The organism is Pseudoflavonifractor sp. An176 (assembly GCF_002160435.1).
Taxonomy (GTDB): domain Bacteria; phylum Bacillota; class Clostridia; order Oscillospirales; family Oscillospiraceae; genus Enterenecus; species Enterenecus faecium.
Window position 1 is genome coordinate 1 of record NZ_NFKO01000011.1, and the last position, 57,671, is coordinate 57,671.

General features: G+C 59.2%; 49 protein-coding genes and 1 riboswitch (1 of these 50 running past the window's edge). Of the genes, 37 read left to right on the top strand and 12 right to left on the bottom strand.

From position 1 onward, the window contains the following. Positions 1–324: 324 nt before the first annotated feature. From B5F12_RS06655 to B5F12_RS06665, 3 genes are all read right to left on the bottom strand, one after another. Entirely contained in the window at positions 325–1,320 is a 996-nt protein-coding gene (locus B5F12_RS06655; protein ID WP_158096770.1) for a helix-turn-helix transcriptional regulator, read from the bottom strand. A 146-nt stretch (positions 1,321–1,466) separates the two neighbouring features. Continuing rightward, positions 1,467–3,602 carry a glycogen/starch synthase gene (locus tag B5F12_RS06660; protein WP_242954912.1) on the bottom strand — a complete coding sequence of 712 codons (2,136 nt, stop codon included), beginning with the start codon at positions 3,600–3,602 and terminating at the stop codon, positions 1,467–1,469. A 59-nt stretch (positions 3,603–3,661) separates the two neighbouring features. Continuing rightward, a complete protein-coding gene (locus B5F12_RS06665) occupies positions 3,662–5,185 on the bottom strand; it encodes a YifB family Mg chelatase-like AAA ATPase (protein ID WP_087232175.1) in 1,524 nt (507 codons plus the stop codon). Positions 5,186–5,702: 517 nt separating this feature from the next. Between B5F12_RS06665 and nifJ the strand changes: the two genes are divergently transcribed. The 9 genes from nifJ to B5F12_RS06710 all read left to right on the top strand — a co-directional run bounded on the left by nifJ (position 5,703) and on the right by B5F12_RS06710 (position 21,971). Beyond that, on the top strand, positions 5,703–9,242 hold the full coding sequence (gene nifJ, locus B5F12_RS06670) for a pyruvate:ferredoxin (flavodoxin) oxidoreductase (protein ID WP_087232178.1): 3,540 nt from the start codon (positions 5,703–5,705) through the stop codon (positions 9,240–9,242). A gap of 98 nt (positions 9,243–9,340) precedes the next feature. Then, positions 9,341–9,991, top strand: a complete 651-nt coding sequence (locus B5F12_RS06675; protein ID WP_087232181.1) for a ComF family protein — start codon at positions 9,341–9,343, stop codon at positions 9,989–9,991. A gap of 577 nt (positions 9,992–10,568) precedes the next feature. Further along, entirely contained in the window at positions 10,569–12,227 is a 1,659-nt protein-coding gene (locus B5F12_RS06680) for a ribonuclease J (RefSeq protein WP_087232184.1), read from the top strand. A gap of 186 nt (positions 12,228–12,413) precedes the next feature. Beyond that, a complete protein-coding gene (locus B5F12_RS06685; protein WP_087232187.1) occupies positions 12,414–13,016 on the top strand; it encodes a recombinase family protein in 603 nt (200 codons plus the stop codon). 767 nt (positions 13,017–13,783) lie between these two features. Continuing rightward, positions 13,784–17,164, top strand: a complete 3,381-nt coding sequence (locus tag B5F12_RS06690) for a SpaA isopeptide-forming pilin-related protein (protein WP_158096771.1) — start codon at positions 13,784–13,786, stop codon at positions 17,162–17,164. A gap of 87 nt (positions 17,165–17,251) precedes the next feature. Further along, positions 17,252–18,961 carry a SpaH/EbpB family LPXTG-anchored major pilin gene (locus tag B5F12_RS06695; RefSeq protein ID WP_158096772.1) on the top strand — a complete coding sequence of 570 codons (1,710 nt, stop codon included), beginning with the start codon at positions 17,252–17,254 and terminating at the stop codon, positions 18,959–18,961. A gap of 84 nt (positions 18,962–19,045) precedes the next feature. Further along, the gene (locus tag B5F12_RS06700; protein WP_087232197.1) at positions 19,046–19,924 is read left to right on the top strand and encodes a class C sortase; all 879 of its coding nucleotides are present in this window, start codon (positions 19,046–19,048) and stop codon (positions 19,922–19,924) included. Beyond that, positions 19,914–20,621, top strand: a complete 708-nt coding sequence (locus B5F12_RS06705) for a class C sortase (RefSeq protein ID WP_087232200.1) — start codon at positions 19,914–19,916, stop codon at positions 20,619–20,621. Before B5F12_RS06700 ends, B5F12_RS06705 begins: the two co-directional genes overlap by 11 nt. 421 nt (positions 20,622–21,042) lie before the next feature. Continuing rightward, positions 21,043–21,171: riboswitch (FMN riboswitch) on the top strand. Between the two features lie 77 nt (positions 21,172–21,248). Further along, positions 21,249–21,971: an ECF transporter S component gene (locus B5F12_RS06710; protein WP_087232203.1), complete on the top strand. Its 723-nt coding sequence runs from the start codon at positions 21,249–21,251 to the stop codon at positions 21,969–21,971. 722 nt (positions 21,972–22,693) lie between these two features. On the opposite strand, the gene larC is transcribed toward B5F12_RS06710, so the two are convergent. From larC to B5F12_RS06730, 4 genes are all read right to left on the bottom strand, one after another. Next, positions 22,694–23,920, bottom strand: coding sequence for a nickel pincer cofactor biosynthesis protein LarC (gene larC, locus B5F12_RS06715; RefSeq protein ID WP_087232206.1), 1,227 nt, complete (start codon positions 23,918–23,920; stop codon positions 22,694–22,696). Beyond that, complete coding sequence (gene larB / locus B5F12_RS06720) at positions 23,917–24,678, bottom strand: nickel pincer cofactor biosynthesis protein LarB (RefSeq protein WP_087232209.1); 762 nt, start codon at positions 24,676–24,678, stop codon at positions 23,917–23,919. The genes larC and larB overlap by 4 nt, the downstream gene beginning before the upstream one ends. Continuing rightward, positions 24,668–25,435 (bottom strand): ATP-dependent sacrificial sulfur transferase LarE, encoded by a 768-nt coding sequence (gene larE / locus B5F12_RS06725; protein WP_087232212.1) that lies wholly within the window; start codon positions 25,433–25,435, stop codon positions 24,668–24,670. Before larE ends, larB begins: the two co-directional genes overlap by 11 nt. Positions 25,436–25,772: 337 nt before the next feature. After that, positions 25,773–26,456, bottom strand: coding sequence for a 4Fe-4S binding protein (locus B5F12_RS06730; protein WP_087232215.1), 684 nt, complete (start codon positions 26,454–26,456; stop codon positions 25,773–25,775). 171 nt (positions 26,457–26,627) lie between these two features. On the opposite strand from B5F12_RS06730, the gene B5F12_RS06735 reads away from it, so the two are divergent. Beyond that, positions 26,628–27,968: an MATE family efflux transporter gene (locus B5F12_RS06735; RefSeq protein ID WP_343286314.1), complete on the top strand. Its 1,341-nt coding sequence runs from the start codon at positions 26,628–26,630 to the stop codon at positions 27,966–27,968. Positions 27,969–28,356: 388 nt separating this feature from the next. Here the strand turns inward: B5F12_RS06735 and B5F12_RS06740 are convergent, their stop codons facing one another. After that, on the bottom strand, positions 28,357–28,737 hold the full coding sequence (locus B5F12_RS06740) for a helix-turn-helix transcriptional regulator (protein ID WP_087232218.1): 381 nt from the start codon (positions 28,735–28,737) through the stop codon (positions 28,357–28,359). A 164-nt stretch (positions 28,738–28,901) separates the two neighbouring features. Here B5F12_RS06740 and B5F12_RS06745 point away from each other — a divergent pair, with 164 nt between their 5' ends. The 25 genes from B5F12_RS06745 (at position 28,902) to B5F12_RS11725 (ending at position 51,327) form a co-directional block, all read left to right on the top strand. Beyond that, on the top strand, positions 28,902–29,297 hold the full coding sequence (locus B5F12_RS06745; RefSeq protein ID WP_143482344.1) for a hypothetical protein: 396 nt from the start codon (positions 28,902–28,904) through the stop codon (positions 29,295–29,297). A 7-nt stretch (positions 29,298–29,304) separates the two neighbouring features. Further along, entirely contained in the window at positions 29,305–29,535 is a 231-nt protein-coding gene (locus B5F12_RS06750) for a hypothetical protein (protein ID WP_143482345.1), read from the top strand. Next, positions 29,532–29,810 (top strand): hypothetical protein, encoded by a 279-nt coding sequence (locus tag B5F12_RS06755; RefSeq protein ID WP_087232225.1) that lies wholly within the window; start codon positions 29,532–29,534, stop codon positions 29,808–29,810. Before B5F12_RS06750 ends, B5F12_RS06755 begins: the two co-directional genes overlap by 4 nt. Positions 29,811–29,902: 92 nt before the next feature. Beyond that, a complete protein-coding gene (locus B5F12_RS11710; protein ID WP_158096773.1) occupies positions 29,903–30,445 on the top strand; it encodes a terminase small subunit in 543 nt (180 codons plus the stop codon). Continuing rightward, positions 30,435–31,952 carry a PBSX family phage terminase large subunit gene (locus B5F12_RS06760; RefSeq protein ID WP_158096774.1) on the top strand — a complete coding sequence of 506 codons (1,518 nt, stop codon included), beginning with the start codon at positions 30,435–30,437 and terminating at the stop codon, positions 31,950–31,952. Before B5F12_RS11710 ends, B5F12_RS06760 begins: the two co-directional genes overlap by 11 nt. Before the next feature lie 2 nt (positions 31,953–31,954). Then, positions 31,955–34,015 (top strand): hypothetical protein, encoded by a 2,061-nt coding sequence (locus tag B5F12_RS06765; protein WP_087232231.1) that lies wholly within the window; start codon positions 31,955–31,957, stop codon positions 34,013–34,015. Continuing rightward, positions 34,012–34,146: a hypothetical protein gene (locus B5F12_RS12280; RefSeq protein WP_275532702.1), complete on the top strand. Its 135-nt coding sequence runs from the start codon at positions 34,012–34,014 to the stop codon at positions 34,144–34,146. Before B5F12_RS06765 ends, B5F12_RS12280 begins: the two co-directional genes overlap by 4 nt. Before the next feature lie 75 nt (positions 34,147–34,221). Further along, positions 34,222–34,944 (top strand): hypothetical protein, encoded by a 723-nt coding sequence (locus tag B5F12_RS06770; RefSeq protein ID WP_087232234.1) that lies wholly within the window; start codon positions 34,222–34,224, stop codon positions 34,942–34,944. Continuing rightward, positions 34,945–35,331, top strand: a complete 387-nt coding sequence (locus B5F12_RS06775) for a hypothetical protein (RefSeq protein WP_087232237.1) — start codon at positions 34,945–34,947, stop codon at positions 35,329–35,331. Positions 35,332–35,349: 18 nt separating this feature from the next. Next, positions 35,350–36,360, top strand: coding sequence for a hypothetical protein (locus B5F12_RS06780; RefSeq protein WP_087232240.1), 1,011 nt, complete (start codon positions 35,350–35,352; stop codon positions 36,358–36,360). A 62-nt stretch (positions 36,361–36,422) separates the two neighbouring features. Then, a complete protein-coding gene (locus B5F12_RS06785) occupies positions 36,423–36,800 on the top strand; it encodes a hypothetical protein (protein ID WP_087232243.1) in 378 nt (125 codons plus the stop codon). A 36-nt stretch (positions 36,801–36,836) separates the two neighbouring features. Beyond that, positions 36,837–37,175 carry a hypothetical protein gene (locus tag B5F12_RS06790; RefSeq protein ID WP_087232246.1) on the top strand — a complete coding sequence of 113 codons (339 nt, stop codon included), beginning with the start codon at positions 36,837–36,839 and terminating at the stop codon, positions 37,173–37,175. Positions 37,176–37,179: 4 nt separating this feature from the next. Further along, positions 37,180–37,431 carry a hypothetical protein gene (locus tag B5F12_RS06795; protein ID WP_087232249.1) on the top strand — a complete coding sequence of 84 codons (252 nt, stop codon included), beginning with the start codon at positions 37,180–37,182 and terminating at the stop codon, positions 37,429–37,431. Continuing rightward, positions 37,418–38,407 carry a LysM peptidoglycan-binding domain-containing protein gene (locus B5F12_RS12185; RefSeq protein ID WP_143482347.1) on the top strand — a complete coding sequence of 330 codons (990 nt, stop codon included), beginning with the start codon at positions 37,418–37,420 and terminating at the stop codon, positions 38,405–38,407. The genes B5F12_RS06795 and B5F12_RS12185 overlap by 14 nt, the downstream gene beginning before the upstream one ends. Positions 38,408–38,485: 78 nt before the next feature. After that, the gene (locus B5F12_RS06805) at positions 38,486–39,187 is read left to right on the top strand and encodes a hypothetical protein (RefSeq protein ID WP_087232253.1); all 702 of its coding nucleotides are present in this window, start codon (positions 38,486–38,488) and stop codon (positions 39,185–39,187) included. Between the two features lie 5 nt (positions 39,188–39,192). Further along, entirely contained in the window at positions 39,193–41,430 is a 2,238-nt protein-coding gene (locus tag B5F12_RS06810) for a DUF859 family phage minor structural protein (protein WP_087232256.1), read from the top strand. Positions 41,431–41,438: 8 nt separating this feature from the next. Continuing rightward, positions 41,439–41,771 carry a hypothetical protein gene (locus tag B5F12_RS06815; RefSeq protein ID WP_087232259.1) on the top strand — a complete coding sequence of 111 codons (333 nt, stop codon included), beginning with the start codon at positions 41,439–41,441 and terminating at the stop codon, positions 41,769–41,771. Then, a complete protein-coding gene (locus B5F12_RS11720) occupies positions 41,768–41,917 on the top strand; it encodes an XkdX family protein (RefSeq protein ID WP_143482348.1) in 150 nt (49 codons plus the stop codon). Before B5F12_RS06815 ends, B5F12_RS11720 begins: the two co-directional genes overlap by 4 nt. Then, positions 41,892–43,520: a hypothetical protein gene (locus tag B5F12_RS06820; RefSeq protein ID WP_143482349.1), complete on the top strand. Its 1,629-nt coding sequence runs from the start codon at positions 41,892–41,894 to the stop codon at positions 43,518–43,520. Before B5F12_RS11720 ends, B5F12_RS06820 begins: the two co-directional genes overlap by 26 nt. Before the next feature lie 14 nt (positions 43,521–43,534). Then, positions 43,535–44,989, top strand: a complete 1,455-nt coding sequence (locus B5F12_RS06825; protein WP_143482350.1) for a hypothetical protein — start codon at positions 43,535–43,537, stop codon at positions 44,987–44,989. A 186-nt stretch (positions 44,990–45,175) separates the two neighbouring features. After that, complete coding sequence (locus tag B5F12_RS06830) at positions 45,176–45,703, top strand: hypothetical protein (RefSeq protein WP_087232269.1); 528 nt, start codon at positions 45,176–45,178, stop codon at positions 45,701–45,703. Between the two features lie 99 nt (positions 45,704–45,802). Next, entirely contained in the window at positions 45,803–47,116 is a 1,314-nt protein-coding gene (locus B5F12_RS06835) for an alpha-amylase family glycosyl hydrolase (protein WP_087232272.1), read from the top strand. Between the two features lie 177 nt (positions 47,117–47,293). After that, the gene (locus tag B5F12_RS06840; protein WP_087232275.1) at positions 47,294–48,064 is read left to right on the top strand and encodes a polysaccharide deacetylase family protein; all 771 of its coding nucleotides are present in this window, start codon (positions 47,294–47,296) and stop codon (positions 48,062–48,064) included. A gap of 68 nt (positions 48,065–48,132) precedes the next feature. Beyond that, positions 48,133–49,473, top strand: coding sequence for an MATE family efflux transporter (locus B5F12_RS06845; RefSeq protein WP_087232278.1), 1,341 nt, complete (start codon positions 48,133–48,135; stop codon positions 49,471–49,473). A gap of 933 nt (positions 49,474–50,406) precedes the next feature. After that, positions 50,407–51,327: a hypothetical protein gene (locus B5F12_RS11725; protein ID WP_143482210.1), complete on the top strand. Its 921-nt coding sequence runs from the start codon at positions 50,407–50,409 to the stop codon at positions 51,325–51,327. A 36-nt stretch (positions 51,328–51,363) separates the two neighbouring features. Here B5F12_RS11725 and B5F12_RS11865 read toward each other — a convergent pair whose 3' ends face one another. From B5F12_RS11865 to rfbA, 3 genes are all read right to left on the bottom strand, one after another. Continuing rightward, a complete protein-coding gene (locus B5F12_RS11865; RefSeq protein WP_158096655.1) occupies positions 51,364–51,519 on the bottom strand; it encodes a hypothetical protein in 156 nt (51 codons plus the stop codon). Positions 51,520–51,867: 348 nt separating this feature from the next. Then, positions 51,868–52,704 carry an HAD family hydrolase gene (locus B5F12_RS06850; RefSeq protein WP_087232281.1) on the bottom strand — a complete coding sequence of 279 codons (837 nt, stop codon included), beginning with the start codon at positions 52,702–52,704 and terminating at the stop codon, positions 51,868–51,870. Positions 52,705–52,921: 217 nt separating this feature from the next. Beyond that, positions 52,922–53,776, bottom strand: a complete 855-nt coding sequence (gene rfbA / locus B5F12_RS06855; protein ID WP_087232284.1) for a glucose-1-phosphate thymidylyltransferase RfbA — start codon at positions 53,774–53,776, stop codon at positions 52,922–52,924. A gap of 227 nt (positions 53,777–54,003) precedes the next feature. Between rfbA and B5F12_RS06860 the strand changes: the two genes are divergently transcribed. Then, positions 54,004–54,702 carry a response regulator transcription factor gene (locus B5F12_RS06860; protein ID WP_087232287.1) on the top strand — a complete coding sequence of 233 codons (699 nt, stop codon included), beginning with the start codon at positions 54,004–54,006 and terminating at the stop codon, positions 54,700–54,702. Next, entirely contained in the window at positions 54,699–56,957 is a 2,259-nt protein-coding gene (locus tag B5F12_RS06865; protein WP_242954913.1) for a HAMP domain-containing sensor histidine kinase, read from the top strand. The genes B5F12_RS06860 and B5F12_RS06865 overlap by 4 nt, the downstream gene beginning before the upstream one ends. A 228-nt stretch (positions 56,958–57,185) precedes the next feature. Here B5F12_RS06865 and B5F12_RS06870 read toward each other — a convergent pair. Beyond that, positions 57,186–57,671, bottom strand: part of the annotated coding region (locus B5F12_RS06870) for a DUF3048 domain-containing protein (RefSeq protein ID WP_087232290.1) (this coding region is incomplete at its 5' end). Its footprint extends 452 nt past the window's final position; 486 of its 938 annotated nt are in view.

A 57,671-nucleotide genomic window follows, 5' to 3' on the forward strand; every position in this document is an offset into this window, starting at 1 on the left:
TTGTCGTAGAAGCTGAAACTTACAAAAGAATTGCCATGCCCTCTATGTGACCCCACCGGGCCAAGGGCCGCAAAGAGAAATGTGCAGGGGCTCCCCGTACCGCGGGGTGGATTCCACAAGGCGGGGGAAGGCCCCGCCTTTGGCGATTCTTTGGTGACTTTCTCATCGGGGAGAAAGTCACCCTGCGGAGCAAACCCCGGCTGGCAAGCCTGCGCCTAGGTCGTTTAGAAGAACAATCCTCCAGTCAGTCTTGCACATGGCGGGTATTGATGCAAAAAATCATCGGGCAGGGGAAGGTCAGCGCCTTCTCCTGCCCGTTGTATCTTATTTTTTGGTCAGCAACCCTGCAATGCTCCGTACCGGGGCGTACAGCACCGCCGCCACCGGCCACACAATCCAGGTGCGGTCCCAGGCCATGGTCCAGAAGCTCCAGCCCAGGTAGATGGCCAGCACCAGACCCCAGTAGATGGTGGTCAGAGGGCTGTTTTCCTCCCGCTTGTGCTCCCGGGTGTAGTCCCCAGTCTCCAATAGCCGCTGGAAGCTTCCGGCGATGATGCAGGTGCGCACCAGCAGGAACACGCCCACTGCCACTATCACAAACATGAGGATGAGGCCGATGATGGGGGCCATGCCGTCCTCGTCTATGGCCACAAGAATCATCAGCGGGGCCAGACTGAGAATGCACAGGGTGATGCCCACCACCAGCAGCATCAGGTGGGTGGTCTGGTATTCGGCCTGACGCTTTTTCACCACGCCGTCCACCCCGTAGGCCAATTCCACGGGCTGGTTGTCCAGGTGCTCGTAGGGGGTCAGGCGGCTGCCAAAGAAGAGAAACAGGGCCACCGCGGCGGATACCAGGGCCAGCATCACCAGGATGCCCACCCCGCCCGCCAGAGGCTCGGACAGGGTGAAGCGGCCCTCTTCACTGGACAGGCCGCCCAGGTAAATGAGGGCGGTGGGGGAGAGGATGCACAGGAACACGCCCAGGGCAATTTTACTGGCCACTCCCCGCACCGTGTCCAGGTAGGTGTTGGCCTGCTCCAGGGTGATGTGGTGGACCGGGACTTGGGGCCCATCCAGAATGGGGACAGGTTCCGGCTCTGCCTGGGGCAGCTCCGGCTCCATCTCGTCGAGGAGCAGGTAGTCGGTGCTCACCTCAAACAGCTGGCTGAGCCGGAGGATTTTGTCCAGGTCTGGGATGGAGCTGCCGCTCTCCCACTTGGACACCGCCTGCCGGGACACCCCCAGCTGGTGGGCCAGCTCCTCCTGGGACCACCCGGCCTTTTTTCTCAAATTTGTGATCTTATCTCCTAAAATCATAGGTGTGCCTCCCGTCGCTTTTGATGGTCTCATGGTAGCACCTCCCACGGTTGCAGGCCACCAAACAGGGCTGGAAATCTGTCAACTGCCAGTTGCGGCGGGGATATGACACCGTATTTTTGGGGGATTGGGGGCCATTTGGCCTCTTACCACTGGGTCAGCTCCAGATACAGATTCTTGTACTGACGGGCGGAATTCTCCCAGGACACGTCCTTGGCCATGTCCCGCTGGACCACCTCGTCCCAGTGATAGCGGTTGGTGAAATAGAGGGTCTTGGCCCGGTTGATGGCGTCCAGCAGCAGCCCGGCGTCGTAGCGGTCGAAGGTGAAGCCGTTGCCGTCTCCGGTGAAGGTGTTGTAGGGCTCCACGGTGTCCTTCAGGCCGCCGGTCTCCCGGACGATGGGCAGGGTGCCGTAGTGCATGGCGTTGAGCTGGGTCAGGCCGCAGGGCTCAAAGCGGGAGGGCACCAGCAGGGCATCGGCGCCGGCGTAGATGCGGTGGGCCCGGGCCTCGTCGTACTGGATGCAGGCGCAGAAGGTGCCGCGGTGGGCGCTCTCATAGTAGCGGAAGGTGTCCTCGTACTCCCGGTCACCGGTGCCCAGCACCACCACCTGGGTGTTGCCGTCCAGAACCATGGGGATGATGGAGCTGACCAGGTCCAGACCCTTCTGGTTGGTCAGGCGGGAGATGAGGCCGATGACGAACTTGCCCTCATCCTGCTCCAGGCCCAGCTCCTTTTGCAGGGCCAGCTTGTTGGCCATCTTGTGCTCCAGCACGTTGCCCAGGTCGTAGTGCTCCGCCAGAGCGGGGTCGGTGGCGGGGTTCCACATGTCATAGTCAATGCCGTTGACGATGCCACGCAGCTTGCCGCTGTGGTAGCGCAGGTGGCCCTCCAGGTGCTCGCCGTACTCGGCGGTCTGGATCTCCCCGGCGTAGGTGCCAGAGACGGTGGTGACCCGGTCGGCGTAGGCGATGCCGCCCTTGAGCATGTTGGCATCCTGATAGCCGTCCTTCAAAGCGCCCATCTGGAACACCTCATTGGGCAGGCCGGACCAGTAGCGAATGGTGGGGATGTTGTAAATGCCCTGGAAACGCAGGTTGTGGATGGTGAGGATGGACCGGGCGTGGCCCACGGGGGAGTCCTTGAACAGGGTGCGCAGATACACCGGCACCAGAGCCGCCTGCCAGTCGTGGCAGTGGACAATGTCGGGAATCCAGTTTAAGTAGTTCAGAGCAGCCAGAGCGGCCTTGCTGAAGAAGCAGTACTTGGGGATGTCGTCCACCAGGTTGGTGTAGGGATTGCCGGTGGAGAAGAACTCCTGATTGTCGATGAAGTCGTACACCACGCCGTCACAGACATACTCCATAATTCCCACATAGTAGTTGCGCCCGGTGTTGCCCAGGTCCATGTAGAACGCGCCCCGATACTCCATTTTCTCCTGGAACTTCTGGGGGATGCAGGCGTAGCGGGGCAGAATCACCCGCACGTCACAGTTGAGCTTTACCAGCTGACGGGGCAGGGCGTACATCACGTCGCCCAGACCGCCAGTCTTGACAAAGGGGTGACATTCCGAGCCGATGAAGGCAATGCTTCTCCGGGGCAGGTTGGACATCTCATACATAGGTTTGACCTCCTCCACAACAGGTGATACATCTTCTTCCACACTGGGAGCGGTTTCCTCTTCCACAGGGGCGGGTTCTTCTTCCGCAGGAGCGGCTTCCTCCACCATGGGAGTGGTTTCTTCGACGACGGGAGCGGGCTCCTCCGCCACGGGGGCAGCTTCTTCCACGACGGGAGCGGGCTCCTCCACCACAGGGGCGGCTTCCTCCACCACGGGAGCGACCTCCTCCACGATAGGGGCGGTTTCTTCCACCACGGGAGCGACTTCCTCCACCACGGGGGCGGTCTCTTCGACCACGGGAGCGACCTCCTCCACGACAGGGGCGGTCTCTTCCACCACGGGAGCGACCTCCTCCACGACGGGGGCGGTCTCTTCCACTACAGGGGTGGGCTCCTCAGCGACAGGAGCGGGCTTCTTGGCGGCAGAGGCGGGCTTCTTCCGGGCGGTGGTGGTCTTGCGGGTGCTGGTTCGGGTCTTGGGTGCGGCAGGTGCGGCGGGCTTGGCAGCGGTGGGAGTTTCCACCACAGCGGGCTCCGGCTGCTGCACGGCGGTCACAGGCTCTGCCACCGGGGCAACGGTACGGGCCGGGGTGGGGGCTTTCTTGACCACTTTCTTGGCAGTGGTTTTCTTTTTGGAGGAACGTGCCTTCTTGTGTACCATTATGGATCTTCCTTTCCTGTATGTATCGCCACGCATGGGGGGCGGAAATGGTGGATCGCTCACACCTGTAGGTGTTCCGGGGGCCGATATTGGAGGGCCTCCGCCAGGTGGTGGGGCTGGATGTGCTGGGACTGGTCCAGGTCTGCCACGGTGCGGGCCACCCGGAGGATGCGGTCATAGCTGCGGGCGGTGAGGCCCAGCTTTTCATAGGCGCTTTGAATCATGGCCTGGCAGGTGTCGTCCAGCTGGCAGTATGCTTTGAGCTCCTGGGGGCCCATATGGGCGTTGCAGGTGGGGCCGTGGGGGCCGAAGCGGGCGTGCTGGATGGCGCGGGCGGCATTGACCCGGGCCCGGATGTCCGCCGAGGATTCGGCGGGGGTGGACTGTCCCGCCAGCTCGTGGTATTCCAGGGCGGGCACGTCCACACAGATATCAATGCGGTCCAGCATGGGACCGGAGATGCGACTTTGGTAGCGCCGAACCGCCTGCTCGGAGCAGGTACACCGCCCCGAGGGGTGGCCATACCAGCCGCACTTGCAGGGATTCATGGCACACACCAGCATAAATCGGCTGGGGTAGGTCACTGTCCCGGACACCCGGGTGATCTGGGTGCTCCCGTCCTCCAGGGGCTGGCGCAGCACCTCCAGTACGTCGGAGTGGAACTCGGGCAGCTCATCTAAGAACAGCACCCCGTTGTGGGCCAGGGAGATCTCCCCGGGGCGCAGGTTGGCGCTGCCTCCGGCCATGCCGGCGGCCGAGATGGTGTGGTGGGGGGCACGGAAGGGGCGGCGGAGCACCATGGGGTGCTCCCGGCTGGTCAGGCCCACCACGGAGTAGATCTCCGTACAGGCCAGGGCCTCCTCCCGGGTCAGATCGGGGAGGATGGAGGGCAGGCGCTTGGCCATCATGGACTTGCCCGCCCCGGGGCTGCCGGTCATTAGAATATGGTGTCCGCCGGCGGCGGCCACTTCCAGGGCCCGCTTGGCTCCCTCCTGGCCCTTCACGTCGGCAAAGTCCGGCCCGGTGGGCGCCGCCTCCGGCGGCGTCCAGGGGAGGGTGGGGGAGAGGGGGGCCTCTCCGGTGAGGTGGGCGCACAGCTGCGCCACCGTCTCCACCCCGTAGACCTCCAACCCCTGGGCCAGGGAGGCCTCGGGGGCGTTGTCGGCGGGGACAAACAGCTGGCGGACCCCGCAGCGCACCGCTGCCAGGGCCATGGGAAGAATTCCGGACACCGGACGCAGCGCCCCGGACAGGGACAGCTCCCCCAAAAAGGCGGCGTCGGCGTACCCCTTCATGGACAGCTGGCCGCTGGCGGAGAGGATGCCCAGCAAAATGGGCAGGTCGTACACCGTGCCCACCTTTTTCCGGTCGGCAGGGGCCAGGTTGATGGTGATGCGGGAGACGGGAAAGTCAAAGCCGCTGGAGCGAATGGCTGAGCGCACCCGTTCCCGGGACTCCTTCACGGCGGCATCGGGCAAACCCACCACATCAAAGGCGGGTAGTCCCCCGGAAAGGGCACATTCTGCCGTGACCGGATATCCATGGATGCCATTGAGGCCCAGGGAGAGCAGATTGCACACCATGGGGTCCCACTCCTCTCGAGAAAAAAGTAACCGAAATCCTTTGATACCTATCATACCACGGGGGTTTGTTGAACGCAAGGAAACTTGTTGGGGTTAGGCAAATTTAGGAAAAGTTCTCCATCCGGTCCGAAACGTGAACTTTGGGCGAGACGGCCTGTCACGGCGCTTGTCGGGGTGGAGAATTTGGTCATTTCATAGTTGTACGGTATGACCACCCAAGGTTGGGTAAGTTTGGCGGCTGCACGGACTTCCAGCGCACCCTTTGTCCGTGAGAGGGCGACAGAGCATTTGATAAAAAAGTAACAAAAAATCTTGTTTTCTAGGATAGTGCCGGGGTTTGTCCGGTGCAAGGTATCTGATTTGAAATGGGGGAGAGGAGGCAAGATTGTGTGTGAGAATTTACAAGAAAAAATGGAATTATTCATTGAATTTATAGGAGAAATGTGGTAGACTGAGGTGTATTCGGAATTCAGATGCCTCAGCGCTCTTTGCTGAGAAGCAAAAGGAGGAAACGAAAATGGCACGTAAGTTCAAAACTATGGACGGCAACACCGCTGCCGCTCACGTGTCCTACGCATTCACAGAGGTTGCGGGTATTTACCCCATCACTCCGTCCAGCCCCATGGCTGACAATGTGGATCAGTGGGCCGCTGCTGGCCGGAAGAACATCTTCGGCCAGACCGTGAAGGTTGTGGAGATGCAGTCCGAGGCCGGCGCTGCCGGTACCGTCCACGGCTCTCTGGCCGCTGGCGCCCTGACCACCACCTACACCGCGTCTCAGGGTCTGCTGCTGATGATCCCCAACATGTACAAGATTGCCGGTGAGCTGCTGCCCACCGTGTTCCATGTCTCCGCCCGTACTGTGGCCAGCCATGCTCTGAACATCTTTGGCGATCACTCCGACGTTATGGCCTGCCGTCAGACCGGCTTTGCCATGCTGTGTGAGTCCAACCCCCAGGAGGTTATGGACCTGGCTGCTGTGGCTCACCTGGCTACCCTGAAGAGCCGCGTCCCCTTCATCAACTTCTTCGATGGCTTCCGTACCTCTCACGAGATCCAGAAGGTCGCCGTTTGGGACTACGAGGATCTGGCCGAGATGTGCGACATGGACGCTGTGGCCGCTTTCCGCGCCCGCGCTCTCAACCCCGATCACCCCGTGATGCGCGGTTCTCACGAGAACGGCGACATCTTCTTCCAGCACCGTGAGGCCTCCAACCCCTACTACGATGCCGTTCCCGAGATCGTTGAGGAGTACATGGGCAAGGTCAACGAGAAGCTGGGCACCAACTATCAGCTGTTCAACTACTACGGCGCTGCCGACGCTGACCGCGTCATCATCGCCATGGGCTCCATCTGCGACGTGGCCGAGGAAGTCATCGACTACCTCAACGCTCACGGCGAGAAGGTGGGTCTGGTGAAGGTCCGTCTGTATCGTCCTTTCCGTGCCGACAAGCTGCTGGCTGCCATCCCCGCCACCTGCAAGCAGATCGCTGTGCTGGACCGCACCAAGGAGCCCGGCGCTCAGGGCGAGCCTCTGTACCTGGACGTTGTCACCGCTCTGGCCAACGCTGGCCGCAACGACATCCGTGTCATCGGTGGCCGTTATGGTCTGGGCTCCAAGGACACTCCCCCCGCCAGCGTGTTCGCTGTGTATGAGGAGATGACCAAGGCTGACGCCAAGCGTCTGTTCACTCTGGGCATCAAGGACGACGTGACCCACCTGTCCCTGGAGGAGAAGCCCTCTCCCAACACTGCTGCCGAGGGCACCATCGAGTGCAAGTTCTGGGGTCTGGGCGGCGACGGTACCGTGGGCGCCAACAAGAACTCCATCAAGATCATCGGCGACCACACCGACAAGAACGTGCAGGCTTACTTCCAGTACGACTCCAAGAAGACTGGCGGCGTGACCATTTCCCACCTGCGCTTCGGCGACAAGGCCATCCGCAGCCCCTACTACATCAACAAGGCTGACTTCGTGGCCTGCCACGTGCCCAGCTACATCACCAAGGGCTTCCCCATCGTCCGTGACGTGAAGCCCGGCGGCGTGTTCCTGGTCAACTGCCAGTGGAACTTCGACGAGCTCAACCATCACCTGGATGCCGCTTCCAAGCGCTACATCGCTCAGAACAACATCCAGCTGTACATGATCAACGCCATCGACCTGGCCATCGAGATCGGTATGGGCAAGCGCACCAACACCATTCTCCAGTCCGCCTTCTTCGCTCTGGCCAACGTCATGCCCCAGGAGGACGGCATCCGCTACATGAAGGAAGCTGCCACCAAGTCCTACCTGAAGAAGGGCCAGGACGTGGTTGACATGAACCACAAGGCCATCGACCTGGGCGCCACCGCCTTCGTCAAGGTGGACGTGCCCGCCGACTGGGCTACCGCTGAGGACGCTCCCGCTGCCCACAACTACGAGGGCAAGGCTGAGCTGGTGGCTCAGGTGGAGAACATCATGGAGCCCGTCAACAAGATGGACGGCGACTCCCTGCCCGTCTCCAAGTTTGTGGACTGCGTGGACGGCACCTTCCAGCAGGGCGCTTCCGCTTACGAGAAGCGCGGCGTGGCCGTCACCGTGCCCGCCTGGAACGAGAGCACCTGTGTCCAGTGTAACCAGTGCTCCTATGTCTGCCCCCACGCCACCATCCGTCCCTTCGCTCTGACCGAGGAAGAGGCTGCTGCCGCTCCCGCCGGTTCCCAGATCGTGGACATCAAGGCTGGCGCTGGCAAGGGCAAGTATAAGTACTCCCTGGCCGTGTCCGCTCTGGATTGTATGGGCTGCGCCGTGTGCGTGGGCGTGTGTCCCACCAAGAGCCTGACCATGGTGCCCATGGAGCAGATGCTGTCCAAGCAGCCTGCCTTCGACTACATGGTCGCCAAGGTTGCCCCCAAGAAGGACATGGAGTCCGTGGCCAACGTCAAGGACAGCCAGTTCAAGCAGCCCCTGCTGGAGTTCTCTGGCTCCTGCGCCGGCTGTGCCGAGACCTCCTATGCCCGTCTGGTCACCCAGGTCTGCGGCGATCGTATGTATGTCTCCAACGCCACCGGTTGTTCCTCCATCTGGGGCGGCCCCGCTGCTACCTCTCCCTACTGCACCAACGCCGAGGGCAAGGGTCCCGCTTGGGCCAACTCCCTGTTCGAGGACAACGCCGAGCACGGTCTGGGCATGCTGGTTGGTGTCAAGCAGCGTCGTGAGAAGCTGGTTGAGGTCGTCACCGGTCTGACCACCGCCGACTGCGCCAGCGATGAGCTGAAGGCTGCTGCCGCTGAGTGGCTGGCCAAGCGCGACGAGGGTGAGGGTTCCAAGGAGCCTTCCGCCAAGCTGCTGGAGCTGGCTAAGACCTGCGACTGCGACGCTTGCCGTCAGGTCGTGGAGATGTCCGACCTGCTGGTGAAGAAGTCCGTGTGGATCTTCGGCGGCGACGGCTGGGCTTACGACATCGGTTACGGCGGTCTGGACCACGTCCTGGCTTCCGGCGAGGATGTCAACGTCTTCGTCTTCGACACCGAGGTGTACTCCAACACCGGCGGACAGGCTTCCAAGTCCACCAACATCGGCCAGGTGGCTCAGTTCGCCGCTGCCGGTAAGACCGTGGGCAAGAAGAGCCTGTCTGAGATCGCCATGCAGTACGGCTACGTCTACGTGGCTCAGGTTGCCATGGGCGCCAACCCCAACCAGACCCTGGCTGCCATCCGTGAGGCCGAGGCCTATCATGGTCCCTCCCTCATCATCGGCTACGCTCCCTGCGAGATGCACTCCATCAAGGGCGGCATGACCAACTGCCAGACCGAGATGAAGCGCGCTGTGGAGTGCGGCTACTGGAACCTGTTCCGCTACAATCCCACTCTGAAGGAGCAGGGCAAGAACCCCTTCACTCTGGATTCCAAGGCCCCCGCTGGCGGCTATCAGGAGTTCCTGATGAACGAGGCTCGCTACTCCTCCCTCACCCGCTCCTTCCCCGAGCGCGCCAAGGATCTGTTCGAGAAGAACGAGAAGGCCGCTATGGAGCGCTGGGAGCACCTGCAGAAGCTCATCGAGCTGTACGCTCAGTAAGTTTCTCCCAAGCATTCAAAAGGACGCAGCCACTGGCTGCGTCCTTTTTTATACCAAACCATTCGACGTAATTCGACGCATAGCGGGGTGGCATAGAGATGAATCTGGTGAAACTGGTGTTGGATTTGATCTATCCGCCCCGCTGTCCCTTCTGTGGCCGTGTGCTGGAGGTGTGGGAGGAGGAAGGGCTGTGCCACTGGTGCCAAAAGACCCTTCCCTGGCAGCTGGAGGTCGGGAAACAGGTGGACTTCTGTGCCCGGTGCTTCTCCCCGCTGTGGTATCGGGGGAGTGTGCGCCGGGGAATGGAGCAGTTTAAGTTCCGGGGCGGGCAAATCCACGCCCGGCTGTTTGGCACCCTCATGGCCCAGTGCCTCCACGACCAGTGGGGTGAGGAGGTGGACTGTATCACCTGGGTGCCTGTGACCCGGCGGCGTCGGGGAGAACGGGGCTTTGACCAGTGTGAGCTGCTGGCCCGGGAGGTGGGGAAGAACCTGGGCGTGGAAGTGGTGTCCGCCTTGGAGAAGGTGCGGGATACCAAGCAGCAGGCCCGCATTACCTCCTCATCCGCCCGACAGGCCAACGTGACGGGAGCTTACGCGGCGCGGGAGGGAATCGACCTCACGGGGAAACAGGTGGTCCTGGTGGACGACGTGGTCACCAGCGGTGCCACCCTGGCCGAATGCGCCGCCTGCCTGCGCATCGCCGGGGCGGAGAAGGTCATCGGGCTGACGGTGGCAAGGGCAAAATAATGAATAATGATGAATGAATAACGAATAATGCAGGCCCTGAACATTGTGCATTTCTTGGGGGGTGGCGTAGGGGAGGGGCTTGCCCCTCCCGAATTTCTTGGGGAAATGCCAGGGGGCTGGCGGGCCGGGCAAGCCCGGCCCCTACCCACGCATAGCGGCGGGACTGGCTGGGCAGACAAAAAATGCTGTACTTTGACGGTGATCTGTGATATACTTGCTTGAACAAGCTCCTCCCCATCGAGGGAGTTGAGCGGTTTTGATACGGCGTAAAGCGTGGCTCGTGGGCGCGCTTCGGATAGAGACAACCACACAGCGGTGCATAGCGCAGGGTGAGGCGGCCGCCCCCTCATCTGTCTGGCGAAACAGGGCCAGAGAGATGGGGTGGACGACGGCGCTTTTCTCCTGCGCCCAAAAGGGGGACAATTTGCCCTTTTGGCGGTAACACAGCGTGCATTCCGGGCACACTCATCTCAAGGGGAGGTGGGCGGTCCGGACCCCCAGGGGGGAGTGTGCCCACAGGCCCATAAATACGCATGCAACAAGATAAATATAGGTTATTACTGGTAAAGGAGTATTTATGGCAGAAAAATTGAAAATTATCTCTCTGGGCGGTCTCAACGAGATCGGAAAGAACATCACCGCCTATGAGTACGGCAACGACATTATCATCGTGGATGTGGGCATGGGATTCCCTGATGACGAGATGTACGGGGTGGACGTGGTCATTCCCGACTTCAGCTACCTCATTCAGAATCGGGACCGCATTCGGGCCATCTTTATCACCCACGGCCACGAGGACCATATCGGCGGCATTCCCTATCTGATGCGGGATGTGAATGTGCCCATCTACGCCACCCGCATGTCCGCCGGGCTTATCCGCCTCAAGCTGGAGGAGCACCGCCTGGACAAGAAGGTGAAGCTCATCACCTGCGAGGCCGGGGAGACCGTGCGGGCCGGCAAGTTCACCGTGGAGTTTATTCACATCAATCACTCCATCGCCGATGCGGTGGCTTTCGCTATCCGCTGCCCCCTGGGCGTGTGTATTCACACCGGCGACTTCAAGATCGACCCCACCCCCATCCAGGGCGGCATGGCCGACCTGACCCGCCTGGGCGAGCTGGGCCGGGAGGGCGTGCTGGCGCTGCTGGCCGACTCCACCAACGTGGAGCGTCCCGGCTTTACCAAGAGCGAGTCCAGCGTGGGCGCCTCCTTTGAGGCCCTGTTCCGGGGCTGTGACCAGCGCATCATCGTCACCACCTTCGCCTCCAACGTGGACCGTATCCAGCAGATCATCAACGTGGCCGCCAAGTACGGCCGCAAGGTGGCGGTGACGGGCCGCAGCATGGAGAATGTGATGCGGGTGTCCACCGAGCTGGGCTATATGCAGGTGCCCGCTGGCACTGTGGTGGACGTCAACCAGATCAAGGGCCTGCCCAAGAACAAGGTTTGTATCATTACCACCGGAAGCCAGGGCGAGACCATGTCTGCCCTCACCCGCATGGCCTTTAACACCCACCGCCAGGTGGAGATTCAGGCCGGGGACCGGGTGATTCTCTCTGCCTCCGCCATTCCTGGCAACGAGAACGCCATTGGCAACGTCATCAACGAGCTGTACCGCCGGGATGCCGAGGTGGTCAATGAGCGGGAGCTGCCCCTCCACGTGTCCGGACACGCCTGCCAGGATGAGCTGAAAATCGTCCACGCTCTGGTGCGGCCCAAGTATTTCATCCCCGTCCACGGCGAGCAGCGCATGCTGAAGACCCATGCCAAGCTGGCCCGGAGCATGGGTATGGACCCCCGGAACATCATTATCAGCGACGTGGGCAAGGTCATCGAGATCACCCAGAAGAACGCCCGCATCAACGGCACCGTGCCCTCCGGCAAGGTGTTTGTGGACGGCTACGGCGTGGGCGACGTGGGCGCTGTGGTGCTGCGGGACCGCCAGCACCTGGCCCAGGACGGCATGATTGTGGTGGTAGTGTCGATGTCCGCCGAGGACGGACAGGTCATCTCTGGACCCGACATCATTACCCGTGGATTTGTGTACGTCAAGGAGTCTGAGGCCCTGATGGACGAGCTGCGCCAGGTGGCGGTGGACGCCTTGGACAGCTGCCAGGACCGGCACATTCGGGACTGGTCTACCATCAAATCTGAGATCAAGGGGAACCTGTCTGGCTACCTCTACAAGAAGACCAAGCGCAATCCCATGATCCTCCCTGTGATCATGGAAGTGTAACAATTGGGACTGCCCTGCATGGAAAATGGCAGGGCAGTCCCTGTATATTTTTTGCATAGGTGTTGAATCGGGCCATAGGCCTGGTTCAGCGCCTTTTTAACCAGAAATTGCAGAGATACTACTGAATTTTTACCGTACCTTTGAGCAGAACTATACTACAATGCTTGAAAGACGGGAGAGAGTTCAATGAGTCACATCTATGGATATATACGAGTCAGCAGTCGAGACCAAAACGAAGACCGGCAGCTTCTGGCCATTCAGCAGCTGTCCATTGCCCAGGAGAATATCTTCATTGATAAGCAATCGGGCAAGGATTTTCAGCGTCCACAGTACAAAAAGCTGGTACGAAAGCTAAAAAAAGACGATGTGCTCTATATTAAGAGCATTGATCGCCTGGGGCGCAATTATGCGGAGATTCTGGAGCAATGGCGGATTCTAACCAAGAGCAAAGGAATTGATATTGTGGTGCTGGACATGCCTCTGCTGGACACCCGCCGGGGCAAGGATTTGATGGGTACGTTCCTCAGTGACATCGTCCTGCAAGTGCTGTCTTTTGTGGCGGAAAATGAGCGGGAAAACATCCGCCAGAGACAGGCGGAGGGGATTGCCGCAGCCAAGGCCCGAGGGGTACGATTTGGCAGGCCGGAGAAGGAACTGCCGGACAATTTTGAGGCGCTGGTACAGGCCTGGGAGCGAGAACAGCTGCCCCTGTCTGATGTGCTGGATTTGTGCCAGATCAGCCAATCCACCTTTTACCGCAGACGACGAGATTGCCACCGCCGGAGATAAAAATTTAGCTTACCAAAAAGTACACCTTTTGATTGACTAGATTGTATCGGAAAAATCTGGTAGATTTTATGTAATTTTCATGAAATATGCTTGCAGAGATTGAATTTTTACCCATTGTATGCAATAATTATTAATACCTGCCTATTCCAAAAGGTGTACTTTTAGAGAGTGAAATTTTTTTTGTAGTTAATGAAAGTTTTTATATATTGACAAAATGTTTTATATAGAAACTAATAGTTGATATTATATCATTTTAAGAAAAACGGTGAGTAGGAAACAGCAAATTAACAAGAAAATATTTCCTTGGATTTTGCAAGAAATAGAATGCTGACTTTCAGCACTTTGTCCATGAGAAACGGACATATAAAAGATGGAATGTGACAAAAGTGTTATTGTTTTCAAATTTTAAGAAAAAATTACCTTCGATGCGTTGATAATTCTTGCATAGTATGGTATAGTATTCACGCCGTTTGGTGAAAAGAGCATGTCGAAAGACATACTCTACGTGCTGTCTGCAGTTTGTCGAAAAGGTCAGCGACAGATTAGACTGGGGACGCATATGAAACCGGAATGAGTATAGGACGAGATGGTATGAATGGCATGAAACATTTTCTGAAAAATACACAAATAAATGTACTAACCAAATATACTGCGTCTGTGAGATCCTGATAGAAAGGGGTTGGTTGAGGATGATGCAGCGCATACGACAGCGGATTCGGAAGAGACCGTGGATGGTACCGGCTTTGCTGCTGGTCCTGGTGTTTGCCATGGGACTGTTGGTGGAGGCGATCAAACCTATGGGAGGCAGTGCCGCCAAAGCAGGCGAACGCTTTTCGGACCCACCCACCAATGCATCAAAGGATTATGAGGATGCACTGGGTAGCCCTAGTTCTACTCGGTTTAACGGCCGAGTGTGGGCGGATAAAACAGTGTATACTGGTGATGCGACGGTTGAATCTTCCTCCTCATCTGAAGGAGAGGACACTGAAACGATTGAGATAGGAGGCGATGATTTTCTCATATCTTATTCCCTGCTAGCATCGACTACGGTAGTAGAGGGCCAGTCCCAAGTACCGCTGGACGTGGTATTCGTCATTGACTTGTCGGACTCTATGAAGGGAGATAAGATCAAAGAGACGGTGGTGGCTCTCAATCAGTCTGTTCACACTCTGATGACAGGGAATCCAGACAACCGAATCGGTGTAGTAACCTATAGTGATGAAGCTCAGGTTTTGCTGCTTTTGGACCACTATACAATGGTAAAAAACGCAGAGAATTATTTTACCTTGAGTGAAGCAGGCGACTGCTTGGATGTAGCGGTTATGAACAGCAGTGGACAACAAATAGAAGCGTCTGCAAAAATGGGACAGTGGACCAACATTCATATGGGCATTGATGCAGGAATGGATTTGTTGTTGAGCGTTCCTGATGATGATATTACTACAATTTCTGGACAGACTCGATATCCAGTTCTGATGCTGATGTCTGATGGTGCCCCTACTGCATCTGGTGACGATGCTACAGATTGGTGGAATCCTAGTGGGGTAAGCGGCGATGGCGATATAAATTTTAGTGGATTGGATGCTTTCAAGGCTGTTATGAATGCAGCCTATCAAAAACAGCGTGTGTCACAGCACTATAGGCAGGACATGAAAGTTTACACTGTAGGTGTAGGTGAGGAGTCTTGGACGAATACCATAGACAGGGAAATGGCGAAAGTTACACTGAATCCTAAAGAATGGGATAAGGTAGTGACCTCTGGACTGAAAGAAGTATGGGATCAATGGAAGCTCTACCAAACTGGCGCAGATATTACCGTTGGTTATGGGGAAAGAAAATACACATTCACTCATCCGCCCACGGGAGATGTAAATTCATTGTTTTACAATGATGCCTATTTTTCGGCTAAGAATTCCGAGAATATTGCTGAAGCTTTTCAGCAGGTATTAAATCAGATAGTAGTTTCTGGTGCTGTTCCCACCCAGGTAGAAGGGGATCCTGCACATAGCGGTTATGTTACTTATGTAGATCACATTGGTCAATATATGCAGATAACCGCTATGCGTGAGCTAGTATACAAAGGGAGCGTTTTTACCATAAAAGATACTCAAAACAGCGGGAATAAAACTACGTATACATATTATGGAGGTCTAGATAGTCCCGTATATGATTATCAAGAATTCATTGATATAGTTATTACGGTTACCACAAATACGGAGTACCCCTATGACCAGACTCTGGAAGTAAAAGTCCCTGCTACGCTTATTCCTTTGCGAACAAATTATGTGACCCTGAACGAGGATGGCACAGTAAAGGAGAATGTCTGTAAAAATAACACACCTTTACGGTTGTTTTACACCGTCAGTCTACGGGATGAGGTCGTTACGACGATTAACAATCAAAGATATGCAAACATCAGTCGTCTGAGCAGTGAATATATCAAAAATCACACCAATGAAGATGGTAGTATTCGGTTCAACCCCAATCTATACACTGGCTACGCGGAAGATCAGGCAGGGGTGGGAAAAACCGTAGGTAATGCCTATGTCTATTTCCAAGCTGCAGATACCAATCCCTTCTACTATGTCCAAAAGGATACCCCGGTGTATGCGGATAAAGAATGTACGATTCCGGCCAAAGACAAGAACGGGGATCTCTATGTGCAGATAACCTATTATGACGGGACGGAAATCGTGACAAAGGCTGTTCCGGTGACCAGCATTTATGATTTGGAGGATGTCCAGCCTAATCCAGAAGATGGACCCCTGTATTTGGAAGCAGAATCCAGGTACCAATTCCGTGATTGCACGGTGGATGAGAAAGATGACCCTGAACACCACCATAATAGCGATTGTGACGATGTTATGGATAAAGGCGATGAAAACAATCTCAGTGAAACTGCTGAAACCTATCGGTATCCGATCTACATTGAAACAGAGAATGCCGAACAGAGGGAAGCACCACCTCCGTATGGCAGCGATGGTGAACCGGGCAATGCCCTAGGATACTTGGGTAACAACGGCGTAGTGAGCCTTCCTGTGCTTACAGGTGATTTGTCTATCTCTAAGACTGTAACGGGTAATATGTTGGAGAAAGTGGAGAACCAAGAGTTTGTTTTCGACATCAACGTATTCTATGAAAATTCTGGTACAAGAGCGAACCTCAACGGCACCTATGAAACATCCGCAAATGGTGGAAGTGTGGTGCAACCCAGTACAGAGCCCAGTTTGAAGCCGGGAGAAGAGAAGATAACATTTGTGGACGGAAAAGCCCAGGTGGTTCTCAAGCATGGACAGAGCATTACCGTTCATGACCTGCCAGCTGGCTATACCTATGTGGTGACTGAGCAAGACCCCAATCCCGATTCAGAGTTGAACATTTATAATGGCGAGGACTATAAAGTGAGTGTCACCCAGTCCACCTCGGCTGGAGGAGAGACTGCGACTAACAATGGTGAAGGAACCGCTGAGGCGGAAACAAGCGTCTATACTTGCACAGGAACTATTCAAGCTGATCGGGTGGAGACGGTAGCTTATACCAATAAACTCTATGTACCTATGGTTCCATATTCCTTTACAAAAGTGGATGGATTGAGTTTTAGCTCAGAAGATTTGTCCAAGGCTATCGCATTGCCGGGAGCACAGTTTGTGCTATACCACTATGATGGAAAAGAGGAAAACTGGGCTGAGGACTCCAAGAAGCTGATCGACCTGAGCAATCTTTCCGATGTGTGGGAAGACCCCATTACCGCTACTTCCGATGCCCAAGGTGAGACTCGATTTGAGAACTTGCAGGAAGGGCACTACCGGCTGGTAGAGACAGAGGCCCCAGAAGGGTACCAGTTGCCAACAGGTCAATGGAATTTGACGGTGGATATTTCTGGAGATGAAGGCAGCGAAGTGGGAACCTTTGTGATCCAGTCTACGGAGGACGCTACGATGGATACCCCGGCCATGGCGATTGCAAAAGAAGCTAGTGGTGAAAATACCTACTATCTGATGAACTACAAGCCCATCAATCCTCCCATCACTGGCGGTGACGGAGGCGAGGACTTCCGCATTGGCGGCGGTCTGCTGATGTTCACGGGCCTGGTTCTGGCCATGTGGTGGATGTGGAGCTCTCCCCGCAGGCGAAGCGAATTCCTCTAATTCTTTTATGTTGTGTGACACAGGCAGTGTAAAACCTGTACACAAATATATACCCAGCAGTTGAGAAAGGAGAAACCTATGAAAACGATGAAATCAACGATGGCACGGCTCTTTGCGCTGTGTCTGACCGTGGCGATGGTGCTGTCCATGGCCACTATGGGGGCCTTTGCGGCTCCCGTTGCCAGTGAACCGACTGGAACGATTACCATTAACAGTGCGGCCAGTGACAATGATGCCGAGGTTGACCTGTACAAGATCATCAAGGTGAATATGGTCAACGTCGGTACGGAGGAAAAGCCTGTGTTCCAGCCCCAGGACCCTGTGTACATCTGGGTGGACGCTGTGGCCACCTGGCTGGAGACCAACGCCAATGCGACCTATAAAGGCTACATCAACGCTTCTAACAATGCTATCACTGATAGCTTCAAAAAAGCTACTGCTGCTCAGTTGAGCAAGTTCTTCCACGATATGAAGGCCGCTATAGAGCCCGGAGAAGATGAAAAAGTCGAACTAGAACTGACAGCTGCAAAGAGCATTACCATTTCAGGTACCGCCCAGGAAATTACTGGGATGGAAATGGGTCAGTATCTGGTCATCGCTGAAAAGTCTGCCTATGTGTACAGCCCTGCTACTGTGACCCTGGCCCCTGTCTGGGATGAAGGAAGCAAGGCATGGGTCCTGAATGATGCCTCTGTGACCGTGAAGGGTAAAGGTGGTATTGAGAAGACCGTTACCGGCGGGGATCTGCAATATGCTGTTGGTGATACCGTTAACTATCGCCTGGACGTGGTGATTCCCACTTACCCTGAGGGTGCCACAGAACCCGCCTTCAACGTGGGCGATAAGATGGGTGTGGGCCTGACCTGGAGTGGCTCTGTGACCGTGTACTGGAGCGAAGACGGCATTATGAACACCGTGGAAAAAGGGGAAGGGGATAATGTAACGGTCGTTCCTGACCCTGAATACCGGGTAGATGCTTCTAACTATGCGCTGGCTACACCGGAAGATGATCCGGAACTTGCAGAAGACGAGATTACTTTTGAGGTACGGTTTGATTACAAGAACTTGATTAAAAACTGTTCTGGTGCGAAATATGTCCACGTGGTGTACACTGCTATTCTGAATGAGGACGCGTTCACCACCGATTCTCTGGGCAACGATGCCTACCTGGGCGTGAATACTGATCCTTATGATGATAACTCTTACGAGACTACGGACACCCACGAGCAAGTCTACACCTACGGCATCAACGTCACCAAGGTGGATGCTAACAACCATGCCACCACTCTGGCTGGTGCTGAGTTTACTCTGAAGAATGCTGACGGGACTGAAGTTCAGTTCGTGGAGACGGGCGACGGCGTGTATGTGAAGTATGCAGCCGCCAACTACAAGCCGGGAGATAACATCACTCCTGTGACTACCCTGGAGGTGGCCCCTAATGGTACCCTTCAGCTTAAGGGCCTGGATATTGGTACTTATACCCTCACTGAGACCAAGGCTCCCGGTGGCTATCAGCTGCCCGCTAGCCCTGTGACCACCATTACACTGACAGACAGCGAGCCGAATGGTAAGCTGGATGATGGCACTACCGCCAGCGGCTCCATGCTGGTAGATAAGGTAAGTGCAGATGGTAACGTCATTAGCTTCAAGTTGGGCAACACCAAGCCCGGTTTTGAGCTGCCCACCACCGGCGGCATGGGCACCGTGCTGTTCACCGCTGGCGGCCTGGTCATCATGGCCTGCGGCGCTGCTCTGGTGCTGGTGACCCTGAAGAAGAAGAAGAAGGCAGAGGACTAATTCCTCTTCGAAGCAAAAATCGCAAGCAAGGAGCCGGGGCGTCCCACGCCCCGGCCCTTCCCATATCACGGAGGAAGCCAATTTATGAGTGAACAACCCCAGGAGAACCGACAGAGAGAGAGAAAGGGAGCCAAGGTGCCTCTCATCCTGTCAATGGCACTGTTGGTGCTGGGGGCGGGGATTTTTTTCTACCCTGCCATCAGCAACTTCATTGCCGACCTCAGCCACCGGGAAATTATCACGTCCCACGCCAATATGGTCAGCAGCTTGGACGAGGAGACCTTGGCAGAGGAGTGGCAGAAGGCCATAGAGTACAATGAAAACCTGATGGGCGACCCGGTGCACGATCCCTTTATCCCTGGCAGTGGCTACGCCATCCCGGACAATTATCAGGACGTGTTGGCTCTGGACGACGTGATGTGCACCCTGGAAATCCCAAAAATTGGCCTATCTCTGCCGGTGTACCACGGTACCAGCGAGGAGGTGCTGGCCAAGGGAATCGGGCATATGGAGGTCACCGCTCTGCCCATTGGCGGACTCAACCGCCACACCGTTCTTACCGGACACCGGGGACTGCCCAGCGCGGAACTGTTCACCCGGCTGGACGAGATGGAGATAGGGGACCACTTCTATATCCATGTGCTGGACGAGGTCCACGCCTATCAGGTGGACCAGATCACCACGGTGGAGCCGGATGAGCTGGAAAATCTGGTGGCAGAGGCAGACAAAGACTTGGTGACCTTGGTGACCTGTACCCCCTATGCAGTCAATACCCACCGACTGTTGGTGCGAGGTACCCGGGTGGAGTATGACCCGGAGGTGGAGCAGCAGGAGGATGAAGTAACCCTGCGGACCCTGGACTTCACCTACCTATGGTACTACATTCCCGGCGCTGTGGTAGGCGTGGGCTTGATTGTAGGTATCGTCGTGTGGAGAAGGAGGAAAAAACGCCGTGAGGGATAAGGCGAGACAGATTGTCCTCATATTGGGCTTGGTGCTGGTTCTGGTGGGGGCTGGTGTTCTGCTCTATCCCCGCTTTACCGCCTTCCGCTATGCCCAAGAGGTATCCAGACAAAAGGAAAGCTTCTTGGAACAGGTGGCCCCAGAAGAAGCCCAGGAGCCAGACCCTAGATTGGAAGAGCTGTATGAGAAGCTGGCGGAGGAAAACCAGCGGCTTTATGAAGAGCACCAGCCCCAGCTGGTGGACCCCTTTTCCTATGAACAGCCTGCCATTGACCTGTCTGAGTATGGACTGGAAGATGGTGTGATCGGCTATCTCACCATAGATAAAATGGGGATTGAGCTGCCCATCTATCTGGGGGCCAACCCCAGAAATATGACCCTGGGCGCTGCCCACATGACCAATACCTCCTATCCTATCGGAGGGGAGAACACCAACTGTGTGTTGGCAGGGCACCGGGGGTATTTCCAGGCCCCCATGTTCCGCAACATTCAGAAGCTGGAGCTGGGGGACGTGGTGCAGGTCCAGAATTTCCGGGAGACTCTGCAGTATGAAGTATCAGAAATCCAGGTGGTGAATCCCGACGAGGTGGAGTGCCTGTACATCCGCCCGAGTGAGGATTTGCTCACGCTTATCACCTGCCACCCCTATCCCACCAACACCTATCGTTATGTGGTGATCTGTACCCGAATCGTATGATAAAAAGATTTCCCTGGGCATTTTGGCCCAGGGAAATCTTTTTATCATAGAAGTGGATCATTGTATAAAATGTCAAAAACAGGCGAAAAACGCCTGGAAATACTTGGAGCAAAATGTCGGCAAAAGGGCTCTATTTCCATTTAAATCGTGATATTGTGGAACATTGACAGAAAAAACGTGTTAAAAATGTAAAAAACACAAAAAACAGCTCTTTCCTCTGTTAATTCGGAGGAAAGAGCTGCTTTTTGCGGGCTTTGATTCCCGGCTGCTGGATGAATGATCGTTGCTTTTGCATAGTATGAGAATGCGAGGTAGCACGGCGAATAGATTCTGCATCCAATGGTATTTGGAAGGCTGCTGAGAAAAATAGCTTGCTTTTTAGCAGCACTGTGCTATAATAGCGGGCAGAGACAAGTGAATACCATGTCTTCAGGGCGGGGTGAAATTCCCCACTGGCGGTATAGTCCGCGACCCGCAGAGCCTTGGTTCTGCGGCTGACCCGGTGAAACTCCGGGACCAACGGTTACAGTCCGGATGGAAGAGGATGTGCAAGAGCTCCAAGTGGGTTGTTGCGCCTGAACGGCATTGGCGGTTGGGCGTCTCAATATCATTTGGAGGTTTTTTATTATGTGGAACAACCTGACGGACCTGTGGGCCAGCGCACAGGACAATGTGGTGTATCTTCTGGTATGCCTGGGGGTATTTGTGGCCCTGTTTGCAGTGGCCATGCTGGTGGAACGGGTGTGGCTGAAGGTCCCCCGGCAGCAGGGCGCCCGGCGGGCGGCGTACATCGGTATCTTTGCCGCCATGGCCGCCATCCTGATGTACCTGGAGTTTCCCCTGCCCTTTGCTCCCAGCTTCTATGAAATTGACCTCAGCGAGGTGCCCGTGCTCATCTGCTCCTTCTCCCTGGGCCCTGTGGCGGGTGTGGTGTGTGAGCTGGTGAAGATCATCCTCAAGCTGCTGCTCAAGGGCACCACCACCGCCTTCGTGGGCGACTTTGCCAACTTTGTGGTGGGCTGCTCCTTCATTCTCCCCGCCACCACCCTCTATCACCGCTTTAAGACCAAGAAGGGGGCCATCGCTGGCATGGTCACCGGTACGGTGGTGATGGCTGCCTTCGGCAGCTTCTTCAACGCGGTGTATCTGCTCCCCGCCTTCTCCGCCCTCTACGGCCTGCCCCTGGAGCAGCTGGTGGCCATGGGCACGGCGGTCAATGGCATGATCAACAGCGTGTCCACCCTGGTGCTCTTTGCCGTGGTGCCCTTTAACCTGCTCAAGGGCCTGATTGTGTCGGTGCTCACCACCCTGCTCTACAAGCGTATGGAGCGGCTGCTGCGGATGCGGTGACATCGATATGGAGAGCAACGAGACGAAAGTTTCGCTGCTCTCCTTTTTTCGCACCGAATAGAGAGATGGGAGCGGCTTTTTGAGCCGCTCCCAAGTTTTTATGTGTCTTTTCCAGTCCCCGTGCTCCGATTAGGAACACACTTCTTTGCTCTTCGCTGGAGTAGCCTTGCCAGTCTGGCGGGGACGCTACCCGCTGGGGGTTCCTTTTGTTCGGGCAAAAGGAACCAAAACCCGCTTAGGGCGTTCCCCCCTAAGTACCCCCCTTGGGGTACGGGACCGGATGTGCGTCAAGCCCGTTTTCGGCCCGTCACCTTTACGGTGGCGCCTATAGTGCCACTACACCAGGCCACCATGGCAGCTAGCCCTATGGCTGGGCGGTTCCCCCGTCCGGGCCTACTCTGGTGGTGCGGTGTAGCCACCGCCGGGAGCCAGTCCACCGGCAGCTGGGAACAGCTGCTCGCCAGAGGAAGGCCCTGGCGGTAGAAGTCACATCTACCAGAGAAGAAAGCAGTTCCTTTAGAGTTGCCAGGCCATCTATGTGACCCCACCGGTCCAAGGGCCAGAAAGAGAAGGACGCAGGAGCAGCCAGTACCAGCAGGGTGGATTCCACAAGGCGGGGGAAGGACCCGCCTTTGGCGATTCTTTCCCCCATTTCTCATCGTGGAGAAATGGGGCCCAGCGGAGCGCGTCTCCCCTGCCAGTGAAGAGGGAAGAGGCATGGGTTAGTCCCTGTGGAAGATCTGTTTCAGGGTAATCTTGTGCTCCCGGGCGATGCGGGCCATGTCCTCATACTCCGGCTTGGAGCGGCGCACGCCGTAGCCCTGGGCCTTCTTCACCCGCACCGGGCCGTAGGGGGTTTCCCGGGTGGTGATGCTGTAGTCCAGCACGTGCTTTTCACAGGTGCGCACCCGCAGCCCTGTGGTGGAGGTAAGGGCAAACACCTGGTGGATGAGCGGGTCTTTGTGGGCGGGGTCACACAAGGCCGCCAGCTGCCAGCCGGGGCGGCCCTTCTTCATGCACCCGGGCAGGGTGTACACGTCCAGAGCACCCTCCTCTAAAAGCCGCTGGCAGGCAAAGGACAGGGCCTCGGGGGTCATGTCGTCCAGGTTGCACACCAGCTCCAAAATCTCCCCTTTGGCCTCCTGGGTGTGCCCCAGCATGGCCCGGACACAGTTGGCGGCGGGGAACTCCTTTTTGCCCATGCCGTACCCGGTGTGCTCCAGCACCATGGGGGGCATGGGGCCAAACCGGGTGGCAAAGGTGGTCAGCAGCGCCGCCCCCGTGGGGGTGCACAGCTCCCCCTGGATGTCCCCACCGTAGCAGGGCACCCCCTCCAGCAGGTGGGCGGTGGCGGGAGCGGGGACGGGGACGATACCATGGGCGCAGTGGACCATGCCGCTGCCCACGTGGACGGGGGAGACCACCACTTCGTCGGGGTGGAGTAGGTACAGAGCATAGCAGGCCGCCGCCACGTCCGCCACGGCGTCCAGGGCACCCACCTCGTGGAAGTGCACCAGGTCCACCTCCACCCCGTGGGCCTTGGATTCCGCCTGAGCCAGGCGGTGGTACACCGCCCGGGCCTGCTCCAGCACCGGGGCGGGGAGGTTCAGGTGGCCGATGAGGTGCTCCACATCGTGGAGGGTGGTGTGGTGGTGGTGATGATGATGCTCGTGGCCATGCTCATGCTCGTGGCCATGCTCATGCTCGTGATGATGATGGCCATGGTGATGGTCCAGGCTCTCCTCCCGCTCTCCGTGGACCACCACGTCCATGTGGGTGCCGGAGAGGCCGCAGGACTGGGCGGGGACGGCGTGGAACTCCACCCCAGGCAGACCCATGTGGTTGAGGGTGTGGAGGAATTCCTCCCGGTTGGGGAGCAGCTCATACAGAGCGGCGGTGAGCATGTCCCCCGCCGCTCCCATGTTACATTGTAAATATAAGGTGTTCATTGAGGCAGACCCTCCATTTGATTGATGCGGCTGGCCAGGAAGCCTGCGCCAAAACCGTTGTCGATGTTCACCACGCTGCACCCGGAGGCGCAGGAGTTGAGCATGGCCAGCAGGGCGGACAGGCCGCCAAAGCTGGCCCCATAGCCCACGCTGGTGGGCACGGCGATGACAGGGCAGTCCACCAGACCGCCCACCACCGAGGCCAGCGCCCCCTCCATACCAGCCACGGCGATGACCACCCGGGCCTGCATCAGCTCATCCAGGGAGGCCAGCAGGCGGTGAAGTCCCGCCACCCCCACGTCGTAGAGGCGGGTGACCCGGTTGCCCAGCACCTCGGCGGTGAGGGCGGCCTCCTCCGCCACCGGCATGTCGCTGGTGCCCCCGGTGGCCACCACAATGGAGCCCACCTGGGGGTGGGGCTGGGGGTTGATCACCCCGATGCGGGGGACGGGGTGATAGTCCATGGGCAGCTCCTGGGCTACCAGGTCCGCCTTCTCCTGGTCCAGGCGGGTGACCAGGATGTTGCGGCTGCCGTTTTTCATCATGGAGGCGGCAATGCCCGCAATTTGCCGGGGGGTCTTGCCCGCCCCATAGATGACCTCCGAGGCACCCTGGCGCACGGTGCGGTGGGTGTCCACCCGGGCATAGCCCAGGTTGTCAAAGGGAGAGCGTTTCAGCTCCAGAACGGCCTGCTCCGGTGTGACGGACCCGTCCGCCACACCTCGCAGCAGGGCCAGCACATCTTGTTTACTGTCCATGGAATTCCTCCTTCTGCCGGGGGTTCAAGTCCAAAAAGACCTGGGAAAAGTGGGGGGAGAGGGCCTCTAAAAGGGCCCCATGCTGGGCCACCGCCCGGTCCATCTGGTCCTGGGGCAATTGAAGGAGGGCGGCGTCTCCCCGCAGTCGAATGCGAAAATCGGTGAAGCCCAGGGCGAAGAGGGCGTCCTCGCCCCCCTCCACCCGGGCCAAATCGGGGGCGGTGATGGGGGTGCCCGTGGGAATGCGGGTGGCCAGACAGGCGTAGGCGGGCTTGTCCCAGGTAAACAGCCCCGCCTCTCGGCTCAGGGCCCGCAGCTGGGCCTTGGTGACGCCGCACTCCCGGAGGGGGGAGCGCACCTCCAGCTCCGAGAGGGCCCTCATGCCCGGGCGGTCCTGGGCGTCGTCCGAGGCGTTGGTGCCGTCCAGCAGCAGGGAAAAGCCATCCGCCCGGACCTGCTGCCACAGGGCAGAAAAAAGGGCTTTTTTACAGTGATAGCAGCGGTTTGCTGGATTGGCGGCCACCTCTGGGCAGGCCAGCACGTCCAGCTCCACCACCGTCAGGGGTACTCCCAGCTCACGGGCCAGACGCTGGGCGTCTTCACGCTCCCAGGCGGGCTGGAAGGGGGTGGAGACGTAGTAGGGCCGTACGTCCTGGCCAAAGGTGCGCCCCGCCCAGAGAAGGTAGGCGGAGTCGGAGCCCCCGGAGAAGGCCAGGGCGGCCTTGGGGTGCTGGGTAAAAAATTGCTGTAATGTCATGGGATTCTCCTAAAAAGAAAAGGTACGCCTTTGGGGCGTACCTTTTGACTGTCAAAAAAGCAAAAGTCCCTGCAAGAAGTTTGAGGTACTTGGTTAGGAACACAAGCCCTCGGCAGAGTTTTCCCGCCCGCAGGCGGGAAAATAAATGAAAATTCGTTTTTTCCGGGGACATGCGCATCGGAAAAAACACTTCTCAGCCCGCCAGTGTGGCCTTGGGTCGTCCTTGGACCCAAGGATGCATGCAGCGGGCTGTATCTCCTCGAAAAAATGCTTGCATTTTTGAGAAAAACCCGCTATGTGAATGGTACACAAACCGGGGGGAGAAGTCAAGCCCCCATCAGTCCAAAATCCGCCCGTCGGTGGAGATGGTCACCACCTGCCAGGGGATGAACTTGCCGCTGGCACGCAAAGCCTGGGTGGCGGCGTGCTGGATGCCGCCGCAGCAGGGCACCTCCATGCGCACAATGGTGAGGGCGGTGATGTCGTTATCCTGGAGAATGGCGGTGAGCTTTTCCGTGTAGTCCACCATGTCCAGCTTGGGGCAGCCGATGAGGGTCACCTTGCCCCGGATGAAGTCCTGGTGGAAATTGGCGTAGGCGTAGGCGGTGCAGTCGGCGGCAATGAGCAGGTGGGCGCCCTGGAAGTAGGGGGCATTCACCGGGGCCAGCTTGATCTGCACCGGCCACTGGCGCAGCTGGGAGGCACAAGGGGCAGGGGCGGCGGTGTCTGCCTGGGGGGTGATGGTGCGGGACTGGCTGCCGGGGCAGGCGCAGGGGGCAGCTTTGGCGGCCATATTGGCCTTCACCGCCGCCTCGTCATAGGGGGCGGCCTCTCGCTCCACGAAGGTAATGGCCCCGGTGGGGCAGGTGGGCAGGCAGTCCCCCAGGCCGTCGCAGTAGTCGTCCCGGATGAGCTGGGCCTTGCCGTCTACCATGGCGATGGCCCCCTCGTGGCAGGCCTGAGCACAGGCCCCGCAGCCGTTGCACTTGTCCTGGTCAATGTGGATGATGCGTCGAATCATGGATGTGTCCTCCTGGTGTGGTGATTTTGATGGTAGGATACCACAGTGGGCCGGGAATGTCTGTTGTAGTTCCAACAAAACCGCAGGTTTTCTCCCCAATGGCTTGCCAAGGGGAACTGGGAGGTATATACTAATCAGACACGAAATGAGAGATAGAGAAAGGAAATGAAAATGGCACACACCACAGAACCCATGACACAAGGGCCCATTTGGAAGCGAATCACCTACTTTGCCCTTCCCATTTTTCTGGGCAACCTGTTCCAGCAGATGTACAACACCGCCGACTCCCTGATCGTAGGAAACTTCCTGGGAAAGAATGCCCTGGCTGCGGTGAGCTCCACCGGCAGCCTCATTTTTATGCTCATCGGCTTTTTGAGCGGCATCGCCATCGGCGCCGGTGTGGTCATCTCCCGTTACTTCGGCGGCAACAAGCTGGAGGAGATGAGCAAGGCAGTGCACACCACCGTGGCCTTCGGTCTGGTGGCCGGCGTGGTGATGACAGCGGTGGGCGTGGGCCTGTCCCCCCAGATTCTCCGGTGGATGGACACCCCGGAAAACGTCATGTACAACTCCCAGCTGTACCTGAGCATCTACTTCATGGGCTCTCTGGGCTCAGTGATGTACAACGCGTGCGTGGGTATCATGCAGGCGGTGGGCGATAGCCGCCACCCCCTGTACTACCTCATTGTCTCCTCGGTGGTCAACGTGGTGCTGGACCTGTTCTTCATCGCCGGGCTGGGCATGGGGGTGGACGGAGCGGCCTGGGCCACCATCATTGCTCAGTACGTCAGTGCCATCATGTGTCTGTGGCGGCTGCTGAGGGTCAAGGACAACTACCGGGTGGAGCTGCGGAAGATTCGCTTCCACTGGGATATGCTCAAGCGGGTGGTGCGTTTCGGCCTGCCCTCCGGCGTTCAGAACTCCATCATCGCCATTGCCAACGTGGTGGTCCAGTCCAACATCAACCACTTTGGCGACGCCGCCATGGCCGGCGTGGGCGCCTACTCCAAGATTGAGGGCTTCGGCTTCCTCCCCATCACCAGCTTTACCATGGCCATGACCACTTTCGTGGGCCAGAACCTGGGCGCGGGCCAGATCGAGCGCACCAAACGGGGCGCCCGGTTCGGTACCATCACCTCGGTGATTTTGGCTGAGCTCATCGGTGTGGCGGTCTTCATCTTTGCCCCCCAGCTCATCGCCGCCTTTGACACCTCCCCCGACGTCATCGCCTACGGCGTGGACAAGGCCCGCACCTCCGTGCTCTTCTATTGCCTTCTGGCCTTCTCCCACGCCATGGCCTCCATCCTCAGAGGTGCAGGCAAGGCCGTGGTGCCCATGTTCGTGATGATGATCTGCTGGTGCATCATCCGGGTGTCCTTCCTGGCCATCGCCGTGCCCCTCACCGGCAGCATTCAGATGGTCTACTGGGTCTACCCCCTCACCTGGTTCTTGAGCTCCGTGACCTTCCTGTGGTACTATCGGCGCATGGATTGGAACCGAAATCTGGCATAAACACTGTATTTTTGAAAGGACGGGAAAATTTCCCGTCCTTTCGACTTTTTTCGACCTTATTCGACATTTTTTTATGTTATCATACAAAAGTCCCATAGAACGGACAATTTTAGACAAATTGTGGGAGTCAGATGCTTGAAATGGTACATATGTTCGATTATAATAGGGGCAGGACATCGTGGAACAATGGGATGGCACCCCCATCCCCAGCGCAGGGAGGAAGAGAAATGGAGCGTAACTGGATCAAAGCGGCAATCATCGACTTACTGGACCGAGCGGATGAGGCCCAGCTACGAGCCATTTTTCAGTTTATTTCCCATTATTTGAATCGATAAACGGGAAAAATCCCCGGGCATTTCACCGAAATGGTGGAATGCCCGGGGATTTTTTATGTCTCGGGGTCGGTAAGCTCTCGGGCCAGCCGCTCCAGCACCGCCCAGTCCTCGTCGCTGAGCCGGGACAGAGCGGAAATGAGGCGAGAGCGGAAGTCATTCCGGCCCGCCACATCCCCCAAAAAGCCCATCAGCTCCTCGTCGGGAGTGTGGCCGCTGGGGGGGGTTACCAGCATGTCCCCCTGGCCCGTACGCAGCCAGTTCTCATTGACGTGGAACACCCGGCAGATATCCAACAGGGTGCGCTCGCTGGGGGTGGTTTTCTCGATCTCATAGGTGGCAATGGTATTTTGCTTCAAACCCAGTTGGTCGGCAAAGGCCTGTTGGGTCAGCCCATAGGCCTTGCGCACCTGGCGGATACGCAGTCCAACACTCATAGTCAATCCTCCAGTTCTCGAAACGATACGGGGGTTACCTCCGTATTTTACCACGCCACAGCGGGAAGCACAAGAAAGAAGATTGACCAAATCAATAAAATGGCCTTGACAAATATCGGTGAATGATATAATATTATCGAGAAATCAATAAAAGGAGGGAGACTATGACATGGAGCGCATGGTCACTGTGCGTCAGCTTGCCCCGGCTGGGGCGGCGTGAGCGGGCCTTTTGGCTGGGCGTGGCCCAGGGGATGGCATGGAGACATCGAGAGGAGAAAAAGGAGGAGCGAGCAGGGATGCAGCGGGAAGAGATGGTCTATCACGGGGGAAAGCGCACCCAGGGGGAGCGGGTGAAGCTGGAGGTGCGCAAAGAGGAGGGCAGCGACGGGTTCTGTCAGGTCATTGAGGCCTCCAGCACCGCCGCCGCCATGGATGCCCTGGAGGCCCTCATCCGGGGATATGAGCAGTTTCTGGGGGTGCCCGCCCACCATGTGCTGGCGGTGCTGGCCACGGTGATGACGGTGCCCGGCGGGGGCCACATGGAGGGAACAGGGAGGTGACGGGGCCGTGACAGGGTTTACACCCCAGGAGCTGGAGGAGATGGCCCAGGCGGACGCCGAGATCGACCGGGAGTTTGAGGCGGATTGGGATATGGAGCCGCCGCCCCCCGTCCCCCAGCTGGTGTGGGTGTCCCGGCTGGCCCGGCAGCACCACACCACCTATGGAAGATTCGTCTCCACCCACACCGAAGAGGAAATTCGGGAGCTGGTGGAGCAGTTGAAAGGAGAAACCGTATGAAATTTCGCTATAAGCGGGGCATTCCGGTGCCCTATGCCCGACAGGGATACATCTACTTTAAGTCTCTGCGCTTTTCCGGCCTGCCTGTGCGGGAGCAGGAGCGCATTCGCCGCCTGTGCGACTGCGTGGGGGGCAACAATGGCCAGGCGCTGCTGGAGCACGTCACCACCGGGGAGGCGGTGAAGTCCGTGTGTCAGAGACACTACATTGCCTCCCCCACCACCCTGTACCGGGCGCTGAAACGCTATTATGTACGCTTTCCCCAGGATTTATAAGGGAAAGTGTGGAGATTGAACACGGAATGTGTAATCACGAGGGAAGTCTGGTTGCTACAATGGGACAAGAAGAACACAAGGGAGGGAAATCTGTGGCTGCCAGACAGCGACAAACCAGCACATCCAAGACCCTGATGCGTCAGGTACGCCAATACCTGGACTCCATCAGCCGCACCGTGGATGTCACCGAGCTGCAGCCCACCGGAGAGGTGGACAAGAAGGGGAATCCCATCTGTGAGCGAAAGCCGGTGTACAACGACCGGGGGGAGATCATCCGCACCCGGGAATATGTGATTCCGCCCACCCTCACCGGCATCTGCCTCCACCTGGGCATCACCCCGGGGAAGTGGAAGCAGTGGTGCGACCACCAGGCCTACCCGGAGTTGGAAGAGGCCACCGAGTGGGTCACTGGCATCTTGCAGGCGTGGAGCGAGGAACAGCTGCTCACCCGCAAGGACGTGAAGGGGGTGGTGTTCCACCTACAAAACAACTATGGCTACGCCCAGAAGGTGGAGGTGGAGGCGGGGCCCCAGACCCGAGCGGCCCAGTCCCTCACCACCCAGGAGAAGCTGGCCCTGCTCCAGGAACTGTGGGAGGAGGGGCAGGGGGAGCTGCCGGAGCACCATGAACCATGACCGACAGGAGGAGGCTCTGCTGTGGTACAAGGGCCTGAAAGAGACCAACAACGACACCTTCCTCCCCCTCTTCTTTGACAAGCACCGGTTTCTGGTGCTGAAAGGGGGCGGCGGCAGCGGCAAGAGCATTTTTGCCGGGCGCAAGGTGTTGGAGCGGGTGACCAGCGAGCCGGGGCACCGGTGGCTGGTGTGCCGCAAGGTGGCCCGCACCCTGCGGGAGAGCTGCTGGGCCCAGCTGGTGGGCCAGATTTCGGACTTCTACCCCGACGCCGGGGCCAAGACCAACAAGTCCGCCATGACCATCACCTTTGCCAATGGCAGCGTCATCCTCTTTGCCGGGCTGGACGATGTGGAGAAGCTGAAATCCATCTTCAACATCACCGGCATCTGGATTGAGGAGGCCTCCGAGCTGGAGGAGGGGGACTTCAACCAGCTGGACATCCGTCTGAGAACGGATTTCAACCAGTATCTCCAGATGATCCTCACCTTTAACCCCATCAGTATCACCCACTGGCTGAAAAAGCGGTTTTTTGACCGGAAAGACCCCCGGGCCACGGTGCACGAGAGCACCTATAAAGATAACCGCTTTCTCACCCCCGAGGCGGTGGCCACCCTGGAGAGCTTCAAGGAGACCGACGAGTACTACTACATGGTCTACTGTCTGGGCCAGTGGGGGGTGACGGGCAAGACGGTATTCAACGGCAAGGCGGTGGGGGAGCGGCTGCAACACCTGGAGCCCCCGGCGAAGGAGGGCCTGTTCGAGTACGACCTGGCCGACGACGGCATCCATCTCACCAACATCCACTGGGTGGAGGAGAAGGGGGGCCCCATTCGCATCTACACACCCCCTCAGCAGGGGCGGCCCTACGTCATCGGCGGGGACACCGCCGGGGACGGCTCGGACTGGTTTGTGGCCCAGGTGCTGGACAACATCACCGGGGGGCAGGTGTGCACCCTCCGCCACCAGTACGACGAGGACACCTACACCCGGCAGCTGTACTGCCTGGGGCTGCACTACAACAAGGCCCTGTTGGCCCCCGAGTGCAACTTCTCCACCTATCCGGTGAAGCTGCTGGGGCTCATGGGCTACCCGAAAATCTACGTCCGGGAGGTGGAGGACTCCTTCGACGGACAAATCCACCACGCCTACGGCTTCCGCACCGACCGCCTCACCCGCCCGGTGATTTTGGCGGAGTTGGTACGGGTGATGCGGGACCACCTGGGGGGCGTCCACGACCGAGCCACCCTGGAGGAGATGCTCACCTTTGTGCGCAATGAGCAGATGCGCCCCGAGGCGGAGCCGGGGGCCCACGACGACTGTGTCATGGCTCTGGCCATCGCCCACTACGTGCGCCCCCAGCAGTCCATGCGCCTGACCACCCCCCAGCCCGGAGGCACCGCCCGGTGGACCTCGGACATGTGGGAGGACTGGAACCGGGCCAGCCCCGGGGACCGGGAGATGCTGCTGCGGCTGTGGGGCAGGCCCGGTGACAACAAAGGAGGATGAAGATGAAGGCCAAACACCAGAAACAAGCGGGGGAGAAGCTGAAGCTGTGGCAGCAGCGGCTGGCGTTGAGCAACGCCGCCTACTCCGCCGAGTACGCCCGCATGGACCAGCGGGAGCGCATCTACAACGGAGACCATCAGCTGCGGCCCCTGGTGCCCGGAGATACGAGAAGGGACGGGGGCGTGCGCAGCACCAGCCATGTGCGCAACATCGTCTTTGAAAACGTGGAGACTCAGGTGTCCAGCTCCATTCCCCAGCCCAAGGTCACCCCCCGCCGGAAAGAGGACGAGGGGCTGGCCCTGTTGCTGGAGCACTTCTTGCGCAACGAGCTGGAGCGGCTGCCCTTTACCCAGCTCAACGACCTGGCCGAGCGCACCGTCCCCATCCAGGGGGGCGTGGCCTACCTGGTGGAGTGGGACAACCGGGAGCGCACCCATGACACCGTGGGCACCCAGGTGGTGCGCATGCTCCACCCCAAGCAGCTGGCCCCCCAGCCCGGGGTGTTCACCTCCATTCAGGACATGGACTGGGTGATTGTGAAAATCCCCACCACCCGGGACGCCATCTTCCGGGAGTACGGCATCTGGGTGGAGGAGGACGGAGAGTCCGAGCCCGCCGTGCGGGGGGTGGACGGGGTCAGCGCCGTGGAGGACGCCCTCACCCGGTATGTGGGCTATGAGAAGAACGCCCAGGGGGGCGTGAATCGGTACTGCTGGGTCAACGACACCCCTCTGGAGGACCTGGAGGACTACCAGGCCCGGCGGCAGCCCGTGTGTAAGCAGTGCGGCCGGGTGCGGCCCCTACCTGGCCAGCTCATCCAACAGCCCGCTACGGCACCCAACCAAGACCAGGGGGAGCTGCTGCGCCAGGAGGCGGGGCAGAGGCTGGCCAAGACCTTGGCCCAGGAGGCCATGGCCGGGGGCGGCGGCCTGGACAGCCTGCCCGTGGAGCCGGACCAGAGCCAGGCACCCCGGGAGTATCAGGGGGGCGGTTGCCCCTGGTGCGGCTGTGAGGAGTTTGAAGACCAGGTGCAGGAGTATGAGCAGGTGCTGCTGCCCATCACCACCGGGAAGGGGTTGTCCATCCCCGGTGCCACCCCCGATCTGGACCAGGAGGGCAACCCGGTGATGCGCCCCACCCTCATCCCCTTCTACAAGCCGGGGGTGTTCCCCATCGTCTTGCAGCGCAGCGTGTCCGTGTACGGCCAGCTGCTGGGCAACTCGGATGTGGACATGATCGCCGACCAGCAAAACACCATCAACCGCCTGGAGCAGAAGATCATTGACCGCCTGGTGAAGGCGGGCACCCGCATCACCCTGCCCGACAACGCCTCGCTGCGGGTGGACAGCCAGGACGGGGAGCGGTGGTACATCGGCTCGGCCGCCGACAAGGCCATGATCGGGGTGTACGACTTCAAGGGGGACCTGGAGTACGAGCTGCTGTACCTGGCCAACGTCTACGAGGAGGCCCGTCAAATTCTGGGCATCACCGACTCCTTCCAGGGCCGGGCGGACTCCACGGCCACCAGCGGCAAGGCCAAGGAGTTCTCCGCCGCCCAGGCCGCCGGACGGCTGGAGAGCAAGCGGGTGATGAAAAACAAGGCCTATGCCGACCTGTTCCGCATGATGTTCGAGTTCTGGCTGGCCTACGGGGACGAGCCCCGGCCCGTCACCTACCAGGACGCCCAGGGCCACACCCAGTACGAGCAGTTCAACCGCTACGACTTCTTAGAGCAGGACTCCGACGGCCAGTACTACTGGAACGACCAGTTCCTCTTCTCGGTGGACACCACCGACACCCTGGCCAGCAACCGGGAGGCCATGTGGCAGGAGACGAGGCAGAACCTGCAAAATGGGGCCTTCGGGGACCCGGCGGCCACCGAGACCCTCATCCTATTCTGGACCAAGATGGAGCAGCTGCACTACCCCGGCGCCGGGGACACCAAGCAGGCCCTGGAACAGCGGGCGCAGCGGGAGGCCCAGATGGGACAATCACAACGACAACTCACGCAAGGCGACAGCGGGAACATGCCAGACCAGATGAGAAGGGAGGGAACGGCATGAAGGAGCAGAAGGGCTACATTGGCCGGATTCAGAACATCGGCACCCAGGTGGTAAAGGCGCCCTGCCAGACCACCGCCACCAAGACCGGCACCGTGCACACCGGCAAGGACCTGAGACAGGGCAAGGAGTAACACCACAAAACCAAACCAATACGCAGGGATAGCGGGAACATCCCACGGCCCCACGGGGGCAGGAAGGAACGAGATATGGAAGTCAACGAGCAGCAAGTGTATGAGGCTTTAGGGGTGGAGCAGCCCGCCCAGGAGCAGACACCCCAGGAGACAGAGCAGCCCCAGGCCCAGCCCCCTCAGGGGGAGATGAGCCTGGAGCAGCGGCGGGAGAACGCCGCCCGGCGGCGGCGGGCGGAGACCCGGGCCGCCATCCAGGAGGCGGTGGAGGCCGAGCGCAGCCACGCCCGCCGGGACGTGGAGCAGGTGCTCCGGGATGCGGCCCTGAGAAGCCCCGCCGACGGCACCCCCATCACCAACCTGGAGCAGTACCGGGCCTTCAAGCAGGCCCAGCAGGCCAAGCTCGCCCCTCGGCCCCAGGCCAACCCCGCCATGGAGGCCCAGGTGGCCGCCGAGCTGGCCCAGATTCGCCAGCTCAACCCCAACATTCGCTCGGTGGGCGATCTGCTCACCATGCCCCGGGCGAAAGAGTTTTACCAGCTGGTGAAGCGGGGCAACTCCTTTGTGGACGCCTACAAGCTGGCCCACTACGACCAGCTCACCCAGCAGGCAGCCGCCGCTGCCCGCCAGCAGGCCCAGAACCTGGCACGCAGCAAGGGACACCTCATCGCCGCCGCCCAGCGGGGCAAAGGGGCCGCCACCGTGCCCGCCCCGGAGATGGACCTGTTCCGGGCCTTCAACCCCCAGGCCAGTGAAGCGGCCATTCAGGCCTATTACAACAAATATCAGGGAGGAAAGTAAATGTTTGTACCCGTGAAAAGCAACACCGGGGCCATGCTGCCCTGGGAATACCTGGGCGCTGCCGCCGACACCTATCAGGCAGGCCAGATGCTCACCGTCACCGGCGGCAAGCTGACCAAGCTCAGCGCAGCCTCCACCACCACGCCCCCCTATCTGTGCATGGCGGACGTCACCGCCGCCGATGGCCAGGTCATCCCCGTCACCCGGGTGGAGGGGACCTTCCTCTACGAGACCACCCTGTCTGCCGTCACCGCCGAGGCAAAGCCCGGCGCAAAGGTACAGGTGGCCGAGGACGGCCTCACCGTGGCCCAGGGCGCTGGCAACTTCGAGCTGGTGGACGTGGAGGGCACTCAGAAGGGTGACGCCGTCCGGGGCAGATTTGTGTAAAGGAGGACAACCAACCCCATGAAAATCATTTTCTCTGAAGGCTCCGGCCTCAACGACAGCATTTATGGCAAGTGTCAGGCCCCCATCCGCATGTTCCTGGAGCAGCGGGGGGAGCAGTTTGAGCGTCAGTCTGTGCTCAAGGACCTGTTCCTCATGGGCAAGAGCGAGAACTACGGTGACCTGATGACCACCATGACCGCCATGAGCGGCTTTGAGCCCGTGGGCGAAAACGGCGCCTATCCCCTGGACGGCATGCAGGAGGGCTACCAGAAGCTGCTGGTGTACGACACCTGGAAGGACTCCTTCTCCATCTCCGCCGAGATGATGGAGGACTCCAAGGTCATGGACATGAAGAAGCAGCCCGCCGCCTTCATCACCAGCTACAACCGCACCCGGGAGCTGTTCGGCGCGGCCCTGTACGGCGGCGCCATCTCCGGCAAGGATAAGATCACCTATAAGGGCCGGGAGTTTGACATCAAGAGCGCCGACGGCGTGTCCATGTTCCACACCGCCCACCCCGCCAAGGTCTCCGGCGACACTCAGGCCAACAAGTTCAGCGACGCCTTCTCCGCCGACGCCCTGGGCAAGATGGAGACCGCCATGCACCTGTTCCGGGGTGACAACGACGAGATTCTGGACGTGGCCCCCGACACCATCCTCATCCCCGAGGTGGGCGGGCTGAAAAAGGAGGTCTTTGCCGCCATTGGCGCCGACAAGGAGCCCACTACCTCCAACAACGCCTTCAACTACCAGTATGGCCGCTGGAACGTCATCGTCTGGAGCTACCTCAACCAGTTTGTGGACCTGTCTGAGGGCAAGGCCCCCTGGATTCTGCTGGACAGCAAGTACAACCAGACCTACGGCGGCGCCGTGTGGAATGACCGGGTGCAGCTGGCGGTGCGCTCCACCGTGGACGAGAACACCGACGCCAACGTCTGGCGTGGCCGCAGCCGCTTCAACGCCACCTTCAACGACTGGCGCTTTGCCGCTGTGGGCGGCATTGACGGCGGCACTGCACTGCCCGACTAAAAGGGAGAACCCCCGCCCCGGCCCTTGCGCCGGGGCGGGGGGAGAAGAGAGGAGGTTTGACCATGGCAGACGCCAACCGGTTTCCCACCGCCCAGGAGGTGGTGGACCAGGCGGACCTGCTCAGCCCCAACCAGTACAGCCAGGAGCAGAAGCTCCAGTGGCTGGGAGAACTGGAGGGGCGCATCTATCTGGACGTGAAGCTGGCCTCGGAGCAGGAGCTGGAGCAGGTGTGGCAGAGCTGGCCGGGGACTCTCACCGTGGGCTGGCCCCACAGCGACGTGTACCTGCACTGGCTGCTGGCCAAGCTCCACCAGGCCAACGGGGAGCTGGAGCTGTACCAAAACCGCATGGAGAGCTTTAACACCAGCTATCAAAATTACGTCAACTGGTACATCCGCACCTACGACCCTGCCCATGCCTCTGATGCAGCGGGTGCATGAGGGGCAGGACCGACCGATGTACAGGAGTGACAGGGCATGAGCGGGGAGGAAGTGCTGGGAGCCGTGGTGGCCGCCCTGGTGGGGGGCAGCGGCATCACTGGGCTGGCGGTGGGCTACCTCAAGCGGTACCTGGACCGACGGCTGGAACAGGGGGAGCAGGAGGCCCAGCAGCGCCAGGAGCATCGCCAGCGGCGGCAGGAGGTGGAGGACCAGCTGCACCACGCCTATGGCCGGTGCATATTCTGGCTTAACCACGCTGTGACCAAACCGCCCCCCAACGGAGAGTTGGCCCAGGCCATGGAGGAGCTGACCCAGGCGGAAGAGGCCAAGAAAAAGCTGGATCGGGAGATCCTGGCTGCGTACGAGAAGGAGTGAAGCAGTGAACACTGTGTTGCAAAAGCTGTCCAGCCGCAAGCTGTGGACTGCTCTGGCGGGCATTGCCGCCGGACTGGCCCTGGCCTTCGGACTGGACCAGGAGGCGGTGGCCAGCACAGCGGGGGCTGTGGTGTCGGTGGTATCGGTGGTGACGTACATCGTCACCGAGGGCCGCATTGACGCCGCAGCAGTCAAAACAGCCATTGAAGATGTGCAGGAAGCTGTGGAGGAGGTAACCACCATTGAGACTGATTAAGTGTATTTTGACCGCCAACGACTGCTACAAGGCCGGGCGGACCATCACCCCCAAGGGGGTCATGGTCCATTCCACCGGGGCCAACAACCCCCTGGTGGCCCGGTACGTGCAGCCGGTGGAGGGACAGAAGGATGAGGCCCAGTTAAAGGCGGAGATCGGCGGCAACCGCAACGCCAACGACTGGAATAATCCGGGGCTGGATGTGTGCACCCACGCCTTTGTGGGCAAGCTGGCCGACGGCGGCGTGGGCACCGTCCAGACCCTGCCCTGGAACCACCGGGGCTGGCACGCCGGCACCGGCACCTCCGGGGGCAGCGCCAACAACACCCACATTGCCTTTGAAATCTGTGAGGACGACCTCACCGACGAGGGCTATTTCCGCAAGGTCTACCAGGAGGCGGTGGAACTCACTGCCATGCTGTGCAAGACCTACAACCTCAACCCCCTGGCCGACGGGGTGGTCATCTGCCACTCCGAGGGCTACCAGCGAGGGGTGGCCAGCAACCACGCCGACGTGATGCACTGGTTCCCCAAGTTTGGCAAGTCCATGGACACCTTCCGGGCCGATGTGTCCAAGGCTATGACCCCTGCCCAGGTCAAGCCCCAGCCCCCGGTGTCCGGCAAGACCTACACGGTGGTGAAGGGGGACACCCTCAGCGAGATTGCCCAGAAGTATGGAACCACCGTGGACACGCTGGTGCAGCTCAACGGCATCAAGGACCCCAACCTCATTGTGGTGGGGCAGGTGCTCAAGCTGCCCGGTTCCACCACCGGGTTCACCCCCTACACCGTGAAGGTGACGGTGACCGAGCTGCGCATTCGCAGCGGCCCCGGCACCGACACCCAGGTTCAGGGATTCATCGAGCCCGGGGTGTACACCATTGTGGAGGAGGCCGATGGCCCCGGGGCCAAGCGCTGGGGCAAGCTGAAGTCCGGCGCAGGCTGGATCAGCCTGGACTACGCCGAGAAGGTGTAACCGCCCCGGCAGGAGCACAACACAGGGCACCACCGTTTCCCCGGTGGTGCCCTGTTTGAGAAAGGAGGCGTGGAAAGCATGCCAGCCAACTGGCTGTACATGGACGCCAAATTCCCCGACTTTGACGGGGACATATCCACAGAGGACAAGCTGGCCCAGGTGCAAAACTACCTCTATCTGCTGGTGGAACAGATGCGCTACACCATGCAGAACCTGGACACCACCAACCTCAACCAGACCGCCCTCAACGTCTGGGAGGAGGCCATTACCAAGCCCCTGTATCTGCTGCTGGAGGGGGAGGGGGAGCGGCTGACCCAGCTGTCCGTCACCGCCGACGGCCTCACCGCCCTGGTGCAGTCCCAGCAGCAGCAGGTGCAAGAGGTGAAGGACGCCCAAGTGGGCACCCAAGAGACCGTGGAGGGCTTGGAGGAGTCCCTGGCCCAGGTCTCCAGTCGGGTGGAGTTGGCCCTGACCTCGGACCAGGTGGAGATCGCCATTGAGAAAAAGCTGGCCCAGGGGGTGGACAGCGTCACCACCAAAACCGGATTCACCTTTGACGATGAGGGGCTGACGGTGAGCAAGACGGGCAGCGAGATGACCACCCAGGTCACCGAGGACGGCATGACGGTCAGCCGCAGCGGCACCCAGGTGCTGGTGGTGGACAACCAGGGGGTGGAGGCCACCAATCTCCATGCCAAGACCTTCCTGATTTTGGCGGGGAAGGCCCGACTGGAACCCTACGGAGCGGACCGCATGGGCTGCTTCTGGATTGGAGGATAGCACACATGGCACTACAGACGAAAACCTACACCCAGAGCTCCAACACCTTCACCCTGGAGCTCACCTTGGTGGAGCAGTCCACCAGCACTGCTGGGAACTCCTCCACCCTCTCCTACACCCTTAAGCTCAAGTCCACCACCAAAAACTTTGCCCAGTACGGGGTGGGGGCAGCGGTGAAGCTGGACAACCAGACGGTGGCGGTGCGGGACCGGGGGTCTGCTCCGAAAATTACTCTGGGGACCTACTCGGAGGTGACCTTGCTGTCCGGGACCCACACGGTGGCCCACACCAGCGACGGCTCCAAATCCATGTCCCTGGCCTACTCCCTGGATATGGCCTCGGCCAGCTACACCCCCGGGGCCATGAGCGGGTCGGGCACCATGACCCTGACCAAAATCCCCCGGGGGGCCACCATCACCAGCGCCCCCAACTTCACCGATGAGGACGACCCGGTGGTGAAGGTGAGCAATCCCGCCGGGGTGTCGGTGCAGCTGGGCATTTTCAAGGACAGCACCCACGCCCTGGCCGACTATCGCACCATCTCCGGCACCTCCTACACCTTCCGCCTGACCCAGGCGGAGCGGGAGGCTATGCGGAAGGTGGACACCACGAAAAACACCGCCCAGGTGCGCTTTTACGTCAAGAGCACCGTGGGAGGTCAGACCTTTATCACCTACCTCACACGCACCCTCACCATCCAAAACCCCGCCCCCACCCTGGCTCCAACGGTAAAGGACGTGAACCAAACCACTCTGGCTCTCACCGGAGAGAGCGGGAACCTGGTAAAGTACCACTCCAAGGTGGAGGTGAAAACCGGGGCTCAGGCGGTGAAGGGGGCCTCTCTAGTCCGGCAGTCCATCACCTGCGGCAGCCATACCCTCACCGGAGACGGCACCCTGGAGGGGGTGGAGTCGGGGACCATCGTGGTCTCCGCCACCGACAGTCGAGGCAACTCCACCACCAAGACGGTGGAGCGCAAGCTGGTGGGATATGTGCGCCTGTCCTGTACCCTGGGCCAGGGGACCCCGGATGCGTCCGGGCGCTACGACCTGGAGGTGGTCGGGGCCTGCTACTACGGCTCCTTCGGCGGGGCAGAAAACACCCTGACGGTGGAGTACCGCTACCGAGCCCAGGGGACGGAAGCCTGGGGGGCTTGGACGGCAGTGGACCGGACCACGCCCATGGGCTTTACCTATGTGGCCCACGCCACGGTAAAGGGCCTGGACTACCAGACCGCCTACGAGTTCCAGGCCCGGGCCGCCGATGTCCTGGAACAGGTGGAGAGTGAGGTGAAGGTGGTGAAGGCCAGCCCCGGCTTCGACTGGGGCAAGGATGACTTCGCCTTCCACATTCCGGTGTACATCCAGGGGGTAAAGGTCACCCCAGACGTGGGGCAGAATCTGCTCATCAACCCCTGTTTCACCGTCAACCAGCGGGGCAGCACCACCTACGCCATCACCAAGCCTGCCTACACCCTGGACGGCTGGAAGACCAGCGGGGACACCAAAGCCGGGGAGGTGGTGGTGGGCCAGCGCTACGCCAAGCTCACCAATACTTCGGGTACCTTAGGGCTGGGCCAGTTTGTGGAGGACTATGGGGCCCTGGCAGGGGAGACGGTGACTCTGTCCATGGCGGTGGATATCCTCTCGGGCAGCTACCACCTGGGCCTCAACGACGGCACAGGACAGGCGGGGGAAGTGCTCTCCCAGAAGGGCTTGCAGGTGTATGCCCTCACCGCCACCCTGTCGGACAGCCCCTCCCAGCTGTGGTGCCAGATCATCAGCGAGGGGGCGGCCTCCTGCCGCATCTTCGGGGCCAAGTTGGAGGTGGGGGACCACCAGACCCTGGCCATCCAGGGGGAGGACGGCACTTGGCAGTTGACCCAGCAGCCCAACCCGGAGGAGATTCTCCGCTGCTACCGCTACCAGTACGTGCCGGTGGAGGGGGACACCAGCTACCCCCTGGGGTATGGCTTTGCCTTCAGCACCAGCTCCGCCCGTATGGTGTTCCCCTGCGGGGTGAAGATGCGTCTGGCCCCCAGCGTGACCTTCTTAAACGGCTCCAACTTGTCGGGCATCGGTATCTTCAACAACGGAGCCTCCCATACCCCCACGGCTGTGGCCGGGACCCGAAACCTGCCCGGCGGGGTGGGGGTCATCTTCACCACCAGCGGGCTGGTGACCAATGACGTGTGTACCCTGCGCAGCATCAGTGGAAAACTATTATTTGACGCCAATTTGTGAGGTGAATTATGGAAGAATATACTGTATACGTACAAGTCAACCCGGGCAGCTGCGTGGTGGCGCTGACCTCCTCCGCCCTGCTCGCCCACACCGAGGGGTGGGTGGAAGTGGAGCGGGGGCCTGGGGACCGCTGCCACCACCCCCAGAGCAACTATTTGCCTCTACCCCTGTACACCGACGAGGGCGTGCCCCGGTACAAGCTGGTGGAAGGAGTCATTGTGGAGCGCACCATCGAGGAGCTGGAGGCGGACTTGGCAGGGATGGTGGAACCCGTGACCCCGCTGGAACAGCTGCGGGCAGACGTGGACTTTCTGGCCGCCTTGCAGGGGGTGGTGTTATGACCATTCTGGATTTGGCCAAGCGCTACTACCCCAGGCTGTGGGATGACCGCCGCCTGGATATGCTGGTGGCGGCGGGGCAGCTGACCCAGGAGGAGGTGGAGGACGTGAAGGAGGGAGCCCATGAGACTGCCGGCGATGGCCTATGACATCGGCATGACCGCCACCAGCCAGACCGCCTTTGGTGGCCTGGACCACACCCCGGGAGCGGGAGACGGGGCGGTGTATCACATGAAAAACCTCACCGGGGCGGACTATCCCCTCCTCTCCAGCCGCCCACCCCGGTGGAAGGTGGCCACACTGACACAGCCCGGTGGCCTCTTTGCCCGGGGGGCGCTGTGTTGGGTGGCTCAGGGTGGATTTTGGTACCAGGGGGAGCGGAAGGGGGATGTGAGTGAGGGAGAGAAGACCTTTGCCGCTCTGGGCTCCTACCTGCTCATCTTTCCTGACAAGGTCTACTACAACACCCAGACCGGGGTGTTCGGCTCTCTGGAGTCTAAATGGACGGGGGCCGGGCTATCCTTCCAAAACGGCACCCTCTATGGGCAGGAGGCCCAGGCCAACACCATCCAGGCCCAGGGGGTAAACTGGACGGACTACTTTCAAAAGGGGGACGCCGTGACCATCTCCGGCTGTACCACCCACGCCGAGAACAACAAAAGCCTCATCATCCGGGACATTCAGGACGACAAGCTGGTGTTTTATGAGTACTCCTTCACCCTAGACGGGGAGAAGGGGGACGAGGCCTACACGGAAGCGGGAGAGGTGACCCTCACCCGCACTGTCCCCGACCTGGACTATGTGTGCGAAAACGAGAACCGGGTGTGGGGGTGCAAGGACAACACCATCTATTGCTCCAAGCTGGGGGACCCCTTCAACTGGAACGTGTTTGACGGCCTGGCCACCGATGCCTACGCCGTGGACACCGGCTCGGCGGGGAACTTCACCGGGTGCATCTCCTACCTGGGCTACCCCGTCTTTTTCAAGGAAGACCACATCTACAAGGTCTACGGCACCATGCCCTCCAACTTCCAGGTCATGGGCACCGAGACCCTGGGGGTGATGGAGGGGTGCGGCAAGAGCCTGGCTGCGGCGGGGGAAGTGCTGTTTTACCTGTCCCGGGGCGGGGTAATGGCCTACTCCGGCAGCGTGCCCCAGTGCATTAGCCGCACCCTGGGAGACCTGGCGGTGGGCAACGCCGTGGCAGGGGCCGACGGGCTGCGCTACTACCTCTCCGCCCAGGGAGCGGGGGAGGGGTGGAGTCTGCTGGTGTACGACACCCAGACCAAGCTGTGGCACCGGGAGGATGACACCCACGCCACCCACTTTGCCGCCAGCGGCGGGGCGCTGTACCTGCTCAACGAAGCCGGGGAGATTTGGACGGTGGGAGAGACCGCCCAGCCCTCGGAAGGAGCCCAGCAGGAGGAAGCGGTGGAGTGGGAGGCGGAGTTTGCCGACTTCACCGACGGAAGCCCGGACAAAAAGGGACTGTTCCGTCTCCATATCCGCCTGGAGGTGGAGGAAGGGGGGCAGGTCCAGGCCTGGGTGCAGGTGGACAGCGACGGGACCTGGCTGCCCATGGGCCAGCCCATTGGCCCCACCCCCAAGCGCAGCTTCCAGCTGCCCATGGTGCCCCGACGGGGGGACCACTACCGACTCCGCCTCACCGGCACCGGGAGGTGCCGCATCTACAGCATCACCAGAGAGCGGTACGGCAGCGGAGGGTACAACGCCACCCCGGGCCGTACCTAATGGAGGGAGAGAACATGGCATACACCTATAGCGACTTTTTGAAAAAGGCCCAGGCCACCAACACCCTGAAGGACTTTGACCCCGACGAGCTGCGGCTGGCCGAGCCCTACCCGGAGTACGGCATTGCGGCGGCCAGCCTGAAGGCGGAGGCCAACTCCGCCACCACCAGCGCCCAGCGGGCCATTGCCAACGAGGCGGCGGCCCAGCTCAAGGCCAGCTACAACGGCTTTACGGGAAGTTATCAGGATGAAATCGACGACATTCTGGACCAGCTGGACAAGTACCCCGACTTCTCCTATGACCAGGAGGCTCCGGAGTACGACAACAAGTACGAGGAGGAGCAGGACGCCATTCTGGACCAGATCGGCAAGTACCCGGACTTCTCCTGGGACCAGGAGGCCCCCACTTACACCAACCCCTATGAAGAGCTGCAAAAGGAGCTGCTGGACCAGCTGCTCAACCGGGAGGACTTCACCTGGAGCACCGACACCGACCCGGTGTTCGGAGAGTACCAGAAGCAGTACCTGCGGGAGGGGGAGCGGGCCACCGCCAATGCCCTGGCCCAGGCGGCGGCCGCCTCGGGGGGCCAGACCTCCAGCTACGCCGCCACAGCGGCGTCCCAGGCGGGAAACTACTACGCCTCCCAGCTCAGTGACATGATTCCCGAGCTGTACAACCAGGCCTACCAGCGGTATTTGAGCGAATATGAGCAGCTGGCCAATGACCTGGGGGTGGTGAACACCCAGCAACAGCTGGACTACAAGGAGTATCTGGACCGGCTGGGACAGTACAACACAGACAAAAACTTTGCCTATCAGCAGTATCTGGACGACTACAACAAACTCTTGAGCTACCTGGACGCCGTCAACGGCCAGGAGCAGATGGACTACCAGGAGTACAAGGACAAGCTGGGTCAGTTCAATGTGGACAAGGAGTTTGCCTACCAGCAGTATCTGGACAACTACAACCAGCTGCAAAGCTACCTGGAGGGTCTGCAAAAGGCCAACGACTCCGAGTACCAGCAATATGTGGACCAGCTGGATTGGGAGCGAGAACAGCAGCAGCAGGCCCAGAAGGCGGCCCAGACCCAGGTGGACGGCATTTTGCAGGCGGGTGTGATGCCTTCCTCCGACCTGATTGCCAAGTCCGGGTACACCCAGGAGTATGTCAACGCCATGCTCCAGTACTACCGCCAGAAGGCTGCTGCGGCCTACCGCAGCAGCGGCAGCGGTGGCAGCAGCAAGAGCTCCGGTTCCACCGTCACAAAGGTCAACGGTCCCAAGCCGGGGCCCAACTCCAATACGTCTAACCTGGTGTCGGTGCCCCAGTACGGCGAGATGGCCGTGGCAGACGCCGAGCGGCTGGTGCAGGCGGGACTGCTCCGCCGCACCGGGTTCGACAAAAACGGAAAGCCCACCTACATCGCCACCGCCAAAAAGCCCGACCAGTACATCCCCATGACTCGATAACCGTGACAACAAAGACCTCTTCCAGGCGAATTTACCTGGAAGAGGTCTTTGTCATGCCATCAGGCGCGGCACTTATCCTTGGCGCACAGGGCAAGCAGGGGGGTTGGTTGTCAGTGTTGTCCGAATGGTAACAAACCGTCTGTATTTCAATGTAAATTTATCCAGTTGCTTGTATCAGGAACGGATATGCGGAAGGCATTGGAGCAGTCGGTGGGTTCCTACTTGGAGGGGGCCAAGTGCCAGTACGGCGTGTTGGAGATCCGCCAGATGCCGGAGGAATACCTGATTGCCTCCCCCACCCGGTATACCAAAATGCCGGACGAGGAGACCTTTTTGCGCACCTTTCGCAACCATTTGAAGTACTGTGAGCAGAAGGAGCTGAGCACCCGGTTGCAGGCGGGGGAGATCATCCCCCTGGAGCGGGCCAGACGCCGCTGCTTTGTGGAGAGCCATTATTTCAATCCGGTGCAGAGTCGGGTGGAGGATGAGCGGCTGTACATCAAGCCCGCGGGAGAGTATGCGGTGTACTACCACCAGGGAGAACTGGAGGACTTGGAGGTGGCCTTCCACCACTTTGTGGACGAGGTGGAGCGTCAGGGGTATCAATTGTGTGGCGATGTGTACGAAGACGACCTGGTGGAGGAGCTGCTTTTGTCCCAAACGGCCCTCAGTGTGGCCCGTTTGACCGCCCGAGTGGAGAGAGCCGATCGGTGACAAAGACGGGCGGTTTTATTTGACCTGTGCCCGGCAGGCGGGTATAATAACAGGGTAAGAATACCTGCTGCCAAGGCAGAGAACAGGGAGGACGACCATATGTGGTTTGACCAATCAGTCATCTATCAGATCTACCCGCTGGGGCTGTGTGGCGCGCCGGAGGACAACGACGGCGTGCGGGAGAGCCGAATTTTGCGCCTGCTGGACTGGGTGGAGCACATCAAAAAGCTGGGGGCGGATACCGTACTCTTCAACCCGCTGTTTGAAAGCGACCGCCACGGCTATGATACCCGGGATTATTTCCAGTTGGACTGCCGCCTGGGCACCAACGAGGACTTCGCCCAGGTGTGTGACGCCTTCCATCAGGCCGGTATCCGGGTGATGCTGGACGGGGTGTTCAACCACGTGGGCCGTGGGTTCTGGGCCTTCCGGGACGTGCAGGAAAAACGGTGGGACAGCCCCTATAAGGACTGGTTCCGCATCGACTTCAACGGCAACTCCCACTACAACGACGGCTTCTGGTACGCCGACTGGGAGGGCCACGGGGAACTGGTGAAGCTGAATCTGGACAACCCGGCGGTGGTGGAGCACCAGTTTGAGGCCATCCGCGCCTGGGTGGACCAGTTTGACATGGACGGGCTGCGCCTGGACGTGGCCTACTGCCTGCCCCAGCACTACCTGCGCCGCCTGCGGGAGTTTACCTCCTCCCTGAAGCCGGACTTCGCCCTCATGGGTGAGACCCTCCACGGGGACTACAAGCAGTGGATGGCCCCGGACATGTGCCACTCGGTGACCAACTACGAGTGTTACAAGGGGCTGTGGTCCAGCTTCAACTCCATGAATCTCTTTGAAATCGGCCACTCTCTGGCCCGCCAGTTTGGACCCGAGCCCTGGACCATGTACAAGGGGGCCCATCTGCTCTCCTTCCTGGACAACCACGACGTCACCCGCATTGCCAGCCAGCTCACCAACAAGGAGCACCTGGCCCCCGCCTATGCCCTGATGTTCGGCATGCCCGGCGTGCCTGCGGTGTACTACGGCAGCGAGTGGGGCCTGGAGGGTAAGAAGGAGTCCTGGGGCGACGCTCCCCTGCGCCCCGCCCTGGAGAAGCCCGAGTGGAACCACCTCACCGACTGGATTTCCAAGCTGGCCCGTGCCAAGCGGGAGAGTCAGGCTCTGTGCTACGGCGGCTACCGCAACGTGGTGCTCACCAACCGCCAGCTCATCTTTGAGCGGGCCGTGGAGGGGGAGCGGGTGCTGGTGGCCATCAACGCCGACGACCAGCCCTACACCGCCCACTTTGACGCCGGATGTGGCCAGGCCGTGGACCTCATCACAGGCCAGCTCCACGACTTCGGCGGCGGCAGCCAGCTGCCCCCCTACTGCGCCTACTTCTGGAAGATGGAGCGATAAAGGCAAAGCCTTTCTCGAACATGCAAGCATTGGGCTTTATATTTGTGTAAAATCATTCATTTTCGTTTTTGACAGTATGACCGCCCGGTCTGCCCTGGAAAGGGAGACCGGGCGGTTCTGTTTTTCCACAGCGGACCATACACTGGGGTGAAACAGCCGTGGAAAGGGGAGCGCCTTATGAGAATCTTGGTGTTGCGCCGCCGCATTCTGGCGGGGGTGGGTCTGGTGCTGGCGGCGGTGGCCATCCTGCGTCTGGTCAGCCACCCCAAGGTGGTGGGGGCCTCGGCCACCACCCGACAGCTGCCCGTGTACTGTGTCCAGGCGGACTATCCGGTGGTGTCCCTGTCCTTTGATGCGGCCTGGGGCAACGAGGATACCCAGACCCTCATTGACATCCTGGACAAATACCAGGTGAAGGCCACCTTCTTTGTGGTGGGGGAGTGGGTGGACAAATACCCGGAGTCGGTGAAGGCCCTCCATGAGGCGGGGCACGAGATCATGAGCCATTCCGACGACCACGCCCACTTCAACAGCCTCACCCCAGAGCAGATCAAGGAGAATCTCACCACCTGCGGGGAGAAAATTGAGGCCATCACCGGGGAATTTCCCACTCTGTTCCGCTGTCCCTACGGGGAGTACGACGACCATGTGATTACCACGGTGCGCAGCATGGGCATCCAGCCCATACAGTGGGACGTGGACAGCCTGGATTGGAAGGATATCTCTGCCTCGGAGATCACCCAGCGGGTCACCAGCCGGGTGGGGCCGGGGAGCATTGTCCTCTTCCACAATGCTGCCCTCCACACCCCCGAGGCTTTGCCCACCATCATTGAGACCCTGCTCCAGGAGGGGTATACCTTCCTGCCCATCTCCCAGCTGGTCCTCCCAGGGGAGTACGGGGAGGACTACACCATCGACCACGCCGGGCGGCAGTGTCCCGTCTCCTGAGTGCGGTTGTGCCACTCCCGCCCTTTGTGGTAGAATGGTAGGCAAACGAGAGAGAAAGCCGGGAGAGAATGAGACAAGATTTGACCACGGGCCCCGTGACCCGGACCATGCTGCTCTTTGCCCTGCCTATGATTTTGGGCAACATCCTACAGCAGTGCTACAATTTGGCGGATACCTGGATCGTGGGGCGGTTTATCAGCACCGACGCCTTGGGGGCTGTGGGCAGCGCCTACACCCTGATGACCTTTTTGACCTCCCTGATTTTGGGCATGTGTATGGGGGCTGGGGCGCTGTTCTCCATCAGCTATGGCAGCAAAGACCTGCGCCGGCTGGGGGAGTACATCGCCTCTGCCTTTGTGCTCATTGTGGGGCTGACGGTGGTGCTCACCGGGGTGTCCTACGGCCTGTTGCCCTCCATTTTGCGGTGGATGAGCACGCCGGAGGACGTGTACGCCATGATGTATGCCTATGTCCAGGTGATCTTGGTGGGACTGCCCTTCATCTTCCTCTACAACTATTTCGCCTTCCTCCTGCGGGCGGTGGGAAACTCCCTGGTGCCGCTGGTGTTTTTGGGGGTGAGCACGGTGCTGAACATCGGCCTGGATGTGCTGCTGGTGGCGGTCATCCCCTGCGGCGTGGCGGGAGCTGCGGCGGCCACCGTCATTGCCCAGGGAGTGGCGGGGGTGGGCATCGCCGCCTATACCCTGCTGCGGGAGCCGCTGCTGCGCCAAGGGCTGCGGGTGCGAGGCCGGGCTGCGGCGGAGATTTTCGCCTATGCCTCCACCACCGGGGCCCAGCAGTCGGTGATGAACTTCGGCATTCTCATGGTGCAGGGGCTGGTCAACAGCTTTGGCACCGCCGTCATGGCCGCCTTTGCCGCCGGGGTGAAAATTGACACCCTGGCCTACATGCCCGCCCAGGAGTTTGGAAATGCCTATTCCATCTTCATCTCCCAGAACTACGGAGCGGGCCGGGGAGAGCGCATCCGGGCGGGCACCAAAAGTGCCGTGGCCCTGGTGCTGGGCTTTTGCGCCCTGGTCTCCGCCCTGGTGTGGGTGCTGGCTCCTCAGCTCATGGGCATCTTTATCCCGCCCCACCAGGCCCAGTCCCTGGCGGTGGGGGTGGGATACCTGCGTATTGAGGGGGCCTGTTATGTGGGCATCGGGGTGCTGTTTTTGCTCTACGGCTATTTCCGGGCCGTGGCCCAGCCCCGCATCTCCCTGCTGCTGACGGTGATCTCCCTAGGCACCCGGGTGCTTCTGGCCTACTCCTGTGCCCCCTGGTTTGGGGTGGAGGCCATCTGGTGGGCTATCCCCATCGGCTGGGCACTGGCGGACTTGGTGGGGGGCGGGTTGGTCCAGCGGGTTCAGATTTTACGACCGTTGAGTGGTGGTACCACAGGCGTTTGAGAGCCAGTCACAGGGCTCCCTCCGGGAGGGAGCTGTCTGCGTGAGCAGACTGAGGGAGCATGCGGGCGGCTGTACCGCCAAATTTTCACACGGCATAGACCTTTGCCAGGATTTTCGACCACATCGGTACGCACCGCCCATTGCGTCAAAGCCCTTTGGCTGTTTCTACAGGCTCCCTCCGTCATGGCTACGCCATGCCACCTCCCTCCCTGAGGGAGGCTTTTTGGTCTGGAAAAGCCATGTAAATCGCCAATTCCCTTGGGTTGCTGGCGTAGGGGAGGGGCTTGCCCCTCCCGAATCTCCCAGGGCAATGCCAGGGAGACAGCGGGCCGGGCAAGCCACGGCCCCTACCACAGCGTAACAAGGAAGTGCGGCAATGGATCCCGGCGGCGGGAACGCCGCCTTTCCGGGGTAGGCCCGGACGTGGAAACCACAGAGGTTTAGGGTTAGCTGCCCAGTGTGGCCTGGTGTGGTGGAAAAAACAGGGGCCACAGCAAGGGTGACAGGCCGAATTTAGACTTGACGCAAGCCCAGCCTGTTCATACTGCGTTTGCAGCACCTGCCTCATCTCATCGTCGGCGTCACGTACCCGCTTACACGCCTGGTCCGGGGTCTTGAGCCACACCACATCCCCCTCCCAGCCATACATGGGCGATCTCATAGGTCGCGCCATACTGACTGTAGTAGTATGTATTCCTCTGCCCTGTCTCCACTTCTGTAAAAAGTCAAATATCTATCCTCTCATATGAGCATGATACTGGTTGGTTAAAACTAATTTTTGTGAATCAACAGTTATTAGCATTGACGTGTTGTGTAGTTTATGTTGGAATATACTTGTATATTTTGTGCAATATGGATAAGCACAAGCAGAGGAGAGGGTTCCAATGGGCCAGGAGATTAATATTGATTTGAAATACATAAGGAGGGTTTACTGTGGCTAGAAAAAGGTTTTTATCATCCATTCTTCTCATTGGAATGCTTTTCGCAATGTCAACTGTTGCTTTTGCCACTAATGATGCCCCAGATATGCCAGCCGAACCTGCGGCATACTCCGTAACAACAAATGAGTACGATATTTACACTCATTCAAGAAGGCTCTCCAACAAAGAACTTAGTAATCAAGGAATGTCAGAAACTCATATAAATTTAATTAAATCGGATGCAATTGAGAATGAACTCCTGGAACGAGCTTCTTTGCCAGCCTCTGAACTCTCAGATATGGGATATAGTAGTAGCCAAATTACAATTCTAAAGAATTACAATGGAGAACCCATTGAAAATAAACCTGAACTGCGTGGGGTTTTTGCTGATATGACAGCAAAATTTTATAAAGAAGTTGCAAGTTCAGTAACTCTTAAAGTGCGAGTGTACTGGGAGTGGTCAAATGTCCCTCTTCTTGCCGGAGAACCAATTATTGATTTAATGGCTATTCGTTGGCAAGGCACTAATACCAATGGTCAATCAATCAATCTAGCCTTCTACTCTGCGACTTCTTATGCAAACGCAAATTATTATAGCCGCTCAGGAGAATATAAATACAGTAACCGGCTCACTATTGTTTGCGATTCTCCCTATGACCATGCATACGCCAAAGTTCCCGTTGGCTCTGGAGACTCGGACCAATATGGAGCGTATTATGCCAAGACCGGCAATTTTTATGTTCAAGTAATGCGCACTGGAACCGATTACATCAAAGAAGCTGCCTTTGTATTTGCATATGGTCATACAGTTGTCGGCGTATCACCATCCCTTTCACTCCCTGTTTCGTTTGGTATCGGATTTAGTGTTGGAACAGAAAAAATGGTGGAAATGGCTATTAGAATGAGTAATACAGGACATATAACCGAATACTAAACAGCATAAAATAACAAGAGGGGGATACCCCTCTTGTTATTTGTGCTTATGCCGAATTGTGTACAAAAGAACTGCGCCAATAAAAGCGATTCCCACAATACCCCCTATTCCTGGAAGATTAAATCTAATTCCAACTGTCACCTCAGCTGAAATAGAGAATATAATCGTCAAAATAAAAATTAACACTTCCATACTCTTCCTCTTTTCTATATCAAACTCTATCTTTAATGAACTTTATTCGCATCAAATGTATTAAAAATCTTCTTTTACCCAATATGACAGCAAAAATATGAAAAACTTCTTCTCTCTTATCCGCTTTCCATTCTAACACTGTTTCCACATAGGCTCTGCCAAGAGAGTAGACTAGGGTGCATATTATCATCAACTAGGTGAAAAAACATGATTCACACATCCGCTGGAAACCTACTGCGTTCCCCGTTATCGCACCCCATGTTATGTTTACTGTAACATTATACTTTTATGATGTCAACACAATATAAGTGATATTGATTTTGCAACAGACCCTTTGATGCAGGGGTTTCACTTATTGAGAATATACCGCTCAATGGCAAGGGCGGCCCCGTCCTGGTCATAGGGCAGAGTCACGGCGTCCGCCGCCGCCTGGATGTGCGGGGCGGCGTTGCCCATGGCCACGGAGAACCCGGCGGCCTGGAGCATGGACAGGTCGTTGCCGCTGTCCCCGATGGCCATGACGTGGGCGGGGTCGATACCCAGAAGCCCGCACACCTCCTGTAAGGCGTTGCCCTTGGTGCTCTGGGTGTGGGCGATCTCAATGGTGTGGGGCCCGGACCAGAAGTGATTGAGGGGCAGGGCGTCCAGCCGGGCGCAGACCTGGTCCCGGAGGGGATCGGGGATGTGGGGGAGGTTGATCTTGTCGATATTCAGCTCTGGCGTGTGGGCGGTGCGGACAAGGTCGTCCACCACCACGCCCCGCTTGCCCAGCACCACATCCAGGTGGTAGCCGATGAACTCCCGGTAGGGCTGCTCCATGTCCCAGCTCTCCTGGGTTAGGTACATGTGGCCCTGGGCGGACAGCTCCACGGGGAAGTGGTATTCTCCCGCCAGCTCCACCACCGCCTGAGCCACTTCGGGGGGGATGTAGTGGCCCCGCAGCAGCTCTCCGGTGGCAATGCGGCGAATCTCGCCGCCGTTGCACAAAATGCACAGGTTTTCCCATGCCGCTCCCGTCTGCACCGGAGGCGGGAGGAGAAAGTGCTGCCGTCCGGTGGTGGGCACGATGGCCACCCCTTTGGCGTGGGCCTCCGCCAGAGCCTGGTGGAGACGGGGGGTAAAGCTCAGGTGGTCGGCTTGCAGGGACGTGCCGTCCAAATCCATGGCGAGAAGTTGAATATCCATTGGTTGAACCTCCTTACAACGGGGAAAGGGCGATGGTGAAACCGGGCGAAATAGCCTGTATCTTCCACCAGAATAGCCCCCATGTTTCCGGTTGTCAACGGGGCGGCGGCCAACTCTTGGTTCCGCACAGTTCCACAAACCCCTGCCCTGGTGGAGATGTCAAAAAAATTCCCTTTGGCTCAGGCCAAAGGGAATTTTTTATCTTGATAGTTTGGGCTTACAGAGACAGCAGGTGCTGGCCGTACTCGGTCATGGACAGCTCCTGGCCCAGCTTTTGCAGCTGGTCGTGGGAGATCCAGCCCTCCCGGTAGGCGATTTCTTCAATGACGCCCACATAGTGATCCTGGCCCTGCAGGTCGTGGATGGTCTGGGCGGCCTGGAGCATGCTGCCGGCGTTGCCAGCGTCCAGCCACACGTAGTTGTCCTCCATGGGCACCACCTGGAGCTGGCCCTGGTGCAGATACGCCAGATTTACGTCGGTGATCTCCAGCTCGCCCCGGGCGGAGGGGGTGAGGTTGGCGGCGATGTCCATGGCCTGTCCGTCGTAGAAGTACAGGCCGGGCACGATGTAGTTGGACTTGGGGTTCTGGGGCTTCTCCTCAATGGAGATGGCCTTGCCGTTCTCATCAAACTCTACCACGCCGAAGGGGCGGGGATCGTCCACGTAGCAGCCGAAGACGGTGGCGCCCTGGTTGTTGTCAGCGGCCTGCTTCAAAAGCTGCTGGAAGTTGGGGGACCAGAAGATGTTGTCGCCCAGCACCAGGCACACGTCGTCCCCGTCCACGAAGTCACGGCCAATGAGCAGGGCGTCGGCAATGCCACGGGCCACGGGCTGCACGGTGTACTGGATGTTCATGCCCAGCTGGGAGCCGTCGCCCAGCAGAGCGGTGAAGGTGTCCACCTCTCCGGGGGGCACAATCACCAGCACGTCACGGATGCCGGCCTGCATCAGCACGGCCAGGGGATAATAGATCAGCGGCTTGTCGTAGACAGGCAGCAGGGGTTTGCAGACGGGTCGGGTCATCGGATAGAGACGGGTGCCCCGTCCGGCAGCCAAGATAATACCCTTCATAATTCCTACCTCCATGCCCTATGGGCGTATTTAGTAAAATTCTAGTCGCAAGAGTCGGGTATAGTATACCGAATACCGAGCAAAAAGTCAATGAAGGGGGAGAAACGTCGCAGGACAAAGATTTCCCAGTATGTGTTAACCATATCTTAATACTTTGAGTGGTTGCAACTTAAGGGGAAGATTGGTAGTATAGAAGCAGATCAGAAACAGCGGGAGGGCATGGAAGGATGTACAAGATTCTAATCTGTGATGATGACCATGACATTGTATCTGCGTTGAAAATTTACCTCACCAGTGAGGGATATCAGACCGTAGAGGCATACAACGGACAGGAGGCCCTGGAGGCCGTGGAAGCCGGCGGCATTGACCTGGTGCTCATGGATGTGATGATGCCCAAAATGGACGGCATTCGCGCCACTGCCCGGATGCGGGAGGAGGGGAATATCCCCATCATTCTCCTCACCGCCAAGGGCGAGGACAGCGACAAGGTGCTGGGGCTGAACATCGGGGCGGACGACTATATCACCAAGCCCTTCAACCCCATCGAGGTGCTGGCCCGGGTCAAGAGCCAACTGCGCCGCTACACCACCCTGGGTGGCAAGCAGAGCGGCGACGAGCAGGGCGTGCTGCGCAACGGGGCCCTGGTGCTGGACGACGCGGCCAAGATGGTGCGGGTGGACGGCGAGGTCATCAACCTCACCCCCATTGAGTACAACATTCTCCACCTGCTGATGAAGAACCCCGGGCGGGTGTACTCCACCGCCCAGATCTATCAGCTGGTGTGGAACGACCCGGTTTTGGGGTCGGAGAACACCGTGGCGGTGCACATTCGCCACCTGCGGGAGAAAATCGAAATTGACCCGGCCAACCCCCACTATCTGAAAGTGGTGTGGGGCCTGGGTTATAAAATGGAGAAGATGGTATGAGAGCACGGGAAAACCCGGTGCTGAAAGCGGGGGCGTTCCTGCTGGCAGTGGTGACCTTTGCCATTGCGGCCGTGATGGGTTGCTACCAGATGGTAAATCTCAATGTGATCTGGGGCCAGACCTCGGCAGCGGGAGGTTACACCATCCGATACCTGGAAAACCAGGACCTGCAACAGATCAGCTACCTGTTGGACCTCATCTACACCGAGCAGGAGCTGGGGTCTCTGAGCAGCTATGAGCAGCAGATGAAGTCGGATTTGGAGCAGCAGTACCAGTGGAACAACACCAACCTGCGCTGGCAGCTGCTGGACCCGGAGGGCGGTGTCCTCCAGGGGAATACCACCCAGGCCCGTCCCTCCCAGCCGGAGGGCATCTACTGGGGGGAGTACTACGTCTCCAACCTGGAGATGGACGTGCGCAGTGACGTGGGCACCAAGTGGGCGGATGTGGTGGATACCATCCGCAACCCGCCTGCCAGTCCTCAGCGCGTGGAGAGCGACACCTGGGCCTATGAACTGAGTGCGGCGGTGCAGCAGTACCGGGAGGACCCCAGCAGCGTGGATTTGACAGCGGTGTACTTAGACGGGGAAGGTAAGGGCGACATGCTGCGCATCACCACCCAGTTCGGGGTGTTTGCCTATGCCCCATCGGTGCAAAACGTCATCAGGTCCAACGTCTTCGGCTATCATTACGACCTGGATGCCGGGGGCTGGACCATCAATGCAGAGGAGGGCTGGACTGAGGGTGCCGTGGCTTTGGACCTGGTACTGTGGGTGAACACCTCCCTGGCCGTGGAGGGGGACTCCTACGCCAAGGCCTATCTGGGTCTGGACTGGTGGAAAAACCACAACGTGGCCATGCTGGTGCTGAACCTGGTGTGCGTGGCGGTGGGCATTGCCATGCTGGTGTTCCTGTGCGTGGGCGCCGGATGCCGCAAGGGTACCGAGGGCGTCTATTTGAATTGGTTCCATCGGTTGCCCGGGGAGTTGATTCTGGTGGCTCTGTTTCTCCTGGCCAGTTACCCGGTGAGCGGGCTGGTGGAAGACGCCATTATGGATATCACATATACGATAATGCCCATGAAGCTCCAGCTACTGCTGGTGGGAGGAGGAATGGCGGCCATGACCGCGATGACTGCGGGGCTGCTGACCACCGTAAGCGCCCGCCTTAAGAGCCATACCCTGGTCCGCAGCACCCTGCTGTGGTGGGCCTGGGGACGGATAAAAAAGATTCTGGGGATGGCCCGCCGTACCATTCCCCTGGTTTGGCGTGTGGGAATGGGAGGTTGTCTCTATATGCTGGTGTCGCTGGTGTTGCTGATGAGCAATGCCGTGTTTCTCTGGGTGGTCATCAGCGTGGTGCTGGTGGTGTACCTGTGTAGCTGGGCCCACTGCTGGAAGCAGATTCGCCGCTGTACCGGGGAACTGCTCAAGGGCAACCTGAACGTGCAGATCTCCTGCCACCACATGCCCCACGACCTGCGGGAGCACGCCCAGCAGCTGAACAACCTGGGCCAGTCCATCTCCCAGGCGGTGGCGGAGCGGATGCGCAGCGAGCACTTCAAAGCCGAGCTCATCACCAACGTCTCCCACGACTTGAAAACCCCCCTCACCTCCATCATCAACTATGTGGACCTGCTGAAAAAGGAGCCCATGGCCAACGAGCGGGTGGAGGAGTATATCAACGTGCTGGAGCGCAAGAGTAACCGCCTGAAAAAGCTTACCGAGGACCTGGTGGAGGCCTCCAAGGCGTCCACCGGCGTGTTGTCGGTGGAGTTGGCCCGGCTGGACCTGGGAGAAATCGCAGATCAGGCCCTGGGCGAGTACGAGGAACGGCTCCAGGCCGCAGGGCTGGCAGTGGTGCGCACCCTGCCCGACCACCCGGTGTGGGTGATGGCGGACGGCCGGAGACTGTGGCGGGTGCTGGACAATCTGCTGGGCAACTGCGCCAAGTACGCCCTGGAGGGCTCCCGGGTGTATGTGGAGCTGCACTACGACGACAAGAGCGCCACCCTGTCCATGAAGAACATCTCCCGGGAGGCCCTGAACGTGCCGGTGGAGCGGCTCATGGAGCGGTTTGTCCGGGGCGACGAGTCCCGGTCCACCGACGGCAGCGGCTTAGGCCTGTCCATTGCCCAGTCCATGACCGAGCTGCAAAAGGGTACCTTCCAGGTGGAGATCGACGGAGACCTGTTCAAGGCCATAGTCACGCTGCCTCTGGCCCCCAGCGAAGAGCTGGCGGAAATGAAAGGCTAAAAAAATGAAGAATGATAAATGAATAATGGAAAATGCAGGCCCTAGACATTGCCGTATTTCTTGGGTTGCTGGGCGTAGGGGAGGGGCTTGCTCCTCCCGAATCTCCCAGGACAAGGCCAGGGCACCAATGGGCCGGGTAAGCCACGGCCCCTACCGGGGAACGCCAAAGAAGTACATATAAAGCAGAAAAAACGGAGAAAGCCACGGCTTTCTCCGTTTTTTGCTAGATTATTCAGCTACCACGTCGCGGGAGGTGGGTGCAATGCACACAAAGCTTTTGCCCACCCCCAGCGTCAGGGGCTTACCATCTTGAGTGTAGTAGCGCAGCTGGTTGTAGTGGTCTCCCTTCTCCCAGTGGATGGGAATCATCTTGCCGCCGCAGGCGAAGTAGCCTGTGCCGGAGGTGAGGGAGACGTCGCTGTAGTAGCCGTCATCCATGGTGGAGTAGTCCGTCTGGAGCACCAGCACGTTGGTGGTGGAGATTTGGGAGCCGTCGTTGCCGTCAATGAAGGGGCTGTCGTACTGCTCCACCAGGTAGACTTGTTTGTCCTGGTTGTACTGGAAGACGGTGTTTTTGTAGTTGGAGTAGGTGACGGTGATGGTGTTGGCCGCCTGTCCATCCTGGGGAGTGCCGTCTTCGGTGAAGCTCATCTCGTACTTGTATCCTTCCGAGTGGGGGCCCAGCAGGCCGTTGGCGGTGAGCTTTTCCACCAT

Coding starts and splice junctions, on each gene's coding strand:
- nifJ (WP_087232178.1), top strand. CDS start 5,703: ATGGCACGTAAGTTCAAAACTATGGACGGCAACACCGCTGCCGCTCAC.
- larB (WP_087232209.1), bottom strand. CDS start 24,678: ATGGACAGTAAACAAGATGTGCTGGCCCTGCTGCGAGGTGTGGCGGAC.
- B5F12_RS06675 (WP_087232181.1), top strand. CDS start 9,341: ATGAATCTGGTGAAACTGGTGTTGGATTTGATCTATCCGCCCCGCTGT.
- B5F12_RS06775 (WP_087232237.1), top strand. CDS start 34,945: ATGTTTGTACCCGTGAAAAGCAACACCGGGGCCATGCTGCCCTGGGAA.
- B5F12_RS06790 (WP_087232246.1), top strand. CDS start 36,837: ATGAGCGGGGAGGAAGTGCTGGGAGCCGTGGTGGCCGCCCTGGTGGGG.
- B5F12_RS06840 (WP_087232275.1), top strand. CDS start 47,294: ATGAGAATCTTGGTGTTGCGCCGCCGCATTCTGGCGGGGGTGGGTCTG.
- B5F12_RS06730 (WP_087232215.1), bottom strand. CDS start 26,456: ATGATTCGACGCATCATCCACATTGACCAGGACAAGTGCAACGGCTGC.
- B5F12_RS06755 (WP_087232225.1), top strand. CDS start 29,532: ATGAAATTTCGCTATAAGCGGGGCATTCCGGTGCCCTATGCCCGACAG.
- B5F12_RS06740 (WP_087232218.1), bottom strand. CDS start 28,737: ATGAGTGTTGGACTGCGTATCCGCCAGGTGCGCAAGGCCTATGGGCTG.
- B5F12_RS06735 (WP_343286314.1), top strand. CDS start 26,628: ATGGCACACACCACAGAACCCATGACACAAGGGCCCATTTGGAAGCGA.
- B5F12_RS06765 (WP_087232231.1), top strand. CDS start 31,955: ATGAAGGCCAAACACCAGAAACAAGCGGGGGAGAAGCTGAAGCTGTGG.
- B5F12_RS06770 (WP_087232234.1), top strand. CDS start 34,222: ATGGAAGTCAACGAGCAGCAAGTGTATGAGGCTTTAGGGGTGGAGCAG.
- B5F12_RS06690 (WP_158096771.1), top strand. CDS start 13,784: ATGGGACTGTTGGTGGAGGCGATCAAACCTATGGGAGGCAGTGCCGCC.
- B5F12_RS06785 (WP_087232243.1), top strand. CDS start 36,423: ATGGCAGACGCCAACCGGTTTCCCACCGCCCAGGAGGTGGTGGACCAG.
- larC (WP_087232206.1), bottom strand. CDS start 23,920: ATGAACACCTTATATTTACAATGTAACATGGGAGCGGCGGGGGACATG.
- B5F12_RS06695 (WP_158096772.1), top strand. CDS start 17,252: ATGAAATCAACGATGGCACGGCTCTTTGCGCTGTGTCTGACCGTGGCG.
- B5F12_RS06825 (WP_143482350.1), top strand. CDS start 43,535: ATGGCATACACCTATAGCGACTTTTTGAAAAAGGCCCAGGCCACCAAC.
- B5F12_RS06685 (WP_087232187.1), top strand. CDS start 12,414: ATGAGTCACATCTATGGATATATACGAGTCAGCAGTCGAGACCAAAAC.
- B5F12_RS06680 (WP_087232184.1), top strand. CDS start 10,569: ATGGCAGAAAAATTGAAAATTATCTCTCTGGGCGGTCTCAACGAGATC.
- B5F12_RS06845 (WP_087232278.1), top strand. CDS start 48,133: ATGAGACAAGATTTGACCACGGGCCCCGTGACCCGGACCATGCTGCTC.
- B5F12_RS06780 (WP_087232240.1), top strand. CDS start 35,350: ATGAAAATCATTTTCTCTGAAGGCTCCGGCCTCAACGACAGCATTTAT.
- B5F12_RS06835 (WP_087232272.1), top strand. CDS start 45,803: ATGTGGTTTGACCAATCAGTCATCTATCAGATCTACCCGCTGGGGCTG.
- B5F12_RS06760 (WP_158096774.1), top strand. CDS start 30,435: ATGAACCATGACCGACAGGAGGAGGCTCTGCTGTGGTACAAGGGCCTG.
- rfbA (WP_087232284.1), bottom strand. CDS start 53,776: ATGAAGGGTATTATCTTGGCTGCCGGACGGGGCACCCGTCTCTATCCG.
- B5F12_RS06860 (WP_087232287.1), top strand. CDS start 54,004: ATGTACAAGATTCTAATCTGTGATGATGACCATGACATTGTATCTGCG.
- B5F12_RS06850 (WP_087232281.1), bottom strand. CDS start 52,704: ATGGATATTCAACTTCTCGCCATGGATTTGGACGGCACGTCCCTGCAA.
- B5F12_RS06815 (WP_087232259.1), top strand. CDS start 41,439: ATGGAAGAATATACTGTATACGTACAAGTCAACCCGGGCAGCTGCGTG.
- B5F12_RS06665 (WP_087232175.1), bottom strand. CDS start 5,185: ATGGTGTGCAATCTGCTCTCCCTGGGCCTCAATGGCATCCATGGATAT.
- B5F12_RS06710 (WP_087232203.1), top strand. CDS start 21,249: ATGTGGAACAACCTGACGGACCTGTGGGCCAGCGCACAGGACAATGTG.
- B5F12_RS06805 (WP_087232253.1), top strand. CDS start 38,486: ATGCCAGCCAACTGGCTGTACATGGACGCCAAATTCCCCGACTTTGAC.
- B5F12_RS06830 (WP_087232269.1), top strand. CDS start 45,176: ATGCGGAAGGCATTGGAGCAGTCGGTGGGTTCCTACTTGGAGGGGGCC.
- B5F12_RS06700 (WP_087232197.1), top strand. CDS start 19,046: ATGAGTGAACAACCCCAGGAGAACCGACAGAGAGAGAGAAAGGGAGCC.
- B5F12_RS11720 (WP_143482348.1), top strand. CDS start 41,768: ATGACCATTCTGGATTTGGCCAAGCGCTACTACCCCAGGCTGTGGGAT.
- B5F12_RS06865 (WP_242954913.1), top strand. CDS start 54,699: ATGAGAGCACGGGAAAACCCGGTGCTGAAAGCGGGGGCGTTCCTGCTG.
- B5F12_RS06660 (WP_242954912.1), bottom strand. CDS start 3,602: ATGGTACACAAGAAGGCACGTTCCTCCAAAAAGAAAACCACTGCCAAG.
- B5F12_RS12280 (WP_275532702.1), top strand. CDS start 34,012: ATGAAGGAGCAGAAGGGCTACATTGGCCGGATTCAGAACATCGGCACC.
- B5F12_RS06655 (WP_158096770.1), bottom strand. CDS start 1,320: ATGATTTTAGGAGATAAGATCACAAATTTGAGAAAAAAGGCCGGGTGG.
- B5F12_RS06810 (WP_087232256.1), top strand. CDS start 39,193: ATGGCACTACAGACGAAAACCTACACCCAGAGCTCCAACACCTTCACC.
- B5F12_RS06820 (WP_143482349.1), top strand. CDS start 41,892: ATGAGACTGCCGGCGATGGCCTATGACATCGGCATGACCGCCACCAGC.
- B5F12_RS11865 (WP_158096655.1), bottom strand. CDS start 51,519: ATGGAAGTGTTAATTTTTATTTTGACGATTATATTCTCTATTTCAGCT.
- larE (WP_087232212.1), bottom strand. CDS start 25,435: ATGACATTACAGCAATTTTTTACCCAGCACCCCAAGGCCGCCCTGGCC.
- B5F12_RS06745 (WP_143482344.1), top strand. CDS start 28,902: ATGACATGGAGCGCATGGTCACTGTGCGTCAGCTTGCCCCGGCTGGGG.